At 55.8% G+C, this 56,767-nt stretch carries 55 protein-coding genes, 1 tRNA gene and 1 pseudogene (1 of these 57 cut by a window edge); 24 read left to right on the forward strand and 33 right to left on the reverse strand.

Features of this window, described 5'->3' with window-relative positions; all coding sequences use genetic code 11:
• Window positions 1–672: 672 nt before the first annotated feature.
• The 10 genes and pseudogenes from GS632_RS11130 to GS632_RS11175 all read right to left on the reverse strand — a co-directional run.
• Window positions 673–864: pseudogene (locus GS632_RS11130) on the reverse strand (transposase); the annotation flags it as partial.
• 117 nt (window positions 865–981) lie between these two features.
• Window positions 982–3,636, reverse strand: coding sequence for a nitrate reductase (locus GS632_RS11135; RefSeq protein WP_171721868.1), 2,655 nt, complete (start codon window positions 3,634–3,636; stop codon window positions 982–984).
• Window positions 3,636–3,968 carry a nitrite reductase small subunit NirD gene (gene nirD / locus GS632_RS11140; protein WP_171236770.1) on the reverse strand — a complete coding sequence of 111 codons (333 nt, stop codon included), beginning with the start codon at window positions 3,966–3,968 and terminating at the stop codon, window positions 3,636–3,638. The genes GS632_RS11135 and nirD overlap by 1 nt, the downstream gene beginning before the upstream one ends.
• Window positions 3,965–6,400 (reverse strand): nitrite reductase large subunit NirB, encoded by a 2,436-nt coding sequence (gene nirB, locus GS632_RS11145; protein WP_171238212.1) that lies wholly within the window; start codon window positions 6,398–6,400, stop codon window positions 3,965–3,967. Before nirB ends, nirD begins: the two co-directional genes overlap by 4 nt.
• A gap of 4 nt (window positions 6,401–6,404) precedes the next feature.
• Window positions 6,405–8,084: an ABC transporter ATP-binding protein gene (locus GS632_RS11150; protein WP_171238211.1), complete on the reverse strand. Its 1,680-nt coding sequence runs from the start codon at window positions 8,082–8,084 to the stop codon at window positions 6,405–6,407.
• A 5-nt stretch (window positions 8,085–8,089) separates the two neighbouring features.
• Window positions 8,090–9,172 carry an ABC transporter permease gene (locus GS632_RS11155; RefSeq protein ID WP_171238210.1) on the reverse strand — a complete coding sequence of 361 codons (1,083 nt, stop codon included), beginning with the start codon at window positions 9,170–9,172 and terminating at the stop codon, window positions 8,090–8,092.
• A 72-nt stretch (window positions 9,173–9,244) separates the two neighbouring features.
• Window positions 9,245–10,609, reverse strand: coding sequence for a CmpA/NrtA family ABC transporter substrate-binding protein (locus GS632_RS11160; protein WP_171238209.1), 1,365 nt, complete (start codon window positions 10,607–10,609; stop codon window positions 9,245–9,247).
• A gap of 272 nt (window positions 10,610–10,881) precedes the next feature.
• The gene (locus tag GS632_RS11165) at window positions 10,882–12,051 is read right to left on the reverse strand and encodes an ABC transporter substrate-binding protein (protein WP_171721867.1); all 1,170 of its coding nucleotides are present in this window, start codon (window positions 12,049–12,051) and stop codon (window positions 10,882–10,884) included.
• Window positions 12,048–12,632: an ANTAR domain-containing response regulator gene (locus GS632_RS11170; protein ID WP_171177643.1), complete on the reverse strand. Its 585-nt coding sequence runs from the start codon at window positions 12,630–12,632 to the stop codon at window positions 12,048–12,050. The genes GS632_RS11165 and GS632_RS11170 overlap by 4 nt, the downstream gene beginning before the upstream one ends.
• A gap of 725 nt (window positions 12,633–13,357) precedes the next feature.
• Window positions 13,358–13,723, reverse strand: coding sequence for a helix-turn-helix domain-containing protein (locus tag GS632_RS11175; protein WP_171177647.1), 366 nt, complete (start codon window positions 13,721–13,723; stop codon window positions 13,358–13,360).
• 130 nt (window positions 13,724–13,853) lie between these two features.
• Here GS632_RS11175 and GS632_RS11180 point away from each other — a divergent pair, with 130 nt between their 5' ends.
• The 5 genes from GS632_RS11180 (at window position 13,854) to GS632_RS11200 (ending at window position 18,168) form a co-directional block, all read left to right on the forward strand.
• Entirely contained in the window at window positions 13,854–14,462 is a 609-nt protein-coding gene (locus GS632_RS11180; protein ID WP_171721866.1) for an NAD(P)H-dependent oxidoreductase, read from the forward strand.
• Window positions 14,449–15,168 carry a glutathione S-transferase family protein gene (locus GS632_RS11185; RefSeq protein ID WP_171238206.1) on the forward strand — a complete coding sequence of 240 codons (720 nt, stop codon included), beginning with the start codon at window positions 14,449–14,451 and terminating at the stop codon, window positions 15,166–15,168. Before GS632_RS11180 ends, GS632_RS11185 begins: the two co-directional genes overlap by 14 nt.
• Window positions 15,169–15,171: 3 nt before the next feature.
• Window positions 15,172–15,825: a DsbA family oxidoreductase gene (locus GS632_RS11190; protein WP_171236762.1), complete on the forward strand. Its 654-nt coding sequence runs from the start codon at window positions 15,172–15,174 to the stop codon at window positions 15,823–15,825.
• Between the two features lie 197 nt (window positions 15,826–16,022).
• Window positions 16,023–17,213, forward strand: coding sequence for a low temperature requirement protein A (locus GS632_RS11195; protein WP_171177655.1), 1,191 nt, complete (start codon window positions 16,023–16,025; stop codon window positions 17,211–17,213).
• The gene (locus GS632_RS11200; RefSeq protein WP_171238205.1) at window positions 17,206–18,168 is read left to right on the forward strand and encodes an ion transporter; all 963 of its coding nucleotides are present in this window, start codon (window positions 17,206–17,208) and stop codon (window positions 18,166–18,168) included. The genes GS632_RS11195 and GS632_RS11200 overlap by 8 nt, the downstream gene beginning before the upstream one ends.
• Before the next feature lie 339 nt (window positions 18,169–18,507).
• Here the strand turns inward: GS632_RS11200 and GS632_RS11205 are convergent, their stop codons facing one another.
• Window positions 18,508–20,610, reverse strand: a complete 2,103-nt coding sequence (locus GS632_RS11205) for an alkyl/aryl-sulfatase (protein WP_171236774.1) — start codon at window positions 20,608–20,610, stop codon at window positions 18,508–18,510.
• 344 nt (window positions 20,611–20,954) lie between these two features.
• On the opposite strand from GS632_RS11205, the gene GS632_RS11210 reads away from it, so the two are divergent.
• Window positions 20,955–22,292 (forward strand): adenylate/guanylate cyclase domain-containing protein, encoded by a 1,338-nt coding sequence (locus tag GS632_RS11210; RefSeq protein ID WP_171619703.1) that lies wholly within the window; start codon window positions 20,955–20,957, stop codon window positions 22,290–22,292.
• A gap of 224 nt (window positions 22,293–22,516) precedes the next feature.
• Here the strand turns inward: GS632_RS11210 and GS632_RS11215 are convergent, their stop codons facing one another.
• Entirely contained in the window at window positions 22,517–23,104 is a 588-nt protein-coding gene (locus GS632_RS11215) for a TetR/AcrR family transcriptional regulator (RefSeq protein ID WP_371811105.1), read from the reverse strand.
• Between the two features lie 80 nt (window positions 23,105–23,184).
• On the opposite strand from GS632_RS11215, the gene GS632_RS11220 reads away from it, so the two are divergent.
• A complete protein-coding gene (locus GS632_RS11220; protein ID WP_171721864.1) occupies window positions 23,185–23,658 on the forward strand; it encodes a cupin domain-containing protein in 474 nt (157 codons plus the stop codon).
• Window positions 23,659–23,917: 259 nt separating this feature from the next.
• Here GS632_RS11220 and GS632_RS11225 read toward each other — a convergent pair whose 3' ends face one another.
• Window positions 23,918–24,559, reverse strand: coding sequence for a TetR/AcrR family transcriptional regulator (locus GS632_RS11225; protein WP_216601753.1), 642 nt, complete (start codon window positions 24,557–24,559; stop codon window positions 23,918–23,920).
• 87 nt (window positions 24,560–24,646) lie between these two features.
• Here GS632_RS11225 and GS632_RS11230 point away from each other — a divergent pair, with 87 nt between their 5' ends.
• Both GS632_RS11230 and GS632_RS11235 read left to right on the forward strand, forming a co-directional pair.
• Window positions 24,647–25,807 (forward strand): efflux RND transporter periplasmic adaptor subunit, encoded by a 1,161-nt coding sequence (locus GS632_RS11230; RefSeq protein ID WP_171721863.1) that lies wholly within the window; start codon window positions 24,647–24,649, stop codon window positions 25,805–25,807.
• Window positions 25,808–25,819: 12 nt separating this feature from the next.
• Window positions 25,820–28,963 (forward strand): efflux RND transporter permease subunit, encoded by a 3,144-nt coding sequence (locus GS632_RS11235; protein ID WP_171721862.1) that lies wholly within the window; start codon window positions 25,820–25,822, stop codon window positions 28,961–28,963.
• A gap of 244 nt (window positions 28,964–29,207) precedes the next feature.
• Here the strand turns inward: GS632_RS11235 and gntH are convergent, their stop codons facing one another.
• Entirely contained in the window at window positions 29,208–30,407 is a 1,200-nt protein-coding gene (gene gntH / locus GS632_RS11240; protein ID WP_171238199.1) for a guanitoxin biosynthesis MBL fold metallo-hydrolase GntH, read from the reverse strand.
• On the opposite strand from gntH, the gene GS632_RS11245 reads away from it, so the two are divergent.
• Together GS632_RS11245 and GS632_RS11250 are read left to right on the forward strand one after the other, a co-directional pair.
• On the forward strand, window positions 30,355–31,347 hold the full coding sequence (locus tag GS632_RS11245) for a class I SAM-dependent methyltransferase (protein ID WP_171238198.1): 993 nt from the start codon (window positions 30,355–30,357) through the stop codon (window positions 31,345–31,347). The genes gntH and GS632_RS11245 overlap by 53 nt on opposite strands.
• Window positions 31,347–32,222, forward strand: a complete 876-nt coding sequence (locus GS632_RS11250) for an MBL fold metallo-hydrolase (RefSeq protein ID WP_171721861.1) — start codon at window positions 31,347–31,349, stop codon at window positions 32,220–32,222. Before GS632_RS11245 ends, GS632_RS11250 begins: the two co-directional genes overlap by 1 nt.
• Before the next feature lie 186 nt (window positions 32,223–32,408).
• On the opposite strand, the gene GS632_RS11255 is transcribed toward GS632_RS11250, so the two are convergent.
• A tRNA-Leu gene (locus GS632_RS11255) sits at window positions 32,409–32,494 on the reverse strand.
• 165 nt (window positions 32,495–32,659) lie between these two features.
• Window positions 32,660–32,926 carry a DUF2312 domain-containing protein gene (locus GS632_RS11260; RefSeq protein WP_171177687.1) on the reverse strand — a complete coding sequence of 89 codons (267 nt, stop codon included), beginning with the start codon at window positions 32,924–32,926 and terminating at the stop codon, window positions 32,660–32,662.
• A 151-nt stretch (window positions 32,927–33,077) separates the two neighbouring features.
• On the opposite strand from GS632_RS11260, the gene GS632_RS11265 reads away from it, so the two are divergent.
• The gene (locus GS632_RS11265) at window positions 33,078–33,296 is read left to right on the forward strand and encodes a hypothetical protein (RefSeq protein WP_171177689.1); all 219 of its coding nucleotides are present in this window, start codon (window positions 33,078–33,080) and stop codon (window positions 33,294–33,296) included.
• A gap of 9 nt (window positions 33,297–33,305) precedes the next feature.
• On the opposite strand, the gene GS632_RS11270 is transcribed toward GS632_RS11265, so the two are convergent.
• Window positions 33,306–33,521: a hypothetical protein gene (locus GS632_RS11270; protein WP_171177691.1), complete on the reverse strand. Its 216-nt coding sequence runs from the start codon at window positions 33,519–33,521 to the stop codon at window positions 33,306–33,308.
• Window positions 33,522–33,765: 244 nt separating this feature from the next.
• Here GS632_RS11270 and GS632_RS11275 point away from each other — a divergent pair, with 244 nt between their 5' ends.
• The 4 genes from GS632_RS11275 to GS632_RS11290 are packed head-to-tail and all read left to right on the forward strand — an operon-like array spanning window position 33,766 to window position 35,955.
• Entirely contained in the window at window positions 33,766–34,629 is an 864-nt protein-coding gene (locus GS632_RS11275) for an MBL fold metallo-hydrolase (protein WP_171721860.1), read from the forward strand.
• Between the two features lie 25 nt (window positions 34,630–34,654).
• Window positions 34,655–35,083, forward strand: coding sequence for a YeeE/YedE family protein (locus GS632_RS11280; RefSeq protein WP_171177695.1), 429 nt, complete (start codon window positions 34,655–34,657; stop codon window positions 35,081–35,083).
• Complete coding sequence (locus GS632_RS11285) at window positions 35,083–35,514, forward strand: DUF6691 family protein (RefSeq protein ID WP_171177697.1); 432 nt, start codon at window positions 35,083–35,085, stop codon at window positions 35,512–35,514. The genes GS632_RS11280 and GS632_RS11285 overlap by 1 nt, the downstream gene beginning before the upstream one ends.
• Window positions 35,515–35,523: 9 nt before the next feature.
• Window positions 35,524–35,955, forward strand: a complete 432-nt coding sequence (locus GS632_RS11290; RefSeq protein WP_171721859.1) for a TIGR01244 family sulfur transferase — start codon at window positions 35,524–35,526, stop codon at window positions 35,953–35,955.
• Window positions 35,956–35,968: 13 nt separating this feature from the next.
• Here GS632_RS11290 and GS632_RS11295 read toward each other — a convergent pair whose 3' ends face one another.
• The 5 genes from GS632_RS11295 to GS632_RS11315 all read right to left on the reverse strand — a co-directional run bounded on the left by GS632_RS11295 (window position 35,969) and on the right by GS632_RS11315 (window position 41,885).
• A complete protein-coding gene (locus GS632_RS11295) occupies window positions 35,969–37,072 on the reverse strand; it encodes a FliM/FliN family flagellar motor C-terminal domain-containing protein (RefSeq protein ID WP_171238196.1) in 1,104 nt (367 codons plus the stop codon).
• 78 nt (window positions 37,073–37,150) lie between these two features.
• Window positions 37,151–39,829: a sensor histidine kinase gene (locus GS632_RS11300; protein WP_171238195.1), complete on the reverse strand. Its 2,679-nt coding sequence runs from the start codon at window positions 39,827–39,829 to the stop codon at window positions 37,151–37,153.
• A complete protein-coding gene (locus tag GS632_RS11305) occupies window positions 39,829–40,134 on the reverse strand; it encodes a hypothetical protein (RefSeq protein ID WP_171177706.1) in 306 nt (101 codons plus the stop codon). The genes GS632_RS11300 and GS632_RS11305 overlap by 1 nt, the downstream gene beginning before the upstream one ends.
• Window positions 40,134–40,514, reverse strand: coding sequence for a response regulator transcription factor (locus tag GS632_RS11310; protein WP_171235232.1), 381 nt, complete (start codon window positions 40,512–40,514; stop codon window positions 40,134–40,136). The genes GS632_RS11305 and GS632_RS11310 overlap by 1 nt, the downstream gene beginning before the upstream one ends.
• 78 nt (window positions 40,515–40,592) lie before the next feature.
• Window positions 40,593–41,885 carry a helix-turn-helix domain-containing protein gene (locus GS632_RS11315; protein WP_171177710.1) on the reverse strand — a complete coding sequence of 431 codons (1,293 nt, stop codon included), beginning with the start codon at window positions 41,883–41,885 and terminating at the stop codon, window positions 40,593–40,595.
• A gap of 211 nt (window positions 41,886–42,096) precedes the next feature.
• Between GS632_RS11315 and GS632_RS11320 the strand changes: the two genes are divergently transcribed.
• The 4 genes from GS632_RS11320 to aat all read left to right on the forward strand — a co-directional run bounded on the left by GS632_RS11320 (window position 42,097) and on the right by aat (window position 45,324).
• On the forward strand, window positions 42,097–42,633 hold the full coding sequence (locus GS632_RS11320; protein WP_171177712.1) for a LuxR C-terminal-related transcriptional regulator: 537 nt from the start codon (window positions 42,097–42,099) through the stop codon (window positions 42,631–42,633).
• 150 nt (window positions 42,634–42,783) lie between these two features.
• Entirely contained in the window at window positions 42,784–43,284 is a 501-nt protein-coding gene (gene accB / locus GS632_RS11325; RefSeq protein ID WP_171235234.1) for an acetyl-CoA carboxylase biotin carboxyl carrier protein, read from the forward strand.
• 9 nt (window positions 43,285–43,293) lie between these two features.
• Entirely contained in the window at window positions 43,294–44,640 is a 1,347-nt protein-coding gene (gene accC, locus GS632_RS11330) for an acetyl-CoA carboxylase biotin carboxylase subunit (RefSeq protein WP_171238194.1), read from the forward strand.
• A gap of 51 nt (window positions 44,641–44,691) precedes the next feature.
• Window positions 44,692–45,324 (forward strand): leucyl/phenylalanyl-tRNA--protein transferase, encoded by a 633-nt coding sequence (aat, locus tag GS632_RS11335; protein ID WP_171235236.1) that lies wholly within the window; start codon window positions 44,692–44,694, stop codon window positions 45,322–45,324.
• On the opposite strand, the gene GS632_RS11340 is transcribed toward aat, so the two are convergent.
• The 6 genes from GS632_RS11340 to GS632_RS11365 all read right to left on the reverse strand — a co-directional run bounded on the left by GS632_RS11340 (window position 45,279) and on the right by GS632_RS11365 (window position 49,122).
• Window positions 45,279–45,647, reverse strand: a complete 369-nt coding sequence (locus tag GS632_RS11340; protein WP_171177720.1) for a DUF2155 domain-containing protein — start codon at window positions 45,645–45,647, stop codon at window positions 45,279–45,281. The genes aat and GS632_RS11340 overlap by 46 nt on opposite strands.
• Window positions 45,644–46,096: an outer membrane lipid asymmetry maintenance protein MlaD gene (mlaD, locus tag GS632_RS11345; protein ID WP_171238192.1), complete on the reverse strand. Its 453-nt coding sequence runs from the start codon at window positions 46,094–46,096 to the stop codon at window positions 45,644–45,646. Before mlaD ends, GS632_RS11340 begins: the two co-directional genes overlap by 4 nt.
• Before the next feature lie 11 nt (window positions 46,097–46,107).
• A complete protein-coding gene (locus GS632_RS11350; RefSeq protein WP_171177723.1) occupies window positions 46,108–46,491 on the reverse strand; it encodes an NADH:ubiquinone oxidoreductase subunit NDUFA12 in 384 nt (127 codons plus the stop codon).
• An 80-nt stretch (window positions 46,492–46,571) separates the two neighbouring features.
• On the reverse strand, window positions 46,572–46,934 hold the full coding sequence (locus GS632_RS11355; protein ID WP_171238191.1) for a RidA family protein: 363 nt from the start codon (window positions 46,932–46,934) through the stop codon (window positions 46,572–46,574).
• 155 nt (window positions 46,935–47,089) lie between these two features.
• Window positions 47,090–48,358, reverse strand: coding sequence for an ATP-dependent Clp protease ATP-binding subunit ClpX (gene clpX, locus GS632_RS11360; protein ID WP_171177726.1), 1,269 nt, complete (start codon window positions 48,356–48,358; stop codon window positions 47,090–47,092).
• Window positions 48,359–48,489: 131 nt separating this feature from the next.
• Window positions 48,490–49,122, reverse strand: a complete 633-nt coding sequence (locus GS632_RS11365) for an ATP-dependent Clp protease proteolytic subunit (RefSeq protein WP_171177728.1) — start codon at window positions 49,120–49,122, stop codon at window positions 48,490–48,492.
• Between the two features lie 363 nt (window positions 49,123–49,485).
• On the opposite strand from GS632_RS11365, the gene GS632_RS11370 reads away from it, so the two are divergent.
• Together GS632_RS11370 and GS632_RS11375 are read left to right on the forward strand one after the other, a co-directional pair.
• Window positions 49,486–49,827, forward strand: coding sequence for a helix-turn-helix transcriptional regulator (locus GS632_RS11370; protein WP_171177730.1), 342 nt, complete (start codon window positions 49,486–49,488; stop codon window positions 49,825–49,827).
• 61 nt (window positions 49,828–49,888) lie between these two features.
• Window positions 49,889–50,026: an entericidin A/B family lipoprotein gene (locus GS632_RS11375; RefSeq protein ID WP_171177732.1), complete on the forward strand. Its 138-nt coding sequence runs from the start codon at window positions 49,889–49,891 to the stop codon at window positions 50,024–50,026.
• Window positions 50,027–51,142: 1,116 nt separating this feature from the next.
• Here the strand turns inward: GS632_RS11375 and GS632_RS11380 are convergent.
• The 5 genes from GS632_RS11380 to GS632_RS11400 all read right to left on the reverse strand — a co-directional run bounded on the left by GS632_RS11380 (window position 51,143) and on the right by GS632_RS11400 (window position 55,528).
• Window positions 51,143–51,592 (reverse strand): hypothetical protein, encoded by a 450-nt coding sequence (locus tag GS632_RS11380; protein ID WP_171721858.1) that lies wholly within the window; start codon window positions 51,590–51,592, stop codon window positions 51,143–51,145.
• A 107-nt stretch (window positions 51,593–51,699) separates the two neighbouring features.
• A complete protein-coding gene (locus GS632_RS11385; RefSeq protein WP_171238189.1) occupies window positions 51,700–52,020 on the reverse strand; it encodes a hypothetical protein in 321 nt (106 codons plus the stop codon).
• 258 nt (window positions 52,021–52,278) lie between these two features.
• The gene (locus GS632_RS11390) at window positions 52,279–52,899 is read right to left on the reverse strand and encodes a hypothetical protein (protein WP_171721857.1); all 621 of its coding nucleotides are present in this window, start codon (window positions 52,897–52,899) and stop codon (window positions 52,279–52,281) included.
• Window positions 52,900–53,079: 180 nt separating this feature from the next.
• A complete protein-coding gene (gene lepA / locus GS632_RS11395; protein WP_171238187.1) occupies window positions 53,080–54,879 on the reverse strand; it encodes a translation elongation factor 4 in 1,800 nt (599 codons plus the stop codon).
• Window positions 54,880–54,997: 118 nt separating this feature from the next.
• The gene (locus tag GS632_RS11400) at window positions 54,998–55,528 is read right to left on the reverse strand and encodes a hypothetical protein (RefSeq protein ID WP_171238186.1); all 531 of its coding nucleotides are present in this window, start codon (window positions 55,526–55,528) and stop codon (window positions 54,998–55,000) included.
• Between the two features lie 264 nt (window positions 55,529–55,792).
• Here GS632_RS11400 and GS632_RS11405 point away from each other — a divergent pair, with 264 nt between their 5' ends.
• Window positions 55,793–56,101 carry a hypothetical protein gene (locus GS632_RS11405; protein WP_171177743.1) on the forward strand — a complete coding sequence of 103 codons (309 nt, stop codon included), beginning with the start codon at window positions 55,793–55,795 and terminating at the stop codon, window positions 56,099–56,101.
• Between the two features lie 66 nt (window positions 56,102–56,167).
• On the forward strand, window positions 56,168–56,767 hold the 5' portion of the coding sequence (locus tag GS632_RS11410) for a LysR family transcriptional regulator (protein ID WP_171721856.1). 354 nt of this gene lie beyond the right edge of the window; only the first 600 of its 954 coding nucleotides appear in the window; the start codon lies at window positions 56,168–56,170; its stop codon lies off the right edge, out of view.

The following is a 56,767-nucleotide window of genomic DNA, read 5'->3' on the forward strand; positions in this document are numbered from 1 at the left end:
CTCTGCAATCGCGCTCGCCGCACTCGTTATCTTTTGGCTATGAGTCCTGAGCCTAGGCACGCTGCCCCTCAAGCATTTCTGTTAAGGGCTCAAATTAGTCTTTCGCCGCGCTTTGCTCGAACGTCCGATTCGGCTCTTGCGTTAAGTCATGTATCAACGCTCAGCAACGGCCGTTAACGGATCGGCTTAGCCGCTTGGGATCCAAAATAACCAATTATTAAACCTTTTCGCACCGCACAGAACCCTACGCAGACTTCCGAAAAACGGTTACCCACGCTCGAATTCAATAATAGCGGTTCACTTGGCGTTGCATTTGCTTGCAATGACGCAAGATACGCACAACTGGGTGTATCATGGTTACAGCGTGTTCGGTGCGAGTGTGCCTAGTATTTAAAGCCTTAAGAAGCATTTCGACCTCCTCTTGTGACGCTACGTTAACCTGGATGAATGAGCGGTTCTGTGAACTGGGACACAGAGCGCCATTACAAATTTCCGCTACGGACCCCACCCGCCAGCACTAGCGAACACCCGCCAGCCCCCGTAACGACTCGTCAGCAGCCCGCTCTTCCAGTCACTGGCACAAGGATGGCCGAGCCTTTTCGAGTTACGCAGCCGCGTGGGATCGCAGCCTTGCTAAAGTGCGACTGGGTGGCGTCCGCTCTGCGGTACGATTCAAACGATCGATGCAACACACTCTTCGAACGTCTCTGCGGGTGAGAAGTAACTCAAGGTCTTTCTTGGCCGCTCGTAGAGTTCGCGGGCGACGGCATCAAAACGCTCTTGGGCGTGCACGGAGAGGTCAGTACTTTTCGGGAAGTACTGGCGCAGGAGTCGGTTAGAGTTCTCGTTTGTGCTACGTTGCCATCGCCTGACCCCAATAAGCTAAATTGGATATGTGGTATAGAATGAATGGAACCCATGCTTGATTTGAATGCTAACTAAAGCAAACCGCAGTCCTGCTCGAAAACCCCGCGTCTACCTTTATTGATCTAACAGGCAATTCTTCGGTCTATTGCGGTTCAACTTCGAATGCGCCCTGACCAAGTCAGCCAACTCTGGCCTGCATGAACCGCAGTTCTTTCCAGCCTGAAGAGCATCTCCGATATCGTCCACATCGATCAAACGTTTGTCGCGAATGGCGTCGATGATGGTTTTTAGTCCGACCCCAAAACACGAACAGACGATTGGTCCACAGTCTTCAGAAGCAGCAGATGACCGGCCAGACAGAATCTGATGGAGTGAGACCTCAGGCAAAGTTGCCAAATATTCTCGCATTAGTGTGATAGGTTGGCGGGAGATGAAGAGCGCCGCCAAAAGGCGCTTTCCGTCCGACAGCGCGATCCTGTGCGAGCCGCGTTTGGAATCTTTGATTGAAGTCACTACGGCATCGGGCAGTCCAAACCACTCGCGGGCTTTGTGTTCCCAATCGTCAATGTCTTGCTTCCCTGCTAACTCGATCCTGTAACCTTTGGCCGTTTTGCTCATTGCCCAGTATTCTGCCGTTGGTGAGGCCGCGTCGACGGACACGGCGAAACCGTACCACGAAGCATTCACACGTCGCACCGAAACAGCCGCCGCCTTGCTCTCAGGTTGTCCAGAGACTGGATCAACTACACTTGGAACAAGCGCATCCACACGGGCTGTTGGCGCCGTTTCACCTGTCCAGTGAATAGGAGCAAACACTTGACCTGGCGCGACTGCGTCTGTGATGCGAAGTCGAAAGATACCGCTTCCTACTACGCTGTTGAGTTCGACCAAATCTGCGGCAGCAAGGCCCAACCGATCGACATCATTCGGATTTACCTCGACATATGGTTCGGCCAAATGGGCCGAAAGACGGGGTGACAACCCAGACCGGGTCATAGTGTGCCACTGATCCCGGTTTCGTCCCGTATTCAACATAAACGGGTATTGTTCAGAAGTCGTCGCTTGAGGTGCACGATGGGTAACAGGGACAAAACGTGCTTTACCATCAGGATGAAAAAATTGCGCATCACCGAAAAAACGACCATCCGATTTGCGAGATGTCGTCGGCCACCGTGTCGGGCTCAGCGCTTCGTAGCCCGCGTCATCAATGTCCGAAAATTCTGTAATGTCCAGGTCTTTGCCAAATGCCACGGCAAGCGAGGTCATATTTGCGAATTCTCGAAAAATCTGCGCCGGTGTCTCATAACTGAATGCCTCGGCCCACCCCATGCGGCGGCCCACCTCGGCCATAACATCCCAATCTGCGCGTGCTTGTCCCGGAGGTGACAGAACGGCGCGTTGTCTGCTGATTGTGCGGTCTGAATTGGTTACTGTACCGCTTTTTTCGCCCCACCCCGCAGCGGGCAACAAAACGTCTGCACCGCGTGCGGTGTCTGTTTGGGCAGTCAGGTCACTTACAACTGTGAATGGACATTTTTCGATAGCCGCCATCACTCGGTCTGCATCAGGCATGGTAGCCGCCGGATTGGTGTGGATGATCCAAAGTGCTTTTATCTGACCGCCTTCGACAGCGCGAAACAGGTCAACAGCTTTGAGCCCCTGCTTCTCTGGCATCTTTGGCGCCTTCCAGAAGTCCTGGACGGCTGATCTGTGTGCTTCGTTTTCGATATCCAAGTGACATGCGAGCATGTTGGCCAAGCCACCGACCTCTCGGCCCCCCATAGCGTTAGGCTGACCGGTGACCGAGAACGGACCCATCCCTGCGCGCCCGATCCGCCCGGTGGCCAGATGGCAGTTCAGGATCGCGTTAACCTTGTCTGTTCCGCAAGAGGATTGGTTTACGCCCTGACTGAAGATCGTAACAACGCGCTCAGTCCCAATCCACAGGTCACAAAAAGCCTCAATCTCATCGGGGTTGAGCCCGGTCGCGTCAGAATCGTCAAGCTGCGCCAGCTCGAGTGCTTCGAAGAATCCAGTGCTGCGATCCAGAAAATCCACTGCCACATGCCCGGTCTGGTGAATTCTGCTCAACAACCGGTTAAATAGCGCAACGTCGCTGCCGGGTTGCAATGCCAAATGCAAATCGGCTTGATCGCAGCTAGCGGTTCGGCGTGGATCAACGACAACAATCTTCGTGCCGCGCGCCTGACGCGCAGCCTTGACGCGCTGGTAAAGAACGGGATGGCACCAAGCGAGATTCGAGCCAACCAAAACAACCAGATCAGCCTCGTCCAGATCCTCATAGGTTCCGGGTACTGTATCTGTCCCGAAGGCGCGTTTGTGCCCGGCCACGGTTGAAGCCATGCAAAGCCGCGAATTGGTGTCGATATTCGCCGAGCCCATGAAGCCTTTCGTCAGCTTGTTGGCAACATAGTAGTCCTCGGTCAGCAACTGTCCTGAAACATAAAAAGCCACGCTGTCCGGACCATGCTTCTTGATAGCTGCAGAGAACCGATCTGCGACCAATTGCAAGGCATTGTCCCAACTGGTGTCTTGGCCAAAGACGCGAGGAACCAGCAACCGGTGTTCCAGCCCGACGGTTTCACCCAAAGCCAGTCCTTTCGAGCACAAACGACCGTAGTTCGCCGGATGATCCGGATCGCCGCGAACGGTCAAACCTCCGACCCCATCGGGCCGTAGAAGCACACCGCAGCCGACCCCGCAATAGGCGCAGGTCGAGCGAACCTCGGGCAGACCACTTCCATCCATCAGGCTGCGCTCCGCCGGGTAATCGCGCCGTCGTCCAGTAGAATACGGCCATCCTCAAGGCGCACCGGATAGGTGGTGATGCGGCCATCATCAGCGCCCTGTGCCTCGCCGGTATTAAGGTCGAAGACCCAATTGTGCAAAGGGCAGGTCACCGATTGCCCGTGCACGATACCCTCAGACAGTGGACCGCCGTTGTGCGGACAGCTGTTGGTCGCGGCATAGACATCCGCCTCGGCTGTGCGGAAGACTGCGATGCAGCCGATATGTGTTTTCACCAACCGCGCCCCGCGTAGGGGCACCTCGTCGATATGTCCAATGTCGATCCAGCTCATTCAGCGGCCTCCAGTGTGAAATCAGCAATCGGCGCGTAAGTCTGCGCTTTTTCTTTGACGTGTTCGGCCCATGGATCTTTTCGGTAGATGCTTTGCGACAGTTCGAACCGGGCGACCAATGCGGCGCGGTTTTCAACGTCGTCGACGACCTGAGCTTTGACCCAATCCATGCCCACCTTGCCCAGCCATTTATACAGGCGATCCAGATATTTACCGCCTTCTCGATAGGCCTGCGTGACGGCCATCACGACCTCGGTCGCTTCTTCTTCGGTGGGAACTTGACAGAGTAACTCGGTCTCTTTGACATCCATCCCTGCGGCCCCGCCGATGCTTATCTGATAGCCAGAGTCGACGCAGACGACGCCGATGTCCTTACAGGTCGCCTCGGCGCAGTTTCGAGGGCAGCCGGATACGGCGAGCTTCAGCTTATGCGGCGTCCACGACCCCCAGAGAATTTTCTCTAGCTTGATACCCAGACCAGTGCTGTCCTGCGTGCCAAACCGGCAATGATCGGTTCCAACACAAGTTTTGACCGTGCGCAGACCCTTGGAATAGGCATGGCCCGAGACCAGACCGGCCTGGTTCAGATCCGACCAGATCGCAGGCAGGTCTTCCCCTTTCACGCCCAGCAAATCGATGCGCTGACCACCTGTAACCTTCACGGTCAGTACATCGTATTTGTCCGCCGCATCGGCGATAGCGCGCAATTCATCGGGGGTGGTTATGCCACCCCACATACGCGGCACAACGCTGAACGTGCCGTCTTTCTGGATGTTGGCGTGCTTGCGCTCGTTGACGAAGCGGCTTTGCGGGTCGTCTTGATACTCCAGTGGCCAATCGGCCAGCAGGTAATAGTTGATCGCCGGTCGGCAGACATGACAGCCATCGGGCGTTTTCCATCCCAGCTCCTGCCAGACAGCGGCCTGGCTTTTCAGCTCTTGGCCCTTGATCAAACGCCGCACATCCTCATGCTTGAGGTCGGTACAACCGCAGATCGGTTGCGCGGTCGGTAATTGGAAAGCGTCGCCCAAAGTGACTTGCAAGACCTGTTCGACCAGCCCCGTGCAAGTTCCGCAAGACGCGCTGGCCTTGGTGTTTGCGCGCACTGCGCCCAAATCGCCGGCCCCGGCATTAATCGCCTCGACAATCTCGCTTTTGCATACGCCGTTACAGCCGCAAATCTCCGCCTCAGGCGGCAATGCTGCAACGGCTGAGAGAGGGTCCGCGGTGTCGCCCCCCTGATAGGCCGGGCCGAAGATCAGCGTTTCTCGCATCTCCTCTATGCTTGTGCCATCTTTGATCAGGCCGAAGAACCAACTGCCATCGGCTGTGTCCCCATACATGACAGCGCCGACGAGACGATCCTCTTCGATAACAAGGCGCTTATAGACACCGCGTGAAGGATCGCGGAAGACGATGTCCTCACGTCCAGGTCCGTCCGCGAAATCCCCCGCGCTGAACAGATCACAACCGGTGACTTTCAACTTGGTCGAGAGGGTCTTTTGAACGAATGCCGCCTCTTCCTCGAGCAACGACTGCGCTGCTACCTTGGCTTGATCGTAGAGCGGCGCAACAAGGCCGAAGACTTCTCCGTCATGTTCGACGCATTCGCCGACAGCATAGACATCCGGGTCTGAGGTCAGCATCTGGTCATCCACATGAATGCCGCGCCCGGTGGCCAGACCAGCCTCTTGTGCCAGCGCCGTATTGGGGCGGATGCCCACCGCCATGACCAGCAGATCACAGGGCAACTTGGTCCCGTCATCCAGCAACAGAGCGCGGACCTTGCCGTCTTCCCCAAGGACTTCCTTGGAATTCGCTTGCAGGCAGATTTTGATGCCTTTGTCTTCCAGCGACTTCTTCAACAGGTAGCCTGCGGCTTCATCCAGCTGACGCTCCATCAGATGACCCATGATGTGGACCACGGTGACGTCTACTCCTTGCGCGGCCATGCCCGCCGCAGCCTCGAGACCCAACAAACCGCCGCCAATCACAACGACCTTGTTGTCCGGGCCCATGCCCATCATCCGCTGGGTGTCTTCCAGATCGCGATAGGCAATCACGCCTTCTAGATCATGACCGGGCAAAGGGATCATGAACGGGGTCGACCCGGTGGCAATTACCAGCTTGTCGTAAGGCACATGTCCGTTCTCGCCCTCGACCACCTTCATCTCACGGTCGATTTTCTCAACCTTCTCACCAAAGCGACAGGCAATACCACGCGCGGCGTACCAGGCATCGTCATGGGTTACGATCTCTTCGTATGTCTTCTCACCCGATAGAACCGGGCTAAGCATGATCCGGTTGTAGTTCCCGCGCGGCTCGGCGTTGAACAGGGTGATGTCGAACGCATCCGGCGCGGCGTCGGTCAGGTGTTCCAGCACCCGGCCCGAGGCCATGCCTGCGCCAATGACTACAAGTCTTTGCTTCATGATTTCACTCCGCTGCAATCGCCTTGGGGGCGGGTGTTTTGGGTTTGGCGCCATGTTCGTATTCTTCCAGAAAATCGAGGACTTCCTGCCGGTACGCGTAGTAATCTGGGTGCTCCAACAAGGCTTTACGCGTGCGTGGGCGTGGCAGGTCGACCTTGGTGATCTTGCCGATGGTCGCTTGCGGGCCGTTGGTCATCATCACCACGCGGTCGGCCAGCAGGATCGCCTCGTCCACATCATGGGTCACACAGATCGCGGTGACTTTGGTGCGGGACCAGACCTCCATCAGCACTTCCTGCAATTCCCAGCGGGTGAGGCTGTCGAGCATTCCAAAAGGTTCATCCAGCAACAGGAGTTTGGGAGATAGGGCAAAAGCGCGGGCGATGCCGACGCGCTGCTTCATCCCGTTCGACAGGTCAGAGGCGGATTTGTCCATCGCATCGGCCAATCCGACGCGTTCCAGATAGTACTCCACCACGTCCTGCCGCTCGGCCATGCTGGCCTTGGGATAGACCTTGTCGACACCGATCGCGACGTTCTCCTTGGCGGTTAGCCATGGGAACAGGTTGGGCGATTGGAACACCACAGCACGTTCGGGATCGGCCCCTTCGACGTGACGGCCGTCCAGCTTGATCGCACCTTTCGAAATGTCGTTCAGCCCAGCGGCCATGGTTAGGACCGTGGATTTGCCGCAACCCGAATGGCCGATCAGCGAGATGAACTCGCCCTTGTCGATCTTCAGGTCAAAATCCTCGACTACGGTCAGAGGACCTTTGGGCGTCGGATACACCTTGTGTAGCTGTGAAAAGTCGAGGAAGCGGCTCTCGATCATCCCCTTTTGGGCCTCGGCGACCGCCGTTGGAACTCCGTGGATCGGGGTGACATCCGGCAAGATGCGCGAGCCTTCGACCTTGGCCTCGATCCCCACATCCATCAGGTATTTAGTGACTTCAGCGCGCAGGTGTTTGAAGGTCTCATCGTTGTTCATCGCCCCACGTTCACGTGGGCGCGGGATCGACACGCGGAACTCTTGCCCCAATGTCCCATCAGGGTTCAGAGCGATGATACGGTCCGCCAGAATGATCGCCTCATCCACGTCATTGGTGATCAGCACGCAGGTCTTCTTGTCGGCTTCCCAGATATTTTCGATCTCATCGGCCAGATTGGCGCGGGTAAGGGCGTCGAGCGCCGACAGCGGTTCATCCAACAACAAAACTTCGGGGTTCATCGACAGGGCACGCGCCACGTTGACCCGCTGACGCATCCCTCCCGACAGTTCTGCGGGGCGGCGCGAAGCGGCATGGCTGAGTCCTACCATCTTGACGTAGTGCGCGACTTTATCGGCTTTCTCGGCCTTGCTGAGGCCTGGAAAGACCGTATCCACTGCCAGACCCACATTGCCGCTGACCGTCAACCACGGCATCAAAGAGTAGTTCTGGAAGATCACGCCGCGTTCGGGACCCGGCCCCTTGATCGGGGCACCTTTAAAGGTGACCTCGCCATTCGACGGCATATCCAGGCCGGCCATCAAGTTGATCAGGGTCGTCTTACCGGTGCCCGAAAACCCGAGGATCACCAGAAATTCGCCCTCTTGCACGTCCAGATTGATGCCCTTCAAAACATCTGTGCGCGCGGTGCCTACACCAAAGGATTTCGAGGTGTTTGTGAAGCTCAGAATGCTCATCGCGCTCACCGATTATTCGTGAAGGTAAACAGGGATTGCAGCGCGTACATCACCCGGTCCAGCAGGAAGCCGATAATGCCGATGGTGAAGACTGCAACCATGATCTTGGCGAGCGAGCTGGACGAACCGTTCTGGAATTCATCCCAGACGAATTTGCCCAGACCGGGGTTCTGCGCCAGCATTTCTGCGGCGATCAAGACCATCCAGCCGACACCCAGTGACAGGCGCAAACCGGTGAAGATCAAAGGCAAGGCCGAGGGCAGCACCAGCTTGGTGATCTTGGTATAAGTGTTCATTTTCAGAACTTTGGAGACGTTCACCAGGTCCTTGTCGATGGACGCTACACCCAGTGCAGTGTTGATCAAGGTGGGCCACAGCGAACACAGCGTCACGGTAATGGCCGAGATCAGGAAGGATTTGGCAAACCAGCCGTCATTGGTCACGTATACCGCCGAGACGATCATGGTCACGATCGGCAACCATGCCAGAGGTGAGACCGGTTTGAAAATCTGGATCAGCGGGTTCAGCGCCGCATTTGCGGTCGGCGACAGACCGGCGGCGATCCCAAGCGGAACGGCAACAACGGTCGCGATCAGGAACCCGAAAAACACGGTTTTGATCGAAGTCCAGATTTGCTGATAGTAGGACAGCGCACCGGTGTAAGCGACTTGCTTGACCTCATCTGCGCGGCCTGCGTCGATCAGTTTTTGATTCCGTTTCTCGACCATCGCCTCAAACTTGGCGCGTTTGACAGCCTTCGCCTGCGCGTCCTCGTTCAAGTTGATCATTTCTTCCCAGACCTGAGCCGGTCCGGGGACCGCACCCAGAGAGGTTTGCACTTTCGGGGCAAGCGTCCCCCACAGCAGCAGGAACGCGCAGATCGACAGCAGGGGGACGACCAGAAGACGCCATATCTCGGTCATCTGGGCGCGCGGGTTGTCCCCGGCGGCGGCTTTCAGAACAGGCGTGGCCCAGCTGAGGCCCAGCACTTGGAACCATTTGTCGGCCGCGTTGATGCGGGTGAAAAGGCGGGCGCGACGTTCCTCTCGGGCTGCGTCAGCGTTGAATTCGGGATCGACCGTTGTCATCTGATGTGTCCTTGCGATGGCGGGGCACTTTGGAATCCGCACCCAGCACTGACCGGGCGCGGCGCTTCGGGCTTAGCCTTGTACGTCCGAGCCGACGATCTTCTGATCGCCTTTCAGACCGATGGACAGGCTTTCGAGATAGGCGTTGGGGGTACGACCGTCATAGGCGATGCCGTCGATGATATCCTCTGCCGGGGTCGGCGCTTTGTAACCATCGCTTTCCCAGGGAAAGTCGGCTTCATTCGCAAGGCCTTCCTCGACCAGCAGGCGCGCGGCCTCCAGATAGATTTCTGGCTTGTAGACGGACTTAGCAACCTCGTCATACCAGCTGTCTGGCTTGGCGTCGGCGATCTGACCCCAGCGGCGCATCTGGGTCAGGTACCAGACCGCGTCCGAATAGAAGGGATAGGTCGCATTGTAGCGGAAGAACACGTTGAAATCGGGAACCTCGCGTTTGTCACCTTTTTCATATTCAAAGGTGCCGGTCATCGAGTTGGCGATGACGTCGTAATCCGCGCCCACATATTCCGGGCGGCTCAGGATTTCGACCGCTTCAGGGCGGTTGGCGTTTTCGTTTTCATCCAGCCACATCGCGGCGCGGATCAAAGCCTTGGTCACGGCCAACGTGGTGTTGGGATACTCATTGGCGAACTCGGCAGTGATGCCAAACACCTTTTCAGGGTTGTTCTTCCACAGCTCATAGTCCGTGATCACCGGTACACCGATACCCTTGAAAACAGCCTGCTGGTTCCACGGTTCACCCACGCAGTAACCGTAGATCGTGCCGGCCTCCAACGTGGCAGGCATTTGCGGTGGAGGCGTCACAGACAGGAACACATCCGCGCCAATCTGACCGGTCACGTTTTCGGGGCTGTAATACCCCGGGTGCAGACCACCGGCGGCAAGCCAATAGCGCAACTCGTAATTGTGGGTCGAAACCGGGAAGACCATGCCCATGTTGAACGGCTTTCCTTCGGATTTGTATTTCTCAACCACCGGGGCCAGAGCCTCGGCGCTGATAGGGTGTTGCGGGCGGCCGTCATCCATCTTTGGGATGTTGGGCTTCATTTCTTCCCAAATCTCGTTCGAGACGGTAATGCCGTTGCCGTTCAGGTCCATCGAAAACGGTGTGATGATATGGGCTTCGGTCCCGTAGCCAATAGTGGCCGCCAGCGGTTGACCGGCCAGCATATGCGCGCCATCTAACTGGCCGTCTATCACGCCATCAAGCAGTACTTTCCAGTTGGCCTGCGCCTCAAGCGTGACGAAAAGGCCCTCGTCCAGAAAATAACCGTTCTCATAGGCCACGGCCAGCGGCGCCATATCGGTCAGTTTGATAAAGCCAAAGGTCAGTTCGTCTTTTTCCAGTTCCAATTCAGCCAATGCCGGAGATACAATCGCTGTAGACGCTGCGAGGCTCAGAAGAAGCTTTTTCATATCGATCCCTTTCGGTTTAGCCCAACCCCTTGGGCAAACAAAAAAAAACCGCCGACACACACCGCCAGGAGGAGTTGGCAGTTGGTCGAGCGGCTTTGCTCTCGTGAGGTGCCCAATACTTTGGGCGAATTCTGTCGGTGGGCGTCGTTGCCTGCCGATGTCCTGATTTAGGCATCCCTGAACCGGGCCGTCATCCGCTTTTGGGCATCAGGATGCGAATTTTCTGCGATGCGGCATGAATTCATGCTGCATTGCAAAAAAATTAGGCACTCTCAACCAGCGGGCTCGAAAATGCGACGGTCGAAAAAAACATTGGGCGGCAGAATCAGGCTTCCGTTTACCGAGGCCACCGCGGTCGACTCGGGCAGCGCACCTTCGAGCTTCTCCGACGCGCCGGGAGTTTCGACACCCAAGCCGACAAGCTCGCGTCGATACAGATCGCTGCGAAAGACTCGGGCGGCCTGACGTTCGGCAGTGCTAACATCGATCCCATTCCGTTTCGCCAGTTGATGCGCGATCCACTTGGCCTGACTGCGCCATGGGAAACTCGCGGCACCGTCAAAGAATTCAACAAAACCGTCCACCTGTCGCTGCTCACCGCTCGCCGAGATGGTGAACTCTCCCATAAGGGCGCGGTCAATCAGTTCCGGTGACACGTTGAGGTATGCCTTGCGCGACAACATTTCGGACGCGGTGGTCCGGCTGTCGGCCTTCGACAGCCAGCGCCCGGCTTTCCAAACCGCGCGCATGAGGCTACCCAGCAGGTGCGGTTCGGTCTCTGCCCAATCGTTTCGGACCGCCAGCACCTTTTCCGGTGCGCAGGTCCAAATCGCTTTACCCGGTAGCAACAGTGCACCAACATTATCGTCCGCGGCGTAAGAGCCCCACGGCTCGCCCACGCAGAACGCATCGATCTCGCCACCGGCAAGGGCCTGCGCCATCAATGGCGGCGGGACGGTGCGGATTTCGACCTGTTTCGAGGCCAACTCGGTTCCCGCAACCCAATAGCGCAACAATTCGACGTGCATGGAAAATGGAAAAGGCACACCAAAGACCAACACGTCACCGGTGGCTTTTGCCAACGCGGACCCAGCCGCAGCGGCATCTGAGAAATCGAAGCCGTAGCCTTGGTCGGTTAACCGCCCAGCCAGTCGAGTTCCAACGCCTATAACATTGCCATTCAGTGACAGGACGGACACAGCAGATAAAGGTGTCGCAATGCCACCAAGACCCAAGGCCATCGCAACAGGGACCGGTGACAGCAGATGCGCGGCATCCACATGCCCAAAGGCAAGCATATCTCGCAGAGATGACCATGACGGAGCTAGACGCATATCCAGCGAAATCCCTTCTGCATGATCAAACCCCATCTCGCGCGCAACGATCAGCGGGGCCGCGTCGACCAAGGGCATGTAGGCAACAGGCAGAGTTACGGTTCTCATGATAACAACCCCGAAGCAGTGACCAGAGCTTCTGCCACATCTGCGACCCGGCGGTTCTGGTTCATCGCGGTTTTGCGCAGCAGGGCATAGGCTTCGTCCTCTGACACGCCCTTTGCTTTCATCAACAGCCCTTTGGCACGGTCGATCACTTTTCTCTCTTCCAGCGCACGGCGGGTTTCGGCCAGTTCGGTCCGCATTTGGCGTAGGACCTGAAAGCGGGCGATAGCTGTATCGATCACAGGTTTGATGCGTTCGGCCTGCAATCCGTCGACCACATAGGCTGACACCCCAGCCTCAACAGCGGCTTTCGCCAATCCGCCCGCTGCGCCCGAGACGAACATAGCTACTGGACGTTCCAATGGACCCGACGCAACGGTCAGCTCTTCCAGCATATCGCGCGAGGGATTGTCGATATCAATGAGGACAATGTCTGGGCCATGCGTTGCGATTTTGCGTGCCAGCCCAGAGACGTTGCCGATCACAAAAACCTCTACGTCACCGGACTCTTTTAAGGCATCTACTATTGCAAAAGCACGATCTTGATTCTGCTCTACTACAACGACAGTCAGGTGTTGTTTCATAGAAACTCAAGTGAGCCCAAGACTCATTGATCGCAATTACAAGGTCATTGAATGCAGTCATCGGACTGCCGGTTCGCCCAATTTCTCAGCTCATTTTTGCGTGTAGCGGAATATTTGCTCAGTTTTCTTGCATGCTATCAAAGAAAGCTGCCGTGAACACCGCGGTGGTGCATTGGAACGACTCATTGTTTTTTCATTTGGGCCACTTGTTGGTTCTGGGGTATTCAAATGCACTTCCATAGAAGATCCAATTCGAAGGCCAGCTTTGACAGCTGGAACCATGTCATTCCGCGCGCGCAGCGACCCCCCGCTTTCCGCCCTAAACGACACATGCTGCGCTCATCACCTAAGTCGCCTTTGGACTCCAACGCTGTCATTCGCTGCACTTGGCATGGACGACCACTTTGCGGACAGATTGGAAATCGCAATGCATATCGACTGGCTTTCGCTGCCGTTTACTTGGCAAAGCAGCCATTCGCTGAGGATGCCAGAACTTGGTTCAACAAAACTCGTGGCCTGCGGGACAGCTGTTACGTCACCTGTCGGTTCAAATGGCACTGAGCGGCCCGCAGAAATTTATTCGCACTACTTTCTTGGGGAAAACAAACCCTTGGATTGCTTTTCTAAGTAACCTTGTCACTTCATCCTCAGATTGGTGAAAACCTCGTTCGGTACGCGGTCAGAAAAACTCTGACTTTCAGATCATTGAACACGGACTAAAGTCATCACTTTAAGCCGTTAGGCAATTCCTCGCTCCACTTTCGCAATTCGTCGAGAAACCCAAGTGCCGTGCGGCCAAGGTCAGTGATAGAATACTGCACGGAAACCGGCGCGGTATCCATCACGTGTCGGCTCACCAACCCCTGATCCTCTAGCTGGCGCAGCCGCTCGGCAATCATCTTTTTACTGGCCCCACCCAGCAACCGAGCAAGATCGTTGAAACGCACCGGACGATCCTTCAGGTGCCATAGGATGGACCCGGTCCATTTACCACCGATGATCCGCATGCCCCGTTCAATTGCGCATGGCTCCTGGCAGGCCTCTGTCACAATTCGGCGCCCTTTCACATCTTCGTCCACCCGCGCCCGCATCGTTATCCTTCCCCTTATTTTTTAAGGTTACTAAAAGTATACTGGTTGATTTTCCACACCTCAATACTCAAATGCTCCCGACCCCCTCCTACGTCAAGGGGTTCACACAGTGCACATATAGGATATGGACATGAGTAAAATCCTCATCGTGAACGGCACCCAGCCCTACGAATTCGCCCCCGGACAGTTGAACGCCAGCCTCGTCGAACGCGCACGCAGAACGTTGGCCGCAATGGGCCACGAAGTACGCATGACCACCGTTGCTGATGGCTATGACGCAAATTCAGAGGTCGAGGCGCATGTTTGGGCAGATACGGTCATCATGCAGTTCCCGGTAAACTGGATGGGCGTCCCATGGATCTTCAAAAAATATATGGATGAGGTCTACACAGCCGGAATGGATGGCCGCTTATGCGCTGGCGACGGTCGCACCGCCGACGCACCAAAAGCCAACTACGGCATGGGTGGATCACTGCACAGCAAGACATACATGCTGTCGGTGACATTTAATGCGCCGAAAGAAGCATTCGACAACCCCGCCGAGCCGTTCTTTGCCGGAGCAAGCGTTGACGATCTGCTGCGCCCGATGCATCTGAACACCAAGTTCTTCGGTATGCAGGCCCTACCGACATTCGCGGCATTCGATGTTATGAAGAACCCCGAAATCGAGGCCGATTTCGCTCGATTTGACGCGCATCTGAAATCCACTTTTGTCGAGGTTGAACATGTCCCAGCCTGATATTCACCTGTATACCGCAGGCACGATGAACGGCTACAAGCCGGTCATTTTTCTGGAAGAGGCAGGTATCCCCTACGAGCTGACCCATATCAACTTTTCCAAACAGGAACAGAAGGCGCCGGATTACCTGGCGCTGAACCCAAACGGAAAGATCCCAACGATTGAGGACCGTTCGGAAGGCCGTGCCATCTTCGAATCCGGTGCGATCCTGTGGCATCTGGCCGAGAAATATGGAAAATTCCTGCCGTCGGACCCGGTCAAGCGGTCCGAGGTTGTGCAGTGGATGCTGTTTCAGGTCGGCCATGTGGGGCCGATGATGGGACAGGCGATGTATTTCCAGCATATCGCTGCGCCAAATGGCCACGAAGAGCCCTTCTCGATCCGTCGCTACGTGGACGAAAGCCGCCGATTGATGGAGGTGATGAACACACGGCTGGACGGGCGTGAATGGATTGCAGCGGACGAATACACCATCGCTGACATGATGCTGTACCCGTGGGCGCGTGCCTATGTCTGGGCCCGGGTGGATGTGTCGGACCTTCCGCATCTGAACGCCTGGTTTGACCGTATCGATGCCCGGCCCGCTGTGCAGAGAGCGCTGACCATCCCCAAGGCCAACCCACAGTTCTGGGATGCTAACGCGGATGCCAGCGCCTTTGCCAAGGAAAACGCGGGGCGTTTTTCCGGAGATGTGAAAGGAACCTGAACCGTGCCAGATGCGCCCTCTTTCCGTGTCGATGTCGTGTCAGACGTTGTTTGTCCGTGGTGTGTGATTGGCTACCACCAGCTCGCCAAGGCCGCACGCGACACCGGCGTCGAACTGGATATCCGCTGGCACCCGTTCGAGCTGAATCCTCAGATGGCAGAACGCGGAGAGAACCTGCGCGACCATCTGGCATCGAAATACGGGACCACGTTGGAAGGGTCGATCCAGGCACGAGCCCGCCTGACCGAGATGGGCGCAGCACTGGGGTTCACGTTCAATTACGCCGATGACATGCGGATATATAACACCTTCCGCGCGCATCAATTGATTGACTGGGCCGCCGAGCAAGGCAAGGGCCACGAAATGAAGCAGGCCCTTTTTTCGGCGTTCTTTACACGCCGCGAAAATGTCTCGGACATACAGGTTCTGGCCGGCGCGGCTGCTGGCATCGGGCTGAACCGCGCGGATGCGCTGGACATGTTGCAAAGCCAAGATCGGGCCAATCACGTGCGCCAGAAAGAGCAAATCTGGATCAACCAAGGTGTTCGAGGCGTGCCCGCAATGATGTTCGACCAACGCCACCTTGTGACCGGCGCGCAGGGCGTAGAAAACTACACCCGCATCCTGCTGCAACTACGAGACGACAGGGCCGCGTGACACCCGTGAATGCCGTGTCCTTCCGGCACAAAAAATCCACGATCGGACGGACGTTGCCCGGCATGCCCTCGCTGAACAACCATTGTGGGGGTTGCATGACGTAGGTCTCCGCGACAACCTTCCGTTATAGAAAAAATTCAGTCGGGGTGGCTGCATGTCGGCCACTACAGCCTTTCAACCTTGAAGAGTTCTAATTTATGGCACTGCATGACCACCCCATGTGGCGAAAGCCCCAACATCACCGGGACCTTGACCACGCACATGATCATGTCCACTGGGCCGAGCTGTTCTATGACCTGATCCATGTCGTGACGATCTTTCTGCTGGGCAATTACCTTTCGCATCATCTCGATCTGCATGGGTTTCTTGTGTTCGCCGGGGTGTTCATCACGCTCTGGTACGCGTGGGGCGAACTCAGCATATTCAACTCGATCTACGTCAGTACGGATTTTTGGCATCGCCTGATCATGTCCGTAATGATCTGTACCGTGATGTTTATGGCAGCGGCGATCCCGGCTATTGACGGAAAGGGTTGGGTTTTCTTCGCGTTAGGATTTGCCGCGAACAGGGCCATGATCGCGGCGCTGTACTATCGAGCCCGGCGGGCCAATTCTTCAGGCGAGTCGATGTCGACGGCCCAGATCCGCAATTTCTCGGTCTTTGCGGTAATCTTTGCCATCGCGGCTTTTTTGCCCACTCCGCTTGCCTATTGGGTATTCGCGGCAGCTATGGTGGCCACGCAGGCAATGTACATGATCCCCGGTGTCACCGTCCTGCGTTTTGAGCGGTTCGTTCCCCGCCTTGGCCACATGGCCGAACGGTTTGCTCTGCTGACACTGATCGTTTTGGGCGAAGGGTTCTTCAAACTGGTCGTCACCCTGTCCGAGAAAGGCATCTACAAAGTTTCGCCCGACGTGCTGGTCAATTTTGTCATCGGTGGTGTGTCGATGTTCGTCATGTGCTGGATCTATTTCGACTTTGTCGGCAATGCCAAACCAAAGGACAAAAAGGTGTCGACATTGGTCATCTGGTGGCTTGCGCATCTGATCTTGATGCTTTGCGGCGTCATGGTCGGCGTCGCTCTTGCTGCCGAGGTCAAAGTCGGATTTTGGGAACCATATCCAACCGAATATGCCGCCATTGGCTGTTTCGGTCTTGCTGGTTATATCGCAATGCTTTGGGTGCTTCAGAGCGTCACAGAACACCGTTTGGCATCGGATTTCGGCCGTTGGGATGTACGGGTGTTTGGGATTGTTCTGGCTATTGCCTGTTTCTATGTCGTCCCACATGTCCCCTCATTGGTTGGCAATCTTATTTGGGGGACCGCTTTGCTATCGCAAATCGCAATCCCCTTGACGCGCGCCTGGACGAAGTTTCGACATGAGTGAGGCTGTGACAAGTTCGGGCTTTCTAAGGCAGAAAGTGTATTGGTGGCTCGAGCGCCCGGACCGGGCGGCCACCGGTCCCTGGTTGCTTGAAATAGCTCTAATTGCCCTAATCACGCTGAACGTGGCCGCCGTTATCCTGGAAACGGTCGACTCCATATATTTCCGTTGGGGCCTGGCGCTGAACCTCTTTGAGGGTCTTTCTCTGTTTGTTTTCGTGGTCGAATACGCGGCAAGGCTGTGGGTCGCCACCGAAAATCCAAGTTACAAAACGCGCGCCGCCTGGGCCGTCTCGCCGATCGCCATCATCGATTTACTAGCGATATTACCTGCGCTGCTTTACCTGATTTTCCCGGTTGATCTGCGTCTTCTTCGGACATTTCGAATGCTTCGACTGCTCAAGCTCACGCGGTATTCGCCCGCACTCGGCATGTTGCTTGCCGTGTTCGAGGAAGAGGCCGGCGCTTTTTTTGCAGGTTTCTTCATCCTGATGGTGATGCTGATCTTTGCCGCAAGCGGCGCTTGGCTGGCAGAGCACGAGGCGCAGCCAGAAGCGTTTGGCTCCATCCCCGCGGCTATGTGGTGGGCCATGGCAACGCTGACGACCGTTGGCTATGGCGACGTGACACCTGTTACTGTGGCCGGAAAGATCTTCGGTGCTGCGATCACAGTGATTGGCATTGGAATGGCGGCATTGCCGGCAGGTATCATCGCCAGCGGGCTAAACGACCAGTTACACCGCCGACGTGCGAGCTTGGAGCTCGAATTTCGAAGAGCACTGGAAGATGGCGATATCTGCGAGGCTGATGAGAAGGAAATTGACGCCGTTCGCAAGCAATTGGGTCTGTCGCGCCGCGCTGCAGATCATATCCGAAACCGCGTGCACACCGAAGCAATATCACAGTTCGATCACTGTCCCACATGCGGTCAGCCAACGGGGCAAAATACAAAGCCCTAAACGTTCACTTGCGTTCTGCACTCGTCCGCTTTCCGGCCCCCAACAAGCTGTCTACCGTGACCGAGATTTGCTTGGAAACCCAAGCCATCTATTCGGACGTTTCGAAGGTGCGTTACACCGATTCAACACGTGAGTCGAAGAAATGCCGACAAGTTAAAGACATTTGACCCTCTTGTTAGCGGCCTTGAAACGCACGGTTACGTCGGGCTCGAAGCGGTCGTTCGGCAGAATTCAATGAATGCCTGCTAAGCGGACAAAGCTACCGTTCGAAATCTAGTCATTTCCAAAAGACAGGGAAATTGAGGCAAGGTGACATAGTCCACCTTGCCTTAAGCTGAGTTATTCAGGGATTGTCGCGCCGGGAACAGCCTCATACGCATTGGACGCCACGACTTGGGCCTCCCCAGCCGCGGTGCCGGGCAAGATCTCGAACAATGGGTCAAAGTCAACCATGGTTGAGGCAAGTTGTGAGAGAACGTTGGCATCGCCTTCAATCTTAGCAGTGCCATCTGCAATCTGCTGCTCCAGCTCTACCGCACCCATCATCGTCATTTCGAGGTCTGAGCGATTGATCACAAGCGTCAGGTCCGGATCATTCGCTTGATACCCCTCGATGTTGGTCAGGGTGGCATTTTCCAGTTCGATGATGAACTTCTCTCCATTGTCCGGTGTGACCAAGTTGATGGTGAACCGCATGCCTTCGGCTTTGCGGCTGTCCATCTTGATGCCGAGGTAGTTCAGGAACAGCTCGGTGGACATTGCGCGGATTACGTCGGGGCTGGTCGAGCTAAGCACCGGCGCATCTGAGATGCCGGAGCGTAATTCATAAGCACCCGACAAGAAGCTATTCCGCAATCCGGGATTTTCTTGTTGGTAGCCAAGCTGTTCATAGCAATCTGCCAAGAGATCACGAGCTAGCTGATTATCGTTTTCAGCCAGGAAAAGCCTGTTCAGGATTTCGACGGCCATCTTGTACTCGCCCGCACCAAAAAGTTCCTGCCCTTTGGCCATGATCTTGTCCGATCCGCCCATCATCTCGACATAGAGCGGCGCTGAGTCTTCCGGAGACGGCGGGATAAGTGTCGCGGGATTGGCATCCCAAAACCCGAGGTACCGCTGGATTACCCCTCGGCTGTTGTGCTCGGGCGAGCCGTGATAGCCGCGGCAATGCCATTCGTTCTGCAAGCTTTTGGGCATCTCGTAGACGTTCTGGATCTGGTTGATCGTTACGCCCTGATTGGCAAAGTGCAGCACCTGATTATTGAAATGCGCGTACATATCGCGCTGCGCCCGCATGATCTCTTGAATGCGGTCGTTGCCCCAACGAGGCCAATGGTGCGATTGGAACATCACCTCTGCTTCTTCGCCAAATAGGTGCAACGCACGCGAGATGTACTTAGACCAGCGCAGCGGATCACGCACCGGCGCGCCGCGTAGGGTGTAAATGTTGTGCAATGTGCCGGTAATATTCTCGGCCATCCAGAGGGCCTTCATATCAGGAATGTACGTATTCATATTAGAAGGCGCTTCAGTGCCCGGTGTGTTTTGGAAGACCATTCGCACGCCATCGACGTCGATGTATTCGATGTCTTCTTCGATTATCTTTGTCGGCGCGATCAGCCCAAGAGCGCCCAGCGAAACGCGATGCCCTAGACCCTGACCGGCAAAGCCAAACGGGTTAATAGGAAGCTGTTGTCCATACTGGTAGGACAAGCGGCGGTTCATCGCGTTACCAGCGTAGACGTTTTCAGAAATTGTGAACTGCATGAAGTCGCGTGGCGCGATAATTTCTACCTTGCCCGCGCGTACGTCGGCTTCGTCAACTATCCCGCGGACGCCCCCCCAGTGATCTCCATGTGAATGCGAATAGATAACGGCTGTGACTGGAAGGCCATCACCGACATGTTCTTGAAAAAGGTTCCACGCTGCGCGAGCGGGCTCAGTCGTGAGAAGCGGATCGATGACAATCCATCCGTTGTCACCACGTACGAAGGAAACATCGGATAAATCCAATCCGCGCACCTGATATATACCTGGTACCACCTCATAGAGGCCATAGTTCTGATTGAGCCGTGAGACACGTTGCAAAGAAGGGTGAATGCTGGGCCAGTCCTTGTCCTCGTCGAAAAAGCGGAAGCTTGCCATGTCCCAAGCAATGTTGCCCGCATCCGCCATTATCTCGTCTTCGGGCATTGCCGCAATAAAACCACGAGCCTGCTCGTCGAAATCGCGGGTATCTGAGAACGGCAGCGCCTCCCGCGCTTCGGCGAGGATTTTCAAAGTGTGCTCGGATGGTGCTTTGCCTTTTGGATGAAAGTGCCCTTCGGCAGGTGTGGCGCTCTGAGCTTGCGCGGAACCTTCCTCTGAAAGGAACGTTGGCGCGACGGCAAAAGCGGCTCCCATCGCCGGAACGGTTTTCATGAAATCACGTCGGGTCGTCATAAGTAATCCCCTCCCAATTACTTTTGGATTGGAGAAGATTGAGGTACAAATAGTTTCGGCGCCTTGATCCATGACAATCAAATTTGAATTTTAGAATGACTGCTCAGGACTCGAAGCGATCGTTCGTTGCTACTTGTTTGTATGAATGATTTGCGGACAAGTGCAGACCTTCAGTTTTCTTAACCTGATTATCACAGTTAAGGCATGACGCACGTTGCGCTCAACCAAAGAGATCATTGACCGATAGGCCATTCGAACCTCAATATGATCACGCGCTGGCCCCGCGGCGAACACCATTGAAAACATGGGCGGAGCATCGGCCAAAGAACGACTGGGAGGGGCGCATGACTGCCAATGTGGAGACCCTTTTCACCGAAAGCGACGGGCTTTCCATCGCCTATCAAGTTTGGGGCGATGGGCCACGCAATCTTGTTTTGGTCCCCGGAATGATTTCGCACCTGGAAGCGTCCATGGAAAACCCGGGCTATCTGCAGTGGATGACTGCTCTCAGCTCGGTGGGAAGATTGGTTACTTTCGACAAGCGCGGCAACGGCATGTCAGACCGCATTCAGGGGACACCAACCCTTGAAGAGCGCGTCATGGATATAGAGGCTGTGATGGATGTCACTGAAATGACCTCAGCCACGGTCATTGCTTTCTCCGAGGGGGCCTCCCTTGCCTGTGTCTATGCCGCGATGCGCCCCGAGCGCGTCGAACGTCTGGCTTTGTGTGGTGGGTACGCTCAAGGCCGTCTAACTCGCGGTTACCTGACCCCCGAAAGCCTTGAAATCGCGTTGAAACAGTTCCGTGAGAATTGGGGGAAGCTCTATAAACCTCACCCATTCTCGGCTTTCGGCCCAAGTGAGGACGATGCTGAAGCTCACGAAGCATGGGCGCATTTCCAAAGGATGAGCGCGACCCCTATTACAGTCGCCAACCTGTTCGAATTGGCGGCCCGGATCGATATCCGGGAATTGCTGCCTTCTATTTCACAACCCACTTTGGTCATACATCGCGAATTTGAAGAACCCAACGGGGCTGATTGCGCCCAAGATTTTCTGCGTTTGATGCCATCCACTAAATACAAAACCATACCCGGCCACGAGCATGTGCCATGGGAAGGCGACGTGGACAGCTATTCGGCCGCAATCGTCGAGTTTGTCACCGGCGAAGCACCGGCGACGATCCAACCCAAGCGCACCCTTGCTACCGTTCTATTCTCAGATCTGGTCGCGTCCACTTCGCAACAAGCACGCATCGGTGATGAGAGTTGGCGCAACTTGATGAACCGCCACGATGACATTTGCGCAAACCAGATCTCTCGACACGGTGGTCATCTGGTGAAATTCACTGGCGACGGCGTGCTGGCGACGTTCAGTTCTCCTACAAACGCGCTGGCCTGCGCTGGTTCTGTGAAAGAAGCATTGTCTGCAATCGACCTTAACGCACGCTTCGGCGCTCACACTGGTGAGATTGAAATTCGCGGTGAGGATATCAGCGGCCTTGGCGTGGTCATAGCAGCGCGGGTGATGGGCCAAGCCAAGGAAGGACAGGTTCTGGCATCCGATCTCACGCGGCAACTGATGCTTGGTGCGCCGTTCGAGTTTCAAGACTGCGGTGAGCACGAGTTGAAGGGCGTTCCAAATACTTGGCGACTGCACGCGGTCAGTCCTGCGAACTAGACAACGCGGAACACTGGCCTTGCCTACTGTTCTTTACCACGGGATCCGATTGTGGGCTTTGCGCTCGAAGCGGTCCTTCGCCAAGTCGCAACGGATGTCCACTTTGCGGACCTTTTTGTCATTGGCGTGTGGGGGGCCAAGGGCGGCGACCAGCCCAAAACGGAGGTTGAACAGTTGTCTATTTGCCAGCAGTTTTAGGATAAAGTCGGCATCTGAATCATGCCTCAGTTTTTTGGCAAGTACCGATCCAAAAGAGCGTCGACCAACCCTTTCTGAAGTTGGTAACCAGTAGCTCCGTCCACACGTAAAATGTCTTCAAGAATGACAAGTTGTTCCATGCCCGTCGTCATGGACAATCGCTTTGCTAGGTCGTCAATTTCCTTCGGCTCCATCAATGGGTGAACTGGCGCAAGTGCTTCCGAAAAAGCCGCTAATCTTCTGGCCCCACGCATTTTGACCGTTCCATCCTCAAGAGATGCCTTGAGTGATTCCGCCAGAAACTGCCGGAAGTGCGCCTCATTAACCCGAGAAAATTCCAGATAGTAGCGCGCGACCACATGTACACGGCTCCTAACGTCATCCAGCCCCTCAAGAAGTTCCGACGTGGGAGTGACGTCAAGATCCAGCGTCGCATCCAAAGCCAAGACACTTGGGTCAGAAAAGTAGCGATAGACCGTCGCACGACTGGTTTTGGCGCGTTCAGCGACTTTTGCTAGCGTGACCTCCTTGCCTTCCGACATCAGGTCACGTGCAGCCGAAAGAAGTACTTCTCGCGTTCGGTTGATTTGATTTGTACGAGGCGCCAATTCCAAACCCTTTATAATACACTTGTCTCATAAGTGGATATGTGTATCATAAGGGCAGTTTGTTTCAAGTAAAGGGAGTCGCAATAATGACTGAATCTCGCCCGCGAATTTATCATCTACTTGGGAACCTTTTGACCTTTCATGCCTTTCCCAGTGAGACTGGAGATCGTTGCACAATTGTTGAGATAAAGACGGCACCGGGTGCCGGTGCACCGCCCAATCATCATGCTGGTGAAGATGAGAGTTTCTATGTGCTCGATGGTGAATTCGAGTTCTTTTTGAATGGTGAGACAGTCAACGTCAAATGTGGTGACTTCGTTAAGGTTCCGGACGGCGCAGTGCACGCCTTTACATGCACCGGAGAGCGGCCTGGCCGGTTACTTTGTATAAATGCCCCCGGCGCGATGCATGACACTTTCTTTACTGAAGCCGGTGAAGCAATGACTGACGGCACGACCGATATTCCGGCGCCAGATGCACCACCAGACATTCCGGCGATCATGTCCGTGGCAGGTCGAGTGGGAATGACGATCCTGGCGCCTGCGGACGTTCCTAGCTAACTAGTCTGCTTAAAGTGCGCCAGCCTACGAACCGGAGGCTTTGAACTAAAGATTCTACGGTACACCATATCTGCTACTACTAGCTCAATACGAAGGCGACATTCACGAATAGACTTTGCATTTCGGATAGCGGACATTCGCTGCGCTTCCGGAGAGTGTTATTTGCCTGAACCAAAGCAGTCGAATAGGTGTAGGCGATCTAATGCTTGGGTTTGTCCGCCACCAAAGGTGGGTCGTGTTTGTTTTGTCCCGAGAACGATCATCTCAGCATTCTTTCCGAAACGTCCTCGAGAAGAGTACGCAAATCGAACTCTCCTCCTTTGTCCGCAAGTCCTTTGTCATGCAGAATGAACGACAGCCCGTGCACGAAACTCCATAGCAAAAAACCGCGGCGGCGAACTTCGTCTGTGATTCCCGGTTCGCCGAGACACTTTGCAACCTCAGCTAGCAGAATCGCAAAGCTTTGCTGGCCGCCTTCCTCCAGCCGGGGATCCGCGATGCGGTCTGTGAAGCCGCCAAATTTCAGCCTGAAGATTCCGGGCTCATTTAAAGCGAAGGCAATATACTCCATCCCGATGGCGGTAATGCGGTCGGGAGATCCTTCAGGAACGCCTTCCAGTGCGGCAAGCATTTTGTCTCGGTGCCGATCCATTCCCTCAAGGACAGTGGCAACCAGCATTTCTGTCTTGTCTTTGAAGTGCTTGTACGGTGCCGCAGTCGAGACGCCCGCGCGTCTGCACGCCTCAGATACGGAAAAACTGTCAGGTCCTTTCTCTTCAACCAACTGTCGGGTTGCTTCGATCAGCGCAGCACGGAGATCGCCGTGATGGTAAGCCTTCTTGCTCATTGAATGACCGGTCGCCTGGATGGTTGTTGAGTGATTTTTTTCTGTGCTGCTCATGATCCAAGATGTGCCAGATCACGTACCCCTTGTCAAAGTAAGAACTTCTAACATATGTTAGAGACGCTAACTTGATGAGGTCCCCAAATGCCGAATCCTGCAAATTCATCTGCTGAATTGGTCAAACCGAACCTACTTGCGCGTATGTTGCGCAGCACTATGCGTCTGGGAGTGACCGTCGGTTTTATAGCCATTGCAGCGGCCGCCGTTTACTTCGGCGCGTCCGAACTCACTCGCAGGGCAGATGCTGTTCCCTCACCGGAAGCGGCCGCAGTGACCCCGGTTTCCGCAACGCTGATCACGTCGGAGAGCGCTTACACGGTCGGACGTGTATTCATCGGGCAAGTCGAGCCTCAACGTTCAGCGGATATCTCTTTCGAATTGAATGGCACGCTTGACCAAATCCTGGCGGATGAGGGAGACGAGGTCGCTAAGGGCCAGCTTCTCGCAACATTGGACGTCGCTCTGTTGGAGGTCGAACGCGACCGTCTCACAGCGTCACGTGATGCCATTGCAGCCCAGCTTGCATTTGCCAAGAAAACGGTCGAGCGAAACGCTAAACTCATCGAGCAAGGCTTTACCAGTCAAGCCCGCCTAGATGAGGCAGTTTCCCAACAAGATGAATTGCTTTCCAGAATTGGCGAACTGGATGCGGCCTTGCGTGATGTAACCGTTCGGATCGAGAAATCCAGTATAGAGGCTCCGTTTGCCGGTCAGATAACCGCTCGAAACGTGGACGGTGGAGAAACTCTGCGCTCAGGCGAGCTGGTTCTGGGTATGGTCGAGGTCGAGTCGCCGCAGGTTCGGATCGGTGTTCCTCTCGATGTTGATCCGGCGCTGCTGACTGATGTTGAGATCGAAGTAGCAGGTCAAAGATATAGGGCTGAGCTTGCAACTTTGCGGCCCGATATTGACCCGGTGACCCGAACCCGAACCGCGCTGTTCGACCTGAAGAAAGCGCCGGACGTTGCTTTCGGACAAACCGCACGTGTGCATGTACTCGAACCTGTCCAAAGTGCGGGAACCTGGGTGTCCACAACTTCACTTAAGGAAGGAACACGCGGGCAATGGACCCTGCTCGTTGCCGACGCGCAAAAGACTGTGCGGCTAGCGGCGGTCGAAGTGCTGCATGCCGAAGACGACCGTGTCTTTGTGCGTGGCGTGTTTCCGGAAGGCACAGTCCTGATCGATCAGGGGCCGCAGCGAGTCAGCGTTGGTCAGCGCGTCGCCTTCGACACTGGCGAGTAACGGAGCGATCTGATGGAAACCCTTACCTTTCGCCACCCCCGGCTGGTTGCCCTCATCATTTTGGTGCTTGTATCTGCAGGCCTGTCTTCGTTCCTATCTCTTGGGCGACAGGAAGACCCTACGATCACCAACCTCTTCGCAACTGTAACGACACAGTTCCCGGGTGCAGATCCAGAACGGGTTGAAGCGCTGGTCACTGCAGAAATCGAAGAAGAACTGCGTAAAATCGCCGAGGTGGATGAGATCAGTTCAGTCTCCCGCTCGGGTGTGTCGGTCGTTTCGGTAGAATTGCTGGAAACGCTAGACGAAGCCACCATTGAGCAGGTTTGGGCCGAGGCTCGGGATGCCGTCGAAGATGCGCGCCAGAACTTTCCGGCAGGAGTTTTTCCGCCGGAATTCGATGCCGAGGGCATTTCTGCCTATTCTGCGGTCATTGCAGTTGCGGCCGAGGATCCAGACTTTCCGTTAACTTTGTTGTCACGTCATGCCGAAGCACTGGGCGACAGATTGCGTGCGATACCTGCCACGCGAGCAGTGGACTATTTCGGTCAGCCGAAAGAAGAGGTGCTCGTAAGTGTGGATATGGACAAGGCCGCTGCGCTTGGGCTTGGCGCTGCCGAGATTTCCCAGCGGATCGCCGAAGCAGACGGAAAGGTTCAGTCTGGGCGGTTGCAATCTGATGTCGACCTGACCATCGGCGTCAGCGGAGAAATTGAGAGTTTGGATCGCATTCGGAGCATCGTCCTGCGTGAAAACGCAGGCAGTGCCGTGGTGAAGCTCGGAGATATTGCAAGCGTAGACCGTGGCGCACGCGAACCGCAGTCCTCAATCGCGTTTGCCAACGGAAAGCCCTCCGTTTTGGTCGGGATTCTGGCGCAGGACGGCGTACAGATCGACCGTTGGACAGGCTTCCTTCGGGATGAGCTTGATGCCGGCGCCGCGTCGGTACCTTTGGGCATGCAGGAAATACTGCTATTTGATCAAAGCCGGTACACGACGGATCGTTTGTCAGAGGTTGGGGTCAACATGGCCATTGGCGTGGCTCTGGTCGTGGCAGTTTTGTTTGTTACGTTGGGGGTTCGGGCGGCCGCGATTGTGGCTTTGGTATTGCCGGTCGTCTCATTGGCAACTCTGGCGACGATGAACATGATTGGATTGCCAATCCATCAGATGTCCGTGACGGGTCTGATTGTTGCCCTCGGTCTGCTCGTTGACGCAGCTATCGTGATGACCGATGAAATCCGACGTCTTCTGCAGGATGGGATGGAGCGACTTGCAGCCGTGCGAGATGCCGTACGCCGGTTGGCCGCGCCACTGCTGGCATCGACCGTGACAACAGCGCTTGCCTTCACGCCGATGATCTTGCTGCCGGGACCCGCAGGCGACTTTGTAGGTGCCATCGCTATCGCAGTGGTACTTATGCTTGTCTGGTCCCTGGTTGTGGCGTTGACGGTTACACCGGCGATTGCTGGCTGGTTACTGTCCGATCGCTCAGACGCAGGAATGCTGAGCCGTGGTATCGTCATCCCGCCGCTTTCCCGCTTGTTTGAGGCCTCAATCCGATTGTCTGTTTCTAATCCCGTGCGATCCATCGCGTTGGCATTGGTCTTGCCTATGCTGGGCTTTGCGGCATTTCCAACGCTGACGGCGCAATTCTTCCCGGGTGTCGACCGAAACCAGTTCTATATCGAGGTCGACATGCCGGGTGGAACGTCAATTGCCACCACCGAAGCAACCGCCCGCCAGATCGATGAAATGCTGCTGGCTGACGACGGCGTCAAAAGTGTCTACTGGACCGTCGGAGAGTCCGGCCCGGCATTCTACTACAACATCGTTGGAAACCGCTCACGCGAGCCTGGGTTCGCACAAGCTATGATCACGACCGACACGGCCGACGACGCCGCCCGCCTTGTTGGAACGTTGCAGAGTCGTCTGGATACTGGCTTTCCTGACGCGCAGATCATCGTTCGCAGTCTTGTTCAGGGCCCTCCGGTCGCCGCACCGGTTGAAGTCAAAATTCAGGGCCAAGACATCACGGTATTGCGCAATCTGGGCGACGAGGTGCGTTCAGTCATGGCCAATCTCGATTTGGTGACTCAGGCACGCGCCAGTGTGAACGGCGGCACCCCTCAAGTCCGGTTCGAGATTGATGAAGTCAAAGCCCGTCTGCTGGGGCTGGACGTGGCGGATATAGCTGGCCAGCTGGACACGGCGCTGGTTGGCATTACCGGTGGATCGCTGATCGAAGGAACCGAGCAGTTACCAGTCCGCGTTCGCTTAGGTGACGAGGTGCGTTCAGATCTAAGCACGATTGTCAGTATGCCTATCCTACTGCCAAATGCAGCTGCGATATCTGCGACTGGAGCCTTCCCAGCGGTACCGCTGTCGGAATTGGCCAAGCCCGTGATTGAACCGGCAGAAAGCGTAATAACTCGAACGGATGGCGTGCGCGAAAACACCATACAGGCGTTTATCGTACCCGGTGTTTTACCCGAAGAGGCATTGCAGGACATACTAGAAGCGCTTGATGCGTCCGGGTTTGTGTTGCCGCAAGGCTATTCGATGTCCTTAGGCGGCGACAGTGATGCCCGATCCAACACCGTGGGCAATCTGCTTGCCTCTGTTGGTTTGATTGTCACACTCTCCTTCGCGACCATCGTTCTGACCTTTAACTCGTTCCGACTAACACTGGTGACCTTGGTCGTGTGCGTGTTGTCTGCAGGCCTTTCAATGCTGTCGCTGGCGGTTATGCAATTCCCGTTCGGTATAACAGCAATCATCGGGGTCATCGGCTCAATCGGGGTTTCGATCAACGCGGCGATAATCATTCTGACCGGGTTGCAACAAGACGTTGACGCAAACCAAGGCGACCGTGCGGCCATGACGCGTGTAGTGACTGGATCAAGTCGGCACATCATCTCGACAACGGTCACTACCTTCGGCGGGTTCCTACCCCTGATCATGGGTGGAGGCGCATTTTGGCCGCCATTCGCCGTTGCAATCGCCGGAGGCGTTTTGTTGTCGACTGTCGTATCCTTCTATTTCACCCCACCCGTGTTCGCGTTGGTGTATCGTGGCAAGCTCAACAAACCGCTTGAGGCAAACAACCAACATTCCCAGCCTCGAGAAGCAATTGTCGCACTTGTGGCAGAATGAGGATTGAGACTACTTCTCCTTGCGAGTTGGTATGTTTCGAAGCCGTCGTTGTTCGAAGCACGGTTCAAGTTCTGTTATGGGCCGCACACGGACTTAGCAAATTCTGGTTTCTGCGCATTACCACCATTCGCCACTGGTGCAGGATCTGACGCTCTTGGGCTCCAAGTAGACCTTAACTGCACCGGGCATGAATGACTGCTCTGCGAATTAAGCGGCCGCTAGTCCCACTGAAGCGCATTGCAGGCTAGTCTCCGTTAAGATTTAGGCGACCCGCATTAAGCCAATCCGACAGCTCTGTTCTTTCGCTGGGGTCAGGTGGGCCCGCAGGAGTTGGAGGGTCAACAGGCAACGGACTGTCTGATCCGACGATCTCTCTAACACTTACGGCATCTTCCGAAACATTCCAAACAAGCATGTCCTGAGCCAAAGTGAGCGGGCCGTCATACGTCTTTCGGATTGCTGCAATTGTGTCCGGAGCAATATCGAAATCGGCAAATGTATGGTAGGCAATCGCATGCCGCGGCTCAATCATCGCGAATAGTTTTCCGCACGCGTCTGGTGGCGTGTGAACCACCGTTGCCACCAATCGGGCGCGTTCAGGGTCGTAGTTTTTGATATCAATGAATTGTTGGATCGTTAAGTAGCATTCGTGAATGACAAGATCCGCTTCTTTAGCGTTTTCCACGAACCACTTGTTTGGGTTGGTGTCACCTGAGTAGACGAATTTAAGTCCTTTCCACTCCAAGCTGTAGGACACTGAACCGTCTATGCCGTGAATCGCGGGCCAAGATCGAATGACAACACCATCGCTTTCATAAACTATCTGTGTCTTAGAATAGTCGAACTCAGTCACCGAGAGGTGTCCACCTGCCGAGGGCATATTCCCGCGCCGCCCTGCCAAGTCCCAGCCCAACATTTTGAGGAGGCCATCCATGGCCGCAGCGGTCCCGTATTCTGGCTTTAAGCCACTTGGTCCCCATACCTGCAGGGGAACCGTTCGGTTTGACACCCAGCCACCCACAAAAAGTGCATCGAGGTCTCCAATATGATCTACGTGCAGGTGGCTAATGAACACTTTGTCCAGATAAGTGTATGGGATTTCCAACGCGGCCAAATTTGCTAACGAACCAGTTCCGACATCGAAGAGGAACTTGTCGCCATTGCCAAGTTCAACCAACCACGACGCTGACGCTTGAGAGTGTCGAAAATTAGGTGTTCCGGTTCCCAGCGAGATAACTCGCATCTCCGCTTCACCGAGCGGCTCTGCGTTTGGATAATAGAACTTTCGCTCTCCGGACGAACCAGCTGAAGCTGCGCCGCACCAAATCGACGCAAATACAAAACTCAATACCGGCAACAACCTTAGGCGCACGGTTTTCTCCGATTTGCTGATGAAATCTATTGTACAAGAAAATTGCTTCTGTCCAAAATCGCGCGTCTGCATTGGGCTAAATGCGGTCAACTTGCTTAAACCTCTACTTAGCGGAAAAACCCGACATTTGCTTTTTTCCGCCAAACGCCTTCACAATGCTCATATGCAAGATAACCAAGCACAGGCTGACTACTGGAGTTCGAAGAGCGGACTTAAGTGGATAGATTTCGAAAGCGAACTTGATGTGGTATTTGGCGCGGTCGACAAAGCGCTGGTTGAGCGGTCGAAGCCTTCGCCAGGCGAGCGCGTCTTGGACATAGGTTGCGGTACTGGAGCTACGAGCAGGACGTTTTCTTCGCTTGTCGCACCAGGCGGAACAATATGCGCAGTCGACATTTCTGCACCCTTGATCGAACAGGCCCGCCAGCGTGCAAAAGAAGCAACGGTTGAAGCACAGTATCTGTTAGCGGATGCGCAAACCGACCAGTTTCCTGACGCGCCGTTTGATTTGGTGATCTCTCGCTTCGGATCAATGTTCTTTGCCGATCCCGTTGCTGCCTTCGTCAATATTCGGGGCCAGATCAAGCCATCGGGCCGAATGGCTCTTGCTGCATGGGCACCGGCCAAGGGAAATCCTTGGTTTGACGTGCCCAAAGACGGTGCGGTTGACAGGCTGGGACCTTTAGAAAGCTCAGACCCCAACGCCCCTGGACCGCTGGGCTTTCAGAACGCTGGCCATGTCGCTGGAATTCTAGAAGAGGCTGGTTTCAAAGACGTGAACGGCGAAACGATCAGGGTAAACCTAACTCATCCCGGGCCCTTGGAGCGTGTTGCGGCTTTGGCTTCGAATATCGGCCCGGCAGCGAGGATACTCAAGAAGTACTCCGGGAGCGAGGAAGATATCGAGGCGATAACCGATTATGTAATCGCCAATTTTCGCTGCTTCGAAGTCAACGGAGGCATCCGCATCCCGGCAAATCTGAATTTCTTCACAGCCAGAAATCCGGGCTGATGACCTCAACTGCAACTTTGCGAGTATTGGAGCCAGCCCCCAATATTATGGCGTTTTATGACGGTCGGGTTGCAGGGGCCCGACTTCATTCTCCGTCGTGGAATTGGATGGACGACGCGGCATATACACTCGGGGTCGCCAGCTATGCCATCCTCAATGGCACTGACGCTGTGGTCTATGACACGCACATCTCGCTTGATCACGCTCGTTGGATACGAAGCGAGCTGCAACGTCGTGGGGTGACGTCAAGTCGGGTTGTGCTTAGCCATCATCACAAGGATCATATCGCAGGAACCGAGGTGTTTGCTGATTGCGAAATCATTGCGGGCAACAAAACGGCAAAGGCGCTGGTAGAAAAAGAGGAAAGTTATTCGAAGAGCGATCCGCCGATCAAGCCGGTAGTGATGCCCACAACTGTGTTTGACGGTGAAATGGCGTTGAGTGTTGGGACGACCGACATTGAACTACGTCCTTTGGATATTCACAGTCATGACGGTGTCGCGCTCTACCTTCCAAAGTCCAGGATCTTGCTGCCGGGTGATGCACTGGAAGATAGCGTGACCTATGTCGCCGAACCAGATCGCCTTGATATTCACCTGGCCGAACTTGACCGGCTTTCCACCTGGGATATTTCGGCCATCCTGCCCTGCCATGGTGACCCCGATCGGATCGCAGGAGGTGGATATGATCGCTCATTCATAACGGCTACGAGGCAATATGTTGCAAAGCTCTTGCAGTGCCGCGATGGGGCAGGATGGAGCAATCTTACGCTTCGGGAATTTGCGAAAGTCTGGTTCGAAGAAGGCTCGTTGACCTACTTCGATGCCTATGAGGGCGTGCACCAAGACAACCTGCAGTCTGTGATCGGCGTCTAAAAACGGCGAACTGTTTTGGTCCTGAATGACGTCCGTTGTGGGCTCGAAGCCGTCATAAGGCGGTGCAGGCGCGAGGCTGTGACCTCTGCCGATCCTTCCGCATATCCGGCGCAGATTGCGGGGCCTAGTTGGGGGATTGATGCGGAAGGTTCTTTTTCATTTGTTACAGAGTGTTAGATAAAATTTTGGTGCGGGCGGTGGGACTCGAACCCACACGGGCATACGCCCTTCAGATTTTAAGTCTGATATGTCTACCATTCCATCACGCCCGCACGGCGTGGCCTTGTCGGGCCCTGCATTCCCCTTACAATCACAACCGGATGAGAACAATGCACTTTGATGCAAATGCGGCTGTAAATATGTCGGGAAATCCAGTTACAAGACATCCCTCTTCCCGATTAATAAGGGCGTGGCGCTGCCCCGCCCTTTTGGAAGGCTCACATGCCCAGCGCTTCTTTATACATTTCCAAAACCGCCTCTTCCTCAGCGATGTCATCCTTGTCCCGCTTTCGCAACGCGATCACCTTACGCATGACCTTGGTGTCGTAGCCCCGCGCCTTGGCTTCGGCCATGACTTCCTTCTGTTGCTCGGCCAGGTCCTTTTTCTCGGCATCCAGACGTTCAAACCGTTCGATGAACTGGCGCAGCTCGCCTGCTGTTACGCGATAGTTGGCGGCGGCCTGATCTTCGGTGATATCTTCCATATGCGTCTCTCCCAAAGGCTGAAAATCTGATGCAAGATGCCGGATACAGTGCTGCCGCCCGGGTCGCAAGCACCCAATCCCCGGTCGCACTTGTACGATCTGATTCGATCCGTTAAGCGCGGTGTCAGTTCACGATGAGATGTGGGGAACCATGTTCGAATTCATCACCTGGGGCGGTGCAGCCCTTTCCCTTGCCGGGCTCTTTGGTCTGGTCTGGTGTATTCTTCGCGTAATGAAAGCGCGCAAGGCCGGTTTGTCGGATGACGAGTTGCGCGCGGTGGTTCAGGGCGTTCTGCCCTGGAACCTGGCCTCTTTGTTCTTGTCTGTGATTGGACTGATGATGGTTATCCTAGGGATTTCCTTCGGATGACCCCCCTTGTCAGATCGGCAGGTTGTCGAACTGCGCTTCCATAGCGTCTTCACACAACGCCGCATCGAGACGCCGCAATCGAGATGGCACATGCATCCCCTGCTGGCGCATACGATCTACAACCTTGCTTACACTCGGTTGAAGCGCCAACCGCGTGTCCAGACACGCGCCTTCCAGTTTCTGCTCAAGCTGTTCTGCTTCGGAATACAGATTAGTTGCTGTCATAACCATCCTCCCAAGTGTTGCCAGTATTCCAAATATAGGTAACGGGAATACGACCCACAGATATTAACCTGAACTTGTGCGGGAATTTGCCTGACGTATTCGTAATTTCGGCAATTCGGCGCAGATAGGTTAAAGTTTAAGCCAATTTAACCGAACCTGCCTTGACGGGCATCAAATTCAGATTGGCAGTTGTGTCACATTCCAAATTACATATATGATATACACAACGGAAACGGAGGACCTCATGACGCCCGCAGTGAAAGCGTTTTTCGACGATCAGACCTTTACGGTGTCCTACGTCGTTCACGAACCACAAGGGCGCGCCTGCGCCATCATCGACAGTGTTTTGGATTTCGATCATGCCTCGGGTCGAACAGCGACCACATCTGCAGATCAAATCATCGACTATGTGCGCAGTCGCGATCTCAAGGTCGAATGGGTTTTAGAAAGCCACGTTCACGCCGATCACCTGTCTGCGGCCCCCTATCTGCAACAGGAACTTGGCGGCAAGATCGGGATTGGTGCCCAGATCGTTACTGTTCAGGACACGTTCGGCAAGGTCTTCAATGAAGGAACCGAATTCCAACGCGATGGCAGTCAGTTCGATGCGTTGTTCTCGGAAGGTGACAGTTTCCACATTGGCCAGATGCGCGGCAACGTGCTGCACACTCCGGGTCACACACCTGCCTGCCTAACCTATGTCATTGGCGACGCCGCCTTTGTGGGCGACACACTGTTCATGCCTGATTTTGGTACAGCGCGCTGCGACTTCCCCGGCGGCTCTTCGGCAACCTTGTATGAGTCGATCCAGAAAATTCTGGCCCTGCCTGATGAAACGCGCATCTATGTGGGCCACGATTACAAAGCGCCGGGCCGCGAAGAATACGCTTGGGAAACAACGGTAGGTGAGCAAAAGGCGCTGAACGTGCACATCGGACAGGGGCGTAGTATCGAAGAATTTGTGGAAATGCGCGACGCACGTGATGCGACCTTGGCGATGCCGCGCCTGATCTTGCCCTCCTTACAGGTGAATATGCGCGCAGGGCAGATGCCTCCGGCGGATGAGCAAGGTGATGTCTTTCTGAAACTGCCGGTCAACAAGCTCTGACGCGAGTTAAAAAAGGATATAACTTATGGAAATAGAATGGGTCTGGGGCCTGTGCGGCGGTTTACTGATTGGGCTGGGCGGCGCAGTTTACCTGCTTGGGAATGGCCGGGTTATGGGCGCAAGCGGCATTCTGGGCGGCCTTGTTGACGGCAGCGCCCGCGATACGAAGGCCGAGAAGTTGGCCTTTGTTGCAGGCCTGATCGGCATGCCTCTTCTGCTGCGACCGCTGATCGCGCCCGAGGCCCAAACGCATCTCACCAGCAACTTGGGCCTTGTTGTCATAGCTGGTTTGCTGGTTGGCATCGGCACACGTATCGCCAATGGCTGCACATCTGGTCACGGGGTCTGCGGCATCTCTCGGTTCTCACTCCGCGGCATTGTGGCCACCGTCTTCTACATTCTCGCCGGGGGCGTGACCCTTGTTCTGCTACGCCATATCTGGGGATTGATCTGATGCGCCTTCTTGTTGCCCTAACAGCTGGATCACTATTTGGTGCCGGATTGTTGATTTCTGGCATGACCGATACGACAAAAGTTCAAGGATGGCTGGACGTATTCGGCAACTGGGATCCGACTTTGGCGTTTGTTATGGGGGGCGCCATTTTGCCAATGCTGGTCGCATGGCGACTGACGACCGGGCGCAAGCCTTTGACCGGGAATGAATTTCCGCCTCCTGCGAAGCCCGAAGTGGATCGTAGACTGGTTGTGGGTTCAGTCCTATTCGGCATGGGTTGGGGGCTGGTTGGGCTCTGCCCCGGACCGGCCATGGCCTCGCTGAGTTATGGTGGGCTTGGAGGACTGGTTTTTCTGGTCGCAATGGTGGTTGGTATGTTCCTGGCCCCGACCTTTGGCGCGCAACTGGACAGAGCAGCAAACGCAGCCTAAGGAATTGGCATGGAGATTCGACCGATCACCCCCCGCTATGCCGTCTCACCGCAGATCACAGTTGATGATGTGCCAGCGATAGCTGCTGCCGGCTTTGTCAAAGTGATCTGCAACCGACCCAACGTCGAAGTTCCACCCACAATGCGATCCGACGCGATCGGTGATGCAGTGCGCGCTGCGGGCATGGAATACGAATTGCTTGAGTTGACCCATCAGACCATGACGCCCGAGAATGTGCAGCGTCAGCGCGATATGGCGGAAAATTGTAGCGGACCGGTCTTGGCCTATTGCGCTTCGGGCACGCGATGTTCAGTGATTTGGGCTTTGGGTCAATGCGAACATATGAGCACGGATGACATCCTGACCGCGACCACAAACGCCGGATACCAGTTGGACGGTCTGCGCCCTGCTCTCGAGCAACTTCGCAGTAAGGCTGGTTAGACCTAAAGCGTTATTACTGTTCACCCAGCCCTGGTTCTGATGCGTTCAGACCGGCCAGCTGCGAGATTTCCGCCACCATCTGCTCAGACTCGCCAAGGACCAGATCCCCCGAAAGGATCCCGCCGGTCTCGGCCAAGGGCACCGGGGGCGTGATTTCAGCGGCGCTGTCAATTGGCGCGTCCAGGCTGCCCTGAGGGTTTAGCCCTCCCCGGCTTTCGATAAACTCCTGGGCTTCTGCTCCGCTCAGCGCTGGTAAAGCAGCATGCTCGTTTAATCGAATGGCCCTTAGACCACCGCACTGCCCCAAGCGACCAACACCTGCTCGCGTTCGTTCAATCGTCAGAACCTCAGTTAGATCCAAGCGCGCGCCGCGTAACGGCAGGACATCACCAACCTGCATCCCAGACAACGCGGACAATGGCAACGTCATCCGACACAAGGCCGCATTCAAATCCGCCCTTACCATACCCGAAGACTGTTCAATGCGGGGGCCTGCAGGGCTTGGGGTTTCCTCCACAACTTCTGGCGCAACCGGTGCTTCGGGTAAAATGACCGAAATCTGCCCTTGCCGTACCCCGTTGGCCAAATCGACGGTCAGGTCGAAGATGCGATACTCGTCTTCTGTCATGGCCAGAGACAAGCCCCGCAAATCTGAAGCGCGTGACGAATACTCGTTCCCCTCAAGGCAAACTTGTTCTGTCGTCGGGTCGATTAGACCCGCAGATCGAGCCAAAGCCGCTTCGACCAGTGGCGCAACCATGGCGGCGTCGGTATCTGTAAAGGCCCGTGGTGTTGGCGTGCCCGACATCACCTCACCGATGGTTTGCGTTTGAACGATGGCGGACACCAAGTGCGGGTCCAAGCACGTGGCTGCACGTCCCTGTGGCCCATCAAACACCAGTAGCAACCAGTCTTGACCAATCGCTTCAACCAGATGTTCAGCAGACTGACTGGTTTGTCTGGCCCCGATCACTGCAAGCGGCAAGTTCAGGCGATCCCCCGCGGCCCGCGCGAACCCCAAGCGCAGCGCCCGCAGAACCGAGCGCGGCCGGTCGTCCAAATCCTTTTGCCCAGCGGACAGTTTGCGCACCAATGCGGCATTGACGGGTTCTGACATAACGCCTGATCACCAATTGTTTCAGCAATTGGCAACAGGTTTACACCGTCGGACGTTACGAAGTTCTTTATGACCGCTTCACTGAGCGGCCTGTCGGTGCGCCAATGGCAGGCTGACTCGGAACGCCGCCCCGCCCTGCCCCGGTAAATAGCTGATCTCGCCCCCCAACCGCTGCATGATTTCGCGGCAAATTGCCAAGCCCAGACCTGCCCCTCCGGCCTTGTCGCCGCCGACGCGGGCAAATTTCTCGAACACCATCGAGCGCGCGCCGGGCGGAATGCCACTGCCATTGTCGATGAAATCTATGATGACGCGCCCGCCAACATCATATGCGGAAATGGTCAGAACGGGCTCGTCCGCGTCACAGTATTTCTGTGCGTTTGAGATAAGGTTAATGAACACCTGCCCCAACCTGTCCAGATCCGTGTGCAAGACAATCCGTTCGGCCGCACGGGCGCGACGCACGCTTATCTTGCGGCCAGCACCAGCCAATGCGCTGGACACGGCCCGATCCAGGACCGAGCGCAGACTATCATAACCCAAGTTGAGATTGACTTGCCCGTTTTCCAGCACGCTCAGATCCAACAGATCATCCAGCAAGCGGGTCAAACGCAGCGCTTCGTCTTGGATGATCGTCGCGTATCGGGTCTGCTCATCCCTGCTCAGCCCTTCGGTATCGCGCATGATTTCAGAAAACGCGCGGATCGAGGTCATCGGCGTCCGTAACTCATGACTGACCTGACTCAGAAAGTTGTCCTTTTGCGCCGACACCTGCGTGAGTTTGGCATTTGCTTCGCGCAGTTGCCGTGCCGTCCGGCTGAGTTCAGAGGACTTCACCTCAAGCTGACTGGAATACTCCAGCAACTGCGCCGACTCATCCGCAACAGCCAAAAGGTCTTCGACCGAAACCGACGAGCCGCCGACGATCTGCCCAATCATCGCGTGAGCCGTGGCCGTTCCAACTGATCCGCTCAATTCGCGTTCAAGGCGGCCCAGGAATGCTGGCGTGGGCTCGGGCAGATGCGATCGACCTCCTTGTTTCTTGGCCTCGGCCTGGAAAAACTCCTGCGCGGGCCCGGTGCCTAGAATCCGCTGGGTCATGATCATCAAATCTTCGCTTTGCGCGACCGATCCGGACCAGCCACGGGGTGCGACCGAATGATCGAATACATTGACAAATTGCGCGCCCTGCAACCGTTCCAACGGGCTGGGAAAACTCAGCAAAGAGGCCACACAGAACGCGATTGTGTTCAGCAAAAGTGACCACATCACGGAATGGACCATTGGATCGATCCCCTCGATCCCGAACAAGGCCTGTGGGCGCAGCCAGCTTATGCCGAACAACCCGTTCTGCAGCACCGACTCCGGCATCGACGCGCCGCTCATGCCGGGCAACAACAAGGTGTAAATCCACAAAACAAAACCGACCGTCAGCCCCACCAGAGCTCCGGTTCGCGTTGCCCCGCGCCAAAACAGACCGCCGACCAAAGCCGGTAGAATTTGAGAGATCCCCGCAAAAGCGATCAATCCGATTGAAGCCAGCGCTGCGCCGCCACCAGACAAGCGGTAGTAGAAAAAGCCCAACGCCATAACAGCCGCGATGGACACACGACGGGCCATCAAAACGATATTGCGCACATCGCCAGAGACCGAGCCAGTACCTTCTTGTGTGTTCAACCAGATGGGCATGACAACATGGTTCGACACCATCGTGGACAAAGCCATGGCTGTTACGATCACCATCGATGTCGCGGAAGAAAATCCGCCAATGAAAGACAGCATCGCCAGCCAGTCATTGCCTTGCGACAACGGTACGGTCAGGACGAACAGGTCGGGGTTAGCCCCTTCGGGCAGCAGGTCCAGACCCACTACGGCAATCGGTACTACAAACAAGCTCATTAACAGCAAGTAGAGGGGGAAAGCCCAGGCCGCGGTTCTAAGGTGGCTTTCATCATCATTTTCGACCACCATCACCTGGAACATGCGCGGCAAACAGATAAAGGCCGCCGCCGACAGGAATATAAAGGTCGTCCACCGCCCGGCATCAACATGCCACTGCCCGATTTCCGACGCGTCGATCCGCTCCATCATCGGGCCGATACCGCCAGCGATGCCCCACACGACAAAAACGCCGACCGCAATCAGCGCAAACAGCTTAACGATAGCCTCCACCGCGATGGCCGTAACAACCCCGTGGTGGCGTTCGTTCACGTCCAGATTACGCGTTCCGAAGAGGATGGCAAAAACGGCCAAGCCAGCCGCAACCCAAAATACACTGGACCCTTCGCGATACAGGCCCGATGGGTCAGCTTCGGCAAAGATCGAGAAAGACAGGGTAATCGATTGCAGCTGTAGCGCGATATATGGCGTTCCGCCCAATACCGCCAGAATGGTTACGCAGACCGCCAGCGTGTTTGATTTACCATAGCGAGACGACAGCAGGTCCGCGATTGAGGTCACTCTTTGACTGCGCCCCACACGCACCAGTTTGCGCAGCCCCCACCACCAGCTGACCATGACCAGTGTCGGGCCAAGGTAGATCGTAACAAACTCCAACCCTGACCGCGCGGCGTTGCCCACGGCGCCATAGAAGGTCCAGGCGGTGCAATAGATCGACAGCGACAAGGTGTAGATCAGCGGCGAGCGCAACCATTTCCCACGCCCAGCAGCAGCCATGCGATCCGCAGCGAAGGCGACGGCAAACAGAAAGACCACATAGCCCAGACAAACCAGAATCAGAACGTTTACGGTGGTCATCACTCGGCCCCTGTTTCAGGGTCCTCGGGCGTGCGCATACGGCGCGCGGCAAAGCCGAAAATCACGCTGATCAAGATCAGCGCGCCCCAGCAGACGAAGATGTAGAAAATTGCCGAAGAAAGCGGTACGGCCGCATCTCCGCTGGACCGGTCCGGCCAAAGAAGCGGCAGTGCGAACAAGAGCGCCCCAAGAAACGGCAAAAACCGGGCCGCATCCGTCAGTCTGCGACGGCGATAGCTTTGACGTTCCAGAAAAAGCGAGGGTCTGGGGCTGGATGGCTGACCTTTGTCGCTCTCGTCTGACATTACATTTGCGTCGCCTGCGCGTGAAGATCACGCACAGCCGTCAACACTTCGGCGTTGGAAAACGGTTTGGTCATAAAGCGGCTAACGCCTGCATTTTCCGCCATTTCCCGGTCGCGCGACTGCCCGCGCGCCGTCAGCATCAAGACCGGAAGGCTTGCCAGTTCTTCCATCTCTCTGAGATCGCGCAGAATATCCATGCCGTTTTTACCCGGCAACATAACATCCAGAATAACCAAGTCGGGCTGAGCCCCCTGGATAACCTCAAGCGCATCGGTGCCATCGCCATGAATCTCGACCTGCCACCCCTCGCGGGATAACAGGAACCGGATTGCTTCGGCAATGTTCGGCTCGTCCTCGATCAACAGAACCTTGCGGCTCATATTTTCTGTTCCTCCCCAAAACCGGTCGTCCGTCCCGCAACCGATTAGGATCAGATTAAGCGTTCTGTCAGGAAAGTGTCAAAAACCTTCGCTCAAAATCGACGGTTCGCGGCGAGCGGTGCATTCGTTGCGGGGGCAGACCCGGCAGTTCGGCCCAACTTGCGTAACCGGTGCATCACCGGCTTGCTCTTGAACCGGCCGTACCAGCATGACGGATCGATAAGCCGGATCCTGATCATAGCCCGGCACCGCATGGGGCCACGCATAGGCAAAGCACTCGAACTCAGCCGAAGCCCGCCCGGTTTGCTCGACTTGCTTACGCACCGGAACCAAAGGTCGGTTCAGCGCCGTGAAAACAGGCCAAAGCGGACAAGCCTCGCCATGTCTGGGCATGGCAAATCCTGGTGTTGGTTTTAGAAACAAGATGCTGCCGGATGCATCGCACAACACCAACCCCGCCGGTTCAGAAACAACACTTTCTGGCAAAAAAGCCAAACGCCGCAGCACGGTCGCCATGTCGACAGAAAAATGATGGGCCAAATCAACGGGGTCTGGTTGGGCGCCCCGAACACGAGCGGCGACAGCATCCAGTGGCATTGCCCGGGCGTCAGCCCTGTAAATCTCCAACATCTCGCGTGCCAAGGTTTGGGCTGCTGTGGTATTTAGGCTGCTCAGATCGACGGCATCCGTAGCGCCCCCCTCTTCCAGTTCCGTGAAACTATAATCGCGGGCCTGGAAAAACGCTTCGACCTCCTCCAACGGCACGCCACGCGGGTCGACGGCTGCGTCGCTTTCATCCAGAAATGTCACCAACGCCTTGGAGCTGTCCGCCAACCGCTCGGCATCCTGGTGCAGGTTTTTATGGAACCGTTCGCGCCATTCAGCCTCGATGTCTTCAGTATCCGCAAGAATCGCGGCCGTAGATCGAATCGCTGCCGCGGTCGACAAAACCTCGTGCATCGAGGCCGCCAGATGAGGGTCATGAGTCAGCCGGTCCGATAGGATCTCAACATTTCGTTCGAGCGAGACGACACGGCGATGCATCTGCGCCAGAACACCTGCCCAGCCGGTAAAGCGCCCTGCGAACTCCTCCAAGCTGTCCAACTCTGCATTCTGGCCAACCGCATCATCTGCCGCTTCGCGCAAGGCCGACACCAGCGTGGCTTCTATCCCTCGCGTCAACACCGATGGTTCAACCGACAGGGCCGCAGCAATATCCACCAGCAACTTACCCCCGATCCGACGGCGATTGTGCTCGATAAGGTTCAGGTAAGAGGCCGAAATCCCCGCCAAACGGGCCAGTTCTGCTTGCTTAAGCCCGGCAATCTGCCGCCGCTCGCGAATGCGGCTTCCAGTCAAAGCGTCACGCATGTTAGTTGCCTCCTGACCCGCGACAAGCTAAGCACCCCAAGTTATTTTCGAAACATACTATATTTCTCATTTAGTTAGGTCAAAATTTTCTATTTCGATTTACATAGTTTACACAATCCAGACACACTCCACGACAGCGCAACTTGTCATCATCATGTAAGAAGTTGCTTCACCCCTTCTCTTCCGTGCTGTTTCCCGGCACGATACCCACATGAGCGACCCCGCCTTTGAATACGCACCCATCGGCCTTGTAGAGCTGGAAAACCGGATTATCCGGCGCTGCAATCTGCAGTTCTCGCGCACGTTCGGTGGTGAGGAAGCTGACTATCGCAATATGCCTTTGCTGCACCTCTATCCCTCGGTCGCCGATTGGGAGCGGATCGGAGAGCGCAGCCTGCAAGTGATGCGCGACACCGGATACTACACCGATGAACGCGTCATGCGGCGGCGCAATGGCGATCTGTTCTGGTGCCGCGCTCGGGGCCGCTCACTCACCCCTGATGACCCGTTCCGACACGGTATCTGGAGCTTTTCCGACATCTCGGAAGAACGGCCTCTGGTTGAGTTGACGGTACGTGAACGCGAGGTGGCCATCCTGTCGTGTCGCGGCTTGTCGGCTAAGGAAATCGGTGGGGAACTGGGGCTGAGTTATCGGACAATCGAAGCCTATCGTGCCCGCTTGCTTGAAAAGTTCGGCGCTCGAAAACTTTCTGAGTTGGTCGCAAAGCTGTCGGGAATGCCATTGTGACCCATTCGGCCCCTTAATTTAAGCGGCAAACCAGCTCGCGATGGTGCGAGTCGGCGCTTTTCATGCACGGCTGCTTGGCCTATAACGCTGCGTAATTTGATTAGAGCCCGCAAAAACAGACGGGCCAAAGGGGAACCGTCGAGGACACTCATGACAGATACCAAACACGAAGCGGATGTGGCATTCATCAAGGCTCTGGCTGAATTGCTGCGCGAAAACGACCTGACGGAACTGCAGGTCAAACGCGAATATGGCGAGGAAGACAGCCTCAACGTGCGCGTCAGCCGCATGACACAGGCCGCAGCCGCTCCGGTTCAGGTCGCAGTACCCGCCGCGGCCCCCGCACCAGCCGTCGCCCCTGCGGCTGCCCCTGTCGCAACCGAAACCCCCGCAGCGCAAGAAGACCCGGCCAATCACCCTGGCGCTGTCACCTCGCCTATGGTTGGAACGGTCTATATGCAGCCCGAACCCGGCGCGCCTGCATTCATTAGCGTCGGTGCTTCTGTTTCTGAAGGCGACACACTGCTGATCGTCGAAGCGATGAAAACCATGAACCACATCCACGCCCCCAAATCGGGCTCGATAAAACGCATTCTGGTTGGCGATGGCGACGCAGTGGAATTCGGCACCCCTCTGGTCATCATCGAGTAAGGCGGGCCCATGTTCGACAAGATCCTGATTGCCAACCGAGGCGAGATCGCCCTGCGCGTCATCCGCGCCGCCCGCGAGATGGGGATTAAGACGGTCGCCGTCCATTCCACCGCTGACAGCGACGCGATGCATGTGCGCATGGCAGACGAATCGGTCTGCATTGGCCCCCCGCCTTCACCGCAAAGCTATCTGTCCGTACCGGCGATCATCTCGGCTTGTGAGATTACAGGTGCGCAAGCGATCCACCCGGGCTATGGCTTCCTGTCAGAGAATGCCGAGTTCGTGCAGATCGTCGAAGATCACGGCATCACCTTTATCGGCCCCACCGCGGAACATATCCGCGTGATGGGCGACAAGATCACCGCCAAGGACACGATGAAGGCGCTGGGTGTGCCCTGCGTGCCCGGCTCGGACGGTGGCGTTCCCACGCTGGAAGATGCCAAGCGTATCGGTGAGGAATTCGGCTATCCCGTCATCATCAAGGCTACCGCTGGTGGCGGCGGTCGTGGCATGAAGGTCGCGATGAACGCTGATGAGATGGAAAGCGCCTTTATGACCGCGCGCGCTGAGGGCAAGGCCGCCTTTGGCAACGACGAGGTCTATATCGAGAAATACCTGACCACTCCCCGCCATATCGAAATTCAGGTCTTCGGCGACGGCAAGGGCAAAGCCGTGCATCTGGGCGAACGCGACTGCTCGTTGCAGCGCCGCCACCAAAAAGTGTTTGAAGAGGCCCCCGGCCCCTGCATCACCCCCGAAGAGCGCGCCAGGATCGGCAAGATCTGTGCAGATGCCGTGGCCAAGATCAACTATATCGGCGCGGGCACAATCGAGTTCCTCTATGAAAACGGCGAGTTCTATTTCATCGAAATGAACACCCGCCTTCAGGTGGAACATCCTGTGACCGAAGGCATCTTTGGCGTCGATCTGGTGCGCGAGCAAATCCGTGTGGCCGCAGGCGAACCGATGTCATTTGGGCAAGAGGATCTGGAAATCAACGGCCACGCCATTGAGGTTCGGATCAACGCGGAAAAGCTGCCCAACTTCTCGCCCTGCCCCGGCAAGATTACGGCCTATCACGCGCCGGGCGGTCTGGGCGTGCGGATGGATTCAGCTCTCTATGACGGCTACTCGATCCCACCCTACTATGACTCGCTGATCGCCAAGCTGATCGTTCAGGGCCGCGACCGGGCCGAAGCTCTGGCCCGTCTGGAACGCGCATTGGGAGAGTTGATCGTGGACGGCATCGATACCACAGTCCCTCTGTTCCATGCCTTGCTGCAGGAACCCGACCTGCACAGCGGCGATTACAACATCCACTGGCTGGAGCGCTGGCTTGCGGAGAATATGGAATAGTAACCTCCAAGAACCGGAGGGCGCACGCCTTCCGGTTCCCTCTTACCCAAAATGAGCCTATCCGCTGAACTTTTGCTGCACGGGTACTCCATCGGCATTTTCCCGATGGCCGAACATCGCGATGATCCCGAGTTGTTCTGGGTCGATCCAAAGTTTCGCGGCGTCTTTCCGTTGGACGGGTTCCACGTCTCGCGTAGTCTTTCACGCCGCATCCGCAATTGCGGGTTCGATATCACGATCAATCAGGACTTTTCAGGCGTCGTGGATGGCTGTGCCGACAGAGCCGACACCTGGATCAACGCAGAGCTGCACGATCTGTACCGCCAATTGCACCAAACAGGCTATGCCCATTCTCTTGAAGTCTGGGACGGAGCCGCACTTGTGGGCGGTGTCTATGGTGTAACCTTGGGGGCTGCATTCTTTGGGGAAAGCATGTTCTCACGCCGCACGGATGCGTCGAAAATCGCCCTTGCCTATCTTGTGGACCGCCTGCGACAAACCGGATTCCACCTGTTCGATACGCAGTTTCTAACCGCACACCTGGCCTCATTGGGTGCCATCGAAATTCCACGCAGCGCTTACAAAAAGGAACTGGAAGAGGCTCTGAATCTCAGCGCCGATTTCACAGCATCAATAGATCAGTCCGCAGCAGGTGTAATACAGCGGATCACCCAGACATCATAACGCGCATGATCCAGCGCGTTCAGGGCTGGGGATGTTGCAATCATCCAGCCGTCAAACAACTGATCAGCTTTCCCCGTTTCCCAAATCGTCAAATAGGCAAACGCGTCACCCGTCGGGTTGTCAACCGGATAGCGGCAATCCCCCAGGGCAACGTCCAAGCCAAAAACAGCTTCGGTCTCACCGCTTTGCATTTCAACATCAACGGTTTGACCGCTGACTTTGTCAAGCCCGCGCAGCATGGCCCCCGGACCGGACTGAACCTTTTGTTGAGCAACAGCACTGGTCCCGACCATAAGAAGGGCAATTAAAGCAGCGCGGATCATTCGCTGCCATCTCCGGCCACAAACTTGACCAGCAGAGAGATCAGACTGACCGCGCCTTGCGTATCCTCAATCTCGTCTCCGGGTTCGAAATAGAATGGTGACCCGCCGGGCATTACCTCGACGAAATTACCGCCCAGCAGCCCCTCGGACGAGATCACAATGGCGCTGTCATCCGGCACCAGGACGCCATCGGCAATGGTGAAGGTCGTGTCTGCGCGATAAGTATCCGCGTTCAGCGTCACGCCGGTCACGGTTCCAATCTTGACACCTGCAAGACGAACATCCGTCCCGACACCGACCCCTTCCAACGATCTGAAAGACGCGCCAAGTTCATATCCGGCCGCGCCCTTCGACAGGCCCGTCGATTGGCTGGCGTAAACACCAAATGCCAGCGCACCGGCCAACACGACGCCACCGACAACAACTTCGGTCCAATTATGGCTCGACATCTTTGCCTCGCTTATTCCGGGCTCCAGGCCTCATAATCTTTGCGCTCAACCGGTTCAGCCCGACGCAGCGATCCGGCCGGCGTATAAGCCAGCGCAGTACCCGTCAGGTTTTCCTGATGTGGTTTTTCCCAGGATTTATGCGGTAAAGGTTTGTCCGTCGGAGGTTCGTCCCAGGTGCGGTGCAACCAGCCGTGCCATTCCGGGTCAACTCGACTGGCTTCAGCCTCGCCGTTGAATATCACCCAGCGCTTGCTGTCATCCGCCGTTCGATAAAACACATTGCCTTCATTGTCTTCGCCAACTTTGACGCCCTTACGCGACGTATAGATCTGCGTGTTCAGAGTGGACCCGTTCCACCAGGTCACGGCTCGCAAAAGACTGTTCAGGATTCCCATCGGGTGCCTCCGGCATTTCGGTCGAGGAAAGGTATGGACCAAAGGCTCGCCAAGGTCCAGTGCCACTGGGGTCGCCTGCGTCACTCCGGCAGAAACGCGGTCACTTCAATTTCGATCCTGTATTTTGGGTCGATCAGCCCACACTCAATCATAGTCGCAGCCGGAGGATTTGCGCCGAAGGTTTCAGCCAGAATGGGCCAACACGGCTCAAACTCTGTACGATCCGGCAACATGTATGTCACCCGCACAACATCTTTAAAACTTGCCCCGGCATTTTGCAGAGCAGTTTCGATGGTCGCCAGCGCGGAACGGCACTGCGCAACAATATCTTCACCTTGCCCAACTGTGCCGGCCACGTGAACCCACCCGCCGGCAACGACCGCGCGGCAGTAACCAACTTTTTCCTCAAATTCGCCGCCTGATGAGATCCGCTGGATCGCCATATCGCTCCCTCTTTGTTGTTGGCAATCCGCAAACCGCCATGCCCATCGCAGAACCCCTGCGTTCATTTGGCCTGACTTTTTTCCGAGAAAATCAACTGCGGCGGGGGCAAAGCCCCCAACCGCATTGTCAAAAACAATAGCCGCGACAGGGCAGCTTACCCAGCAGAAGCTGATTCAGGAGCCGCATCCGCATAGATGAACAAAGGTTGAGACTCGGACGCGACGGCCTCTTCGTTCACCACAACTTCGCTGACATTCTTCATGCCAGGCAGTTCGAACATGGTATCCAGCAGGATGTCTTCTAGGATCGACCGCAGTCCCCGTGCACCGGTTTTGCGCTCGATGGCCTTCTTGGCAATCGCTTTCAATGCGTCATCGGTAAAGTCGAGTTCGACATCTTCCAACTCGAACAGGCGCTGATACTGCTTGACCAAAGCGTTCTTGGGTTTTGTCAAAATGGTGACCAGAGCATCTTCGTCGAGATCCTCCAGCGTTGCCAGAACTGGCAAACGCCCAACAAATTCTGGGATCAGACCAAATTTAAGCAGATCCTCGGGCTCCAAATCCTTGAAAATCTCGCCAACGCCACGATCATCATTGTCGCGCACATCGGCTCCGAAACCCATGGCCGAGCCTTTGCCACGCTGCGCGATGATCTTATCCAGACCCGCAAACGCGCCGCCGCAGATGAACAGGATATTGGTGGTATCCACTTGCAGGAATTCCTGCTGAGGATGCTTGCGCCCTCCTTGCGGCGGAACGCTGGCCACGGTGCCTTCCATCAGCTTCAGCAGCGCTTGCTGCACGCCCTCGCCCGACACGTCGCGCGTGATCGATGGGTTTTCGGACTTGCGCGTGATCTTGTCGACCTCGTCAATATAGACGATGCCGCGCTGCGCGCGCTCAACGTTGTACTCACTGGCTTGAAGGAGCTTGAGGATGATGTTTTCGACATCTTCGCCCACATAGCCAGCTTCGGTCAACGTCGTTGCGTCAGCCATGGTGAACGGAACATCCAGGATGCGGGCCAGTGTTTGAGCCAGCAGAGTCTTGCCGCAACCGGTGGGACCGATCAGCAAAATATTCGACTTCGCCAGTTCAATATCGCTGCCAGCTTTCTGAGCATGATTCAAACGTTTGTAGTGGTTGTGAACCGCCACCGACAAAACACGCTTGGCTGTGGCCTGACCGATCACGTAATCGTCGAGAACCTCGCAAATATCCTTTGGCGTTGGAACGCCATCAGACGACTTCAGCCCGCTGGCCTTGGTCTCTTCGCGGATGATGTCCATGCACAGCTCGACACATTCATCACAGATGAATACGGTCGGGCCTGCGATCAGTTTTCGCACCTCGTGCTGGCTTTTCCCGCAGAAACTGCAGTAGAGCGTGTTCTTACCGTCGCCGCCTGAATTCGTCGCCATGATCTACCTTTCGGGCCTCGTCCCTGCACCCCGTCAGGGATGCGCTTACGCCTGTTTGTGCAGCTTAGGCCAGCACTCTGGCGGCTACAATCTCAAAATGAACCCCGCGCCCAAGGCGCAGAGTGTCGGTCTCAGGCCTCATCTGTGTCCATTTTTGCACGGTTTTCGACGATTTCGTCGATGTGGCCCCAGTCTTTCGCCTCTTCCGGGCTCATGAAATTGTCACGGTCCAGCGCTTTTTCAACCGCCTTTTTGGTCTGCCCGGTATGACGCACGTAAATGTCATACAGGCGATCCTTCAGCTTTTGCGTCTCGGCTGCGTGAATCATGATGTCGCTGGCTTGGCCTTGGTAGCCACCGCTGGGTTGGTGAACCATGATACGGCTGTTGGGCAAGGAGAAACGCATTCCCTTCTCGCCACCAGCCAACAAAACCGACCCCATCGACGCCGCCTGACCGATCACCAATGTGGAACATTTCGGCTTGATGTACTGCATTGTATCGTAAATAGACAAACCGCTTGTTACTACACCACCAGGCGAGTTGATGTAGATCGAGATTTCCTTGTTCGGATTCTCGGCCTCAAGGTGCAACAGCTGCGCGACGACCAAATGGCTCATTCCATCATGAATCGGGCCGTTGATGAAGATGATCCGCTCTTTCAGCAGACGTGAGAAAATATCGTAAGCGCGTTCGCCCCGGCTGGTCTGCTCGACGACCATGGGAACGAGCGTATTCATGTAGGTATCTACGGGATCGAACATTCGGAACCTGCCTGCTTTGCTATGGATCGGGACACTACCCCAACAAGTATTACCCAAGTCTTAGTGTTGGCTCGAGGGGGCTGCAAGGGGGGGCAAGCGAGAACGATGAAGGAATGTAGGATGACACCAATTCCGCACAGCTCGACCCGTTGTTCGCGATCCGGAATACTTTTGAGCCACCGCCTAAACCACACAGCCTTAGTATACGGGGAAAAGCGGCGAGGGTTCCCCTTTCACTCATCACGGTATTTTGATTTATACATATGGAACAAAATGCACGAAACATGTAGGTGAGTGAACGGCGTAGTTGCGCCGTAATATGATAACGTTACCCATTGACGGGGTTAGCAAGGAACTAGAACGATGGCACTTCCACAGTTGTCCCAGGACATGCCCCAAGAAGACATGTATCGCATGGTAGAAAACGCCGCGCTTGCATCTAATTTTCTAAAGGCAATTAGTCACGAAGGACGCCTGATGATTTTGTGCCATCTGGTATCTGGTGAGAAGTCCGTCACAGAACTGGAAGGGCTTTTGTCCGCGCGGCAAGCCGCCGTATCCCAGCAGTTGTCGCGTTTGCGCCTTGAAGGATTGGTCGTACCTCGGCGGGAAGGCAAAGCAATCTACTATCGTTTGGCAGACGATCGTCCACGTCGGATTCTTGAAGTTGTCTACGAGCTATTCTGCGACAGAGACGCCTCCTAACTACTGGTCTGGTCAGTAGAAAGCTGCTACCGAAAATTTATCGAGCACCAAGGAGACGACTATGATCCGTGTATTTCTGATTGGCCTGAGCCTGTTTGCCCTGACCGCCTGCGAAACTGCAAAAGGCGCTGGCAAAGACATCGAAAAAGCCGGGGATGCCATCCAGAACGCTGCAACAGACGTGCAGGAAAACCTGTAAGCGTTTCTGACCCTGATCACCAAGCATCGGCATTTCAAGAAAGACGGGCTCCTGTGTCACTACCAAGCATCCGCGCTTGGACGCTTGGCCCTACGACTTGATCACAAGCCAAATACCGGGGCTCTTTTGTTCGCGCAAAAGAGCCCCGTTCCCGTTCAGCAGAGGGGTGAGTGGTAGCCTGTATGAAACCGTGATCCGGCAAAGGAAAAGGCGTCAGGTGCGCAGACGCGGTCTTTGCATGTACCCTTTCGGATACGCCTGACGCCTTACCGGGTCGGCGCGCCCCGAGGGACGTTCCGATCCTTTTGCCTCAGCCCCACCAGGGACTTTGGCGATTGCTGAGAATCCATAGGGAAACACAGCATGCATCGGTAAACCAAGAGGATGATCAACTGACGTGGGCGGGCTGCCCGCTATCACCTGACCTCAACGGTAAGTCTTTGAAGTTCAGAGAAAATCCCAAGACCCTCTCAATCACTCCAACCCTCCGGCCCTTTGCGTACCGCCTTTGGCTCCGAGGATCCTGGGCGGTGTCAGGACTTTGGCATTCCGGCCGGCTTCGGACAAGAAAATAGCACTGCAGCATGAAAAATTGACGGGGATAAAATGTTGATATCCGCAGGGACACTTCTGTGGATAATCCGAGAAAGCACGGCACTGCGCACAGTTGATGGAGCATTTGTCAATACGGGTAGAAACCGCCCTTTTTCCGCGCAATGCTGCAAGCGCGAACGCCAACATGCACTCTGTAGGCCGAAAAACACCGGGTTTGACAAGTTCTCAGCGCCTCAAACTATCGAATCGCGCACTCAGACTCGAGAGAAACAGACTATCGCATGAACTGGGACCGGATGGCGCGTAAGTCACCGCACGCAACGCCGCGCTGAAGGTCCGCGAGGTCCAGATGCCCGTGGGTCGAGGAACACCGCATTCTGACCCAAAACCAACCGAACCCTGTCGCGGGCAATGCGCGCCACCCGGCCCACCTCCCCTGGTGGAGACAATGGTTGCTTTACTGAGAAGCGGCCCGGCCCGGCTGGCTAACCTACACCTCCGCCGCGCAGACAATCGGGCGGCGGTCCATACCCCCTACTGTCCGGCCGGGCCGGAACCGCTTCATTTCACCTGACGTTCCAGAACGGTGCTGTAGGTCGTTCCATTCCGCAGGCTACGGAAATCCGCATAGATCTTGCCATCCTCATACCGCGCATCGATCAGCGCATTGGCTCCGATCACCAGCGGTGAGGTTTCAACGATGCCAATAGACCCCGAGCCATCGAGACTTATGGTGCCGGTGGCCTCGTACTCATTCCATTCTGTATCGCCATCACGGCGCCACTTGCTGGGCCCCCAGAAGACATTGTCTTCCTGCATCTGGACGTCGAGCATCCATTCGGCCTGATTAAACCGGGGTTGATCGCCCTTGTAGTAGTGGCTGGGTTGAACGGTCGTGTAAGACCCCAGCCACGTGCCGCGCAGGTCGGGCGTGGTATCGGCCAGAGCGGCCGTTCCAAGGGTGAGGGTCGTGGCCAAAGCGGCTGCTCCGACAGTCATGTATCTGGTCATGGGCTCTCTCCTTTTCGTCTGGTCAACAGATTGGGAGGGCGCTCACAGGTTACAACTTACCTAAGGGAAACTTCATGATTGGTTCACCGGGAGCTTAGAATGGGGCATCAGGCCCAGGCCAGAGCTGTCCCAACAATGACCAGCGCGATGCCGACCCCCTCGCGATAAGAAAAGTTCTCGCCAAACAGGAAATATGAGGCGATGGCGATCAACACGACCTCAGCCCCCAGAATGCCGGTATAGATGATGCCCAACCGTTCATTGCGCAGCGCGGCGAGTTCCAGAGTTGCGGCGGCCAGCAGCGTGGCGACGATCAGAAGGGTCAGGCCAACACCGGGGAGTTTCCACCAGAACTTCATCGAGATCATGGCCACAGAATAAAGACCTGCCGATCCGAGGGCGATGAGTGGGATCATGGATGTGGACATAGGGGCCTCCCGCCGAGGTTGCCGTAGGGTCAAGTATAGCAGGTGGGAGGACTATGGGCTGTGAGGTTGGTCACAGTTGGTAGGTCATCAGAACTGAGGGCAGCGCCGGCCCGAGGGGGTGAGCGGCGTCTTGGAATTCGTCCAGTGGACGAATTCAGCCGCGAACGGGCGGAGCCACGGGGCGCAAACGCTCCGCCCCATGGGGGCAGGTCGGCGCGGCCGGCGGTAAAGTGGTTAGAGTTCGAGAGATTGAAGAGGTTACTTTTGAGTTTCCGCCGAAAACTTCAAGTGTGGCCACATCTCGTGTATCCAGGCAACAAACACTGCTAACATGAATACCGAATATGTCACCGACCAAAATGCGCCACTGGTCTGAGCTGCCTCGAAAAAGCGTCCTTCATCACCAACTTCTCGAAACCAAAGTCTGGAAGCGGAAACTAGAGACGAGAATACAAAATACACGGCCATCAAGATCAGAAAGCTTGAGTTTGCGACCTTCACGACCGAAGGCGTCAGCTCGTTTGCGGCTTTTAGGTCCTTCAGGTAGTGCTCCCAGCCCGCTACGTTCTTAAACCGGTTTTCAATACGCAATTCAATGAAACGTCCGGCTCTCGCGATGCCATTAACTTCAATGACAAACAGAAATGACATTGCAACAACAACAAGTGGAACGATGTACAAAAATGTACCTTCCATTACACCGGCAATTTTCAAACCTGAAACGCTAGGTATTCCTAACGCAGCGCCAGCAACAATAAAGAAGCGTCTCTGTTGCCGATCAAGGATTTCTCTACGGAGAGATCTGCACTGTTCTTCGAACACTACAATTTCATGGTCGCGTGTTTCGGTTAGCTTAAAGTGCCGATCATAATCACTCATTGGAAACGCCTAAAATATTTGTATTTCAATAGTTTATCACAGTCTGCACTTTCACTCAAGCACACTCTTTGCATGAGGAATTGCAAGTTGCGGAAAGAAAAATCGCGGCACAATGGCCCCGCCGCGTGGGCACGCAGTTGGCTGCGCCAAACGCTTTCGCGCACTCGCACTTAAAATGGATTAAGAATCCATTTTAAGTGCGGAAATAAACGCCTCCTGCGGGATATCGACCTTCCCGAACTGACGCATCTTCTTCTTACCCGCCTTCTGCTTGTCCAGCAGTTTACGTTTCCGCGTGGCGTCGCCTCCGTAACACTTCGCGGTCACGTCCTTGCGCAGGGCGCTCAGGGTCTCGCGCGCGATGACCTTGCCTCCGATGGCAGCCTGAATCGGGATTTTGAACATGTGGCGCGGGATCAGGTCCTTGAGCTTTTCGCACATCGCCCGGCCCCGCATCTCGGCCCGGTCGCGGTGAACCATGGTCGACAGCGCGTCGACCGGTTCGTCATTCACCAGCACCGACATCTTGACCAGATTGTCCTCGGTATAGCCGGTCATCTGGTAGTCGAACGAGGCATAGCCTTTGGTCACTGATTTCAGGCGGTCGTAGAAGTCGAAGACGACCTCGTTCAGCGGCAGGTCATAGACGACCATGGCGCGGCTACCGGCATAGGTCAGGTCCAGTTGGATGCCGCGGCGATCTTGGCAGAGTTTCAGTACGTCACCCAGATACTCGTCGGGCACCAGAATAGTCGCCTTGATACGCGGTTCCTCGATATGGTCGACCTTGGACGGGTCGGGCATGTCGGCGGGGTTGTGCAGCTCGATCATCTCACCGTCTTTCATGTAGACGTGATAGATCACCGACGGCGCGGTGGTGATGAGCTCGATATCATATTCGCGTTCGATGCGGTCGCGGATGACCTCAAGGTGCAGAAGCCCCAGGAAGCCGCAGCGGAAGCCAAAGCCCAGCGCGGCCGAGGTTTCCATTTCAAAGCTGAAGCTGGCGTCGTTCAGCGCCAGCTTGTCGATCGCATCCCGCAGGTCTTCGAATTCGGCCGAGTCCACAGGAAACAGGCCACAGAACACCACCGGCTGCGCGGGTTTGAAGCCGTCCAGCGCGTCCTCAGTCCCGTTACGATCATTGGTGATCGTGTCACCCACTCGGGTGTCGCGGACCTGTTTGATGGATGCGGTCAGAAAACCGATCTCACCGGGGCCGAGGCTGTCGACCATCTCCATCTCGGGACGGAAAACGCCGACGCGGTCGACATGGTGCAGCGTGTTGTTCGACATGAACTTGAGCCGCATCCCCTTTTTCAACGTGCCGTCCATGATGCGGACTAGAACGATCACGCCGAGATACGCGTCGTACCACGAATCCACCAGCATCGCCTTGAGCGGCGCATCCAGATTGCCCTGCGGTGCGGGCAGCTGTTTCACAATGGCTTCCAGCGTTTCGTGGATGCCCTGCCCCGTCTTGGCGCTGACCTGAATGGCATCAGTCGCGTCGATGCCGATCACATCCTCGATCTGTTCGGCCACACGGTCACAGTCGGAGGCCGGCAGGTCGATCTTGTTTAGCACCGGAACGATCTCATGATCGGCATCGATGGCTTGGTACACATTCGCCAAAGTCTGCGCCTCGACTCCTTGAGTCGAGTCCACAACCAGCAAAGAGCCTTCGACCGCGCGCATGGACCGGCTGACCTCATAAGCAAAGTCCACGTGACCGGGCGTGTCGATCAGGTTCAGAACGTAATGCTCACCATCATCCGCCGTATAGTCGATGCGGACCGTGTTGGCCTTGATGGTGATGCCACGCTCGCGCTCGATATCCATGCTGTCGAGCAGCTGTTCCTTCATGTCGCGATCCTTGACCGTTCCGGTCTCTTGGATGAGCCGGTCAGCAAGGGTGGATTTGCCATGGTCGATATGCGCGACGATGGAGAAATTGCGGATATGAGCGAGGTCTGTCATGGGTTGGGGATATGTAGAGGAATCGTGGGTTGGTCAAGGTGGATTGAGTGCGCCGACGATACTATACAACGTCCTTCGACTTGTTCACCTCGGCAAGCCGTTTGACAATTGCTTGAGCCTACGATGAATTCCCGCAATCTGAAGCCAGCTTATAGTCCCGCTCTCGATCAAGAACGCCACGCCAATCAGCTTTCAAAATTAGGTCCCTAAGCAAAGGAACATGGCAAGTTCGATCCCGAGCATAGAAGTGGCGCCGGTTAATCACGAGGATTGGGAATGGTGTTTCATCCCCCTCAAACTCCGCCGTCAATACGGTTAGAAAATTGTCTTCATCATTACTTTGAAAGTCGCTTTCGACAAATCCGAGCGCCCTTACGATTTCTTCATCGAGAGCCTCAAAAAAATGGTCGGTAAAAATTACCATAAGGTCAAAATCAGAAAGTTGTTTTGAAGGATAGTTGAAGTCGATCTTCTGATTGAAATCCCCGCCGGTTACTTCAGTGGCGAGTTGACCGGAGATGCCTGAAATGAGCACTCTGACAGGTCTATCCAGGTCGTCTGATCGATCTTGAGCAGTGCTTTGCTCTGCCATGCCGAACACAAACATCAAAGTCGCGATTAAGAATAGTCCTGTTGTTTTTAGTTTCATTAAAACTTCCGCGTTCATAAACTTGAGTGTTGGAACAACCGTATAGCCAATAGTCCAGCAATCAAGCTATGTCGCGATGGGTGCGGGTTACACTCTTTCAGATGAATGCCGAGTTGAAGCCCGCCCTGCGGGCTAGGCGTTTCCGACTCGTGCAATCACTTTTTTGCAACGTACGATTGATCCGTTAACCACTTTGATTCATACTCCCGCTCAGACTGAGAGGGGCACAAGATCCCTCAGGGCAGGCAAAAACGAGGCATGAGCATGAAACAGTTCCTCTTAATCGCTTTCTGTGCCGCAACGATGACGGCCATCGCTCCGCAGGTTGAGGCCGCGCAGATCAAGCGCGCCTGCCTGGCGTCGGATCGGGCGGCGGCCACACGTGATCGGTGCAGCTGCATTCAGCGCGTGGCAGATCAGGCACTGACGCGCAGTGACCAGAAGACCGTCTCGAAGTGGTTCGAAGACCCCCATCAGGCGCAAGAGCTGAAAATGTCGCGCACGGCGCGTGATGATGCGCTGTGGGATCGGTATCAAAACTTCGGCCAGATGGCGCAGGCGATCTGCAGCTAACGCACCGCAAATCCTTGACCTGATCCACGCTGCGCCTCAGAAAAGTTGCAGCGAAAGGGATGTGCGATGGTGATGAAAGGGCTGACCCTGCGGGGCCTTGAGGTGTTCGAGGCTTTGGCGCGGACGGGATCGGTAGCGCAGGCCGCCGAGATCACCGGGCTCAGCCAGCCGTCCGTATCCCAGCAACTGCGCAATTTGGAAAAGGCGCTAGGCACCGATCTGGTTGATCACGGGCGGCGGCCTATGCGGCTGACCCAGGCCGGGCGCAGCTTTCTGGCGCGGGCCGAGGCTGTGCTGGCCGAATTGCAGGTGGCCCAAAGCGAGCTTTCGGTCATGGAGTTGGGTCATCTGACCACGCTTTCCATCGGGTTGATCGACGATTTCGACAATGATCTGACTCCACGGTTGGCCACATTGCTGGCCGATAGCCTGACCCGTTCGAAATTCAAACTGATCACCTTGTCGAGCCTCGATCTGTTTGAAGCTTTGGCCGAGCAGCGCCTCCACATGGCGATCACCGCCCATAGCGGTGAGGCGCTGGAAGGCGTGATCGAGTATCCTTTGGTCCGCGATCCGTTCATTCTGGTGGCCACAAAGGGTTCGGGCGCGGTCGAGGCCGTGCAAGAGAGCTTGCCGTTTCTGCGTTACGCGCGCGAGCAACTGATC

The sequence above is a fragment of the Ruegeria sp. HKCCD7296 genome (assembly GCF_013110775.1).
Classification (GTDB): domain Bacteria; phylum Pseudomonadota; class Alphaproteobacteria; order Rhodobacterales; family Rhodobacteraceae; genus Ruegeria.

Coding starts and splice junctions, on each gene's coding strand:
- GS632_RS11135 (WP_171721868.1), bottom strand. CDS start 3,636: ATGGATGGAAGTGGTCTGCCCGAGGTTCGCTCGACCTGCGCCTATTGC.
- nirD (WP_171236770.1), bottom strand. CDS start 3,968: ATGAGCTGGATCGACATTGGACATATCGACGAGGTGCCCCTACGCGGG.
- nirB (WP_171238212.1), bottom strand. CDS start 6,400: ATGAAGCAAAGACTTGTAGTCATTGGCGCAGGCATGGCCTCGGGCCGG.
- GS632_RS11150 (WP_171238211.1), bottom strand. CDS start 8,084: ATGAGCATTCTGAGCTTCACAAACACCTCGAAATCCTTTGGTGTAGGC.
- GS632_RS11155 (WP_171238210.1), bottom strand. CDS start 9,172: ATGACAACGGTCGATCCCGAATTCAACGCTGACGCAGCCCGAGAGGAA.
- GS632_RS11160 (WP_171238209.1), bottom strand. CDS start 10,609: ATGAAAAAGCTTCTTCTGAGCCTCGCAGCGTCTACAGCGATTGTATCT.
- GS632_RS11165 (WP_171721867.1), bottom strand. CDS start 12,051: ATGAGAACCGTAACTCTGCCTGTTGCCTACATGCCCTTGGTCGACGCG.
- GS632_RS11170 (WP_171177643.1), bottom strand. CDS start 12,632: ATGAAACAACACCTGACTGTCGTTGTAGTAGAGCAGAATCAAGATCGT.
- GS632_RS11175 (WP_171177647.1), bottom strand. CDS start 13,723: ATGCGGGCGCGGGTGGACGAAGATGTGAAAGGGCGCCGAATTGTGACA.
- GS632_RS11180 (WP_171721866.1), top strand. CDS start 13,854: ATGAGTAAAATCCTCATCGTGAACGGCACCCAGCCCTACGAATTCGCC.
- GS632_RS11185 (WP_171238206.1), top strand. CDS start 14,449: ATGTCCCAGCCTGATATTCACCTGTATACCGCAGGCACGATGAACGGC.
- GS632_RS11195 (WP_171177655.1), top strand. CDS start 16,023: ATGGCACTGCATGACCACCCCATGTGGCGAAAGCCCCAACATCACCGG.
- GS632_RS11200 (WP_171238205.1), top strand. CDS start 17,206: ATGAGTGAGGCTGTGACAAGTTCGGGCTTTCTAAGGCAGAAAGTGTAT.
- GS632_RS11205 (WP_171236774.1), bottom strand. CDS start 20,610: ATGACGACCCGACGTGATTTCATGAAAACCGTTCCGGCGATGGGAGCC.
- GS632_RS11210 (WP_171619703.1), top strand. CDS start 20,955: ATGACTGCCAATGTGGAGACCCTTTTCACCGAAAGCGACGGGCTTTCC.
- GS632_RS11220 (WP_171721864.1), top strand. CDS start 23,185: ATGACTGAATCTCGCCCGCGAATTTATCATCTACTTGGGAACCTTTTG.
- GS632_RS11225 (WP_216601753.1), bottom strand. CDS start 24,559: ATGAGCAGCACAGAAAAAAATCACTCAACAACCATCCAGGCGACCGGT.
- GS632_RS11230 (WP_171721863.1), top strand. CDS start 24,647: ATGCCGAATCCTGCAAATTCATCTGCTGAATTGGTCAAACCGAACCTA.
- GS632_RS11235 (WP_171721862.1), top strand. CDS start 25,820: ATGGAAACCCTTACCTTTCGCCACCCCCGGCTGGTTGCCCTCATCATT.
- GS632_RS11245 (WP_171238198.1), top strand. CDS start 30,355: ATGAAATCTATTGTACAAGAAAATTGCTTCTGTCCAAAATCGCGCGTC.
- gntH (WP_171238199.1), bottom strand. CDS start 30,407: ATGCAGACGCGCGATTTTGGACAGAAGCAATTTTCTTGTACAATAGAT.
- GS632_RS11250 (WP_171721861.1), top strand. CDS start 31,347: ATGACCTCAACTGCAACTTTGCGAGTATTGGAGCCAGCCCCCAATATT.
- GS632_RS11260 (WP_171177687.1), bottom strand. CDS start 32,926: ATGGAAGATATCACCGAAGATCAGGCCGCCGCCAACTATCGCGTAACA.
- GS632_RS11265 (WP_171177689.1), top strand. CDS start 33,078: ATGTTCGAATTCATCACCTGGGGCGGTGCAGCCCTTTCCCTTGCCGGG.
- GS632_RS11270 (WP_171177691.1), bottom strand. CDS start 33,521: ATGACAGCAACTAATCTGTATTCCGAAGCAGAACAGCTTGAGCAGAAA.
- GS632_RS11275 (WP_171721860.1), top strand. CDS start 33,766: ATGACGCCCGCAGTGAAAGCGTTTTTCGACGATCAGACCTTTACGGTG.
- GS632_RS11280 (WP_171177695.1), top strand. CDS start 34,655: ATGGAAATAGAATGGGTCTGGGGCCTGTGCGGCGGTTTACTGATTGGG.
- GS632_RS11285 (WP_171177697.1), top strand. CDS start 35,083: ATGCGCCTTCTTGTTGCCCTAACAGCTGGATCACTATTTGGTGCCGGA.
- GS632_RS11290 (WP_171721859.1), top strand. CDS start 35,524: ATGGAGATTCGACCGATCACCCCCCGCTATGCCGTCTCACCGCAGATC.
- GS632_RS11295 (WP_171238196.1), bottom strand. CDS start 37,072: ATGTCAGAACCCGTCAATGCCGCATTGGTGCGCAAACTGTCCGCTGGG.
- GS632_RS11300 (WP_171238195.1), bottom strand. CDS start 39,829: ATGACCACCGTAAACGTTCTGATTCTGGTTTGTCTGGGCTATGTGGTC.
- GS632_RS11305 (WP_171177706.1), bottom strand. CDS start 40,134: ATGTCAGACGAGAGCGACAAAGGTCAGCCATCCAGCCCCAGACCCTCG.
- GS632_RS11310 (WP_171235232.1), bottom strand. CDS start 40,514: ATGAGCCGCAAGGTTCTGTTGATCGAGGACGAGCCGAACATTGCCGAA.
- GS632_RS11315 (WP_171177710.1), bottom strand. CDS start 41,885: ATGCGTGACGCTTTGACTGGAAGCCGCATTCGCGAGCGGCGGCAGATT.
- GS632_RS11320 (WP_171177712.1), top strand. CDS start 42,097: ATGAGCGACCCCGCCTTTGAATACGCACCCATCGGCCTTGTAGAGCTG.
- accB (WP_171235234.1), top strand. CDS start 42,784: ATGACAGATACCAAACACGAAGCGGATGTGGCATTCATCAAGGCTCTG.
- accC (WP_171238194.1), top strand. CDS start 43,294: ATGTTCGACAAGATCCTGATTGCCAACCGAGGCGAGATCGCCCTGCGC.
- aat (WP_171235236.1), top strand. CDS start 44,692: ATGAGCCTATCCGCTGAACTTTTGCTGCACGGGTACTCCATCGGCATT.
- GS632_RS11340 (WP_171177720.1), bottom strand. CDS start 45,647: ATGATCCGCGCTGCTTTAATTGCCCTTCTTATGGTCGGGACCAGTGCT.
- mlaD (WP_171238192.1), bottom strand. CDS start 46,096: ATGTCGAGCCATAATTGGACCGAAGTTGTTGTCGGTGGCGTCGTGTTG.
- GS632_RS11350 (WP_171177723.1), bottom strand. CDS start 46,491: ATGGGAATCCTGAACAGTCTTTTGCGAGCCGTGACCTGGTGGAACGGG.
- GS632_RS11355 (WP_171238191.1), bottom strand. CDS start 46,934: ATGGCGATCCAGCGGATCTCATCAGGCGGCGAATTTGAGGAAAAAGTT.
- clpX (WP_171177726.1), bottom strand. CDS start 48,358: ATGGCGACGAATTCAGGCGGCGACGGTAAGAACACGCTCTACTGCAGT.
- GS632_RS11365 (WP_171177728.1), bottom strand. CDS start 49,122: ATGTTCGATCCCGTAGATACCTACATGAATACGCTCGTTCCCATGGTC.
- GS632_RS11370 (WP_171177730.1), top strand. CDS start 49,486: ATGGCACTTCCACAGTTGTCCCAGGACATGCCCCAAGAAGACATGTAT.
- GS632_RS11375 (WP_171177732.1), top strand. CDS start 49,889: ATGATCCGTGTATTTCTGATTGGCCTGAGCCTGTTTGCCCTGACCGCC.
- GS632_RS11380 (WP_171721858.1), bottom strand. CDS start 51,592: ATGACCAGATACATGACTGTCGGAGCAGCCGCTTTGGCCACGACCCTC.
- GS632_RS11385 (WP_171238189.1), bottom strand. CDS start 52,020: ATGTCCACATCCATGATCCCACTCATCGCCCTCGGATCGGCAGGTCTT.
- GS632_RS11390 (WP_171721857.1), bottom strand. CDS start 52,899: ATGAGTGATTATGATCGGCACTTTAAGCTAACCGAAACACGCGACCAT.
- lepA (WP_171238187.1), bottom strand. CDS start 54,879: ATGACAGACCTCGCTCATATCCGCAATTTCTCCATCGTCGCGCATATC.
- GS632_RS11400 (WP_171238186.1), bottom strand. CDS start 55,528: ATGAAACTAAAAACAACAGGACTATTCTTAATCGCGACTTTGATGTTT.
- GS632_RS11405 (WP_171177743.1), top strand. CDS start 55,793: ATGAAACAGTTCCTCTTAATCGCTTTCTGTGCCGCAACGATGACGGCC.